Source organism: Streptomyces sp. 2131.1, assembly GCF_900105515.1.
GTDB classification, from domain to species: domain Bacteria; phylum Actinomycetota; class Actinomycetes; order Streptomycetales; family Streptomycetaceae; genus Streptomyces; species Streptomyces drozdowiczii.
On the sequence record NZ_FNSY01000001.1, the window covers coordinates 3,526,995 to 3,584,665 of the forward strand.

A 57,671-nucleotide genomic window follows, 5' to 3' on the forward strand; every position below is an offset into this window, starting at 1 on the left:
CCCACTGACAGTGCCCTCGAAGAGGAGGAGCGGTCGTGCGGGCCCGGGCAGACACCGGTGCAGACCGTACAGACTACCCGCAGACGTGCTTCCGGTTGAAATCCGGTGTTCAGGGCGCACAATCAAGACAGATGCGGTGTGAGAGGCGCTACATCGCACCTCCCTTCCCGCCAGGAGGTACTCCATGGCACAGACAGTCCGAACCGCTGGCAGCCGACCCGCCCCCAGCCACGTGGCTCATGCCCGCCCGGCCACCGGTTCCCTCTTCGCGACGGACGGCAGGCCGCATCCGCTGCAGGAAGCGCTGATGGTGGTGACGGGGGTCCTGGGCATCCTCGCGTTCGTCACGGCAATGTTCCACAGCCTGCATCTGGTCAGCTCGTGGGCCGGGCTGGCCGGGATCCTGACCGGCCTCTACGGGCAGTTCATCTCCAGGACCACCTGGGAGCGTTTCGGCCTGATCATGGGGATCGGCGCCTCCGCCGTCGGCTTCTACCTCGGCATGGCGCACGGCGGCCTCTTCGGCGGCGTCGTCACCTGACCCGCAGATCCGAGGCCGGCCCACACGGTGCACGGCCGGGCAATCCCGCGCGGGTGGCGCCCGGTCCGGTCCTGACGGGCCGGACCGGGCGCTCCTCGGTCACAGTAGGCTTCGGCGCGAGAGCCGGAGCCCCTGACCGATGGGGACACACCTGCCGAGGAGCGCCCCGCATGAGCCTGACCCTGAGGACCATCAGCCGAGAGCAACACCTGGCCTACATCCAGAGTCTGCCCGCGGCCAGTCACATGCAGGTCCCGGCATGGGCGGATGTGAAGGCCGAGTGGCGCTCGGAGAGCCTGGGCTGGTTCGACAAGACCGGCCAGCTCGTCGGAGCCGGCCTGGTGCTCTACCGGCAGCTCCCCAAGATCAAGCGGTACCTGGCCTACCTGCCCGAGGGCCCGGTCATCAACTGGTACGCCCCCAACCTGAGCGACTGGCTCCAGCCGATGCTGGCGCACCTCAAGCAGCAGGGCGCCTTCTCCGTGAAGATGGGCCCGCCGGTGGTCATCCGCCGCTGGGACGCCTCGGCCATCAAGGCCGGCATCCAGGACCCGGACGTGAAGCGCCTGCGCGACGTCGAGGCCACCCACATCGAGCCGCGCGCCTTCGAGGTCGCCGACCGGCTGCGGAAGATGGGCTGGCAGCAGGGCGAGGACGGCGGCGCCGGATTCGGTGACGTACAGCCCCGCTACGTGTTCCAGGTGCCGCTGGCGAACCGTTCGCTGGAGGACGTCCACAAGGGCTTCAACCAGCTCTGGCGACGCAACATCAAGAAGGCCGAGAAGGCCGGCGTCGAGGTGGTGCAGGGCAGCTACGCGGAGCTTTCCGAGTGGCAGCGGCTGTACGAGATCACGGCGGAGCGCGACCACTTCCGTCCGCGCCCGCTCGGCTACTTCGAGCGCATGTGGACGGCCCTCAACAGCGAGGACCCCAACCGGATGCGGCTCTACTTCGCCCGTCACGAGGGGGAGAACGTCGCAGCCGCGACCATGCTGATCGTGGGCGGCCACGTCTGGTACTCGTACGGCGCCTCGGCCAACCACAAGCGCGAGGTCCGCCCCTCGAACGCGATGCAGTGGCGCATGCTCCGCGACGCGTACGCCATGGGCGCGACGGTCTACGACCTGCGCGGCATCTCGGACTCGCTGGACGAGACCGACCACCTCTTCGGCCTGATCCAGTTCAAGGTCGGCACCGGCGGGCAGGCGGCGGAGTACCTCGGCGAGTGGGACTTCCCGCTCAACAAGCTGCTGCACAAGGCGCTCGACATCTACATGTCGCGTCGCTGATCGGCGCCCCACAGCTGACGAAACCGGCTTCATTCGTTTCAATGGGGCCTGAACACGCTTCTCCCCTCCGATTCACCGCAGCCACCAGAAGGGTCCCGGACCGGCCATGGCGCTCTCCCTGTACGTCGACACCGCGCGCTGGCGGGCGCACCAGAAATCCGTTCTCGACCAGTTCCCCGGCATCGTGCCGGTCTGCAAGGGCAACGGGTACGGCTTCGGCCACGAGCGGCTGGCCGACGAGGCGATCCGCTTCGGCTCCGACATCCTCGCTGTCGGCACCACGTACGAGGCGGCCCGCATCAAGGACTGGTTCAGCGGTGACCTGCTGGTACTGACGCCGTTCCGGCGCGGCGAGGAGCCGGTGCCGCTGCCCGACCGCGTCGTCCGGTCCGTGTCGTCCGTGGACGGGGTGCACGCCCTGGTGGGCGCCCGGGTCGTCATCGAGTGCATGAGCTCGATGAAGCGCCACGGCGTCAAGGAGGAGGAGCTCGGGCTGCTGCACGCCGCCATCGAGGACGTACGCCTCGAAGGCTTCGCCCTCCACCTGCCGCTGGACCGTACGGACGGCTCGGACGCGGTCGAGGAGGTCATCGCGTGGATGGACCGCCTGCGGGCGGCCCGGCTGCCGCTGCACACGATGTTCGTCAGCCACCTGCGCGCCGATGAGCTGGGCCGGCTCCAGCAGCAGTTCCCGCAGACCCGGTTCCGCGCCCGCATCGGCACCCGGCTTTGGCTCGGGGACCACGAGGCGACGGAGTACCGGGGCGCGGTGCTCGACGTCACGCGCGTAGCGAAGGGCGACCGGTTCGGCTACCGGCAGCAGAAGGCCGCGTCCGACGGCTGGCTGGTCGTCGTCGCCGGCGGCACCTCGCACGGCGTGGGCCTGGAGGCTCCGAAGGCCCTGCACGGCGTGATGCCGCGCGCCAAGGGCGTGGCCCGGGCGGGCCTGGCCACCGTGAACCGCAACCTGTCGCCGTTCGTCTGGGCGGGCAAGCAGCGCTGGTTCGCCGAGCCGCCGCACATGCAGGTGTCGATCCTGTTCGTGCCCTCGGACGCCGAGGAGCCCCGGGTGGGCGACGAGCTGGTGGCCCACCTGCGCCACACGACCACCCAGTACGACCGCATCGTCGAACGCTGAGCCCGCGCGCCCGCCCCGCTCAGTCGGCGGCGGGCGTGCCGGCCCCGCCCCACTCCACCCGCGCTCCGGCCGCCGCCGGAACCGCCTCGCGGCGCGCGGTAACGGTCTCGACGAGGTGGGACAGCACGAAGGCGTCCTCGGCCCCGTCGAGCACCCCGCCCGACGGGTCGTCCGAGCCGTCCCGCCGCACCGGGTCGCGTTCCGGCATCAGGATGTCCCGTACGACGACGGCGCACAGGTACAGCGTGCCCAGCAGGTGCAGCACGATCGCGAGCTGGTAGCCCTCCGTGGGCAGCCCCTGGTGCTTGTCGCCGCTCGTCGTGTACGCGAGGTACATCCAGATCCCCAGGAAGTACATGACCTCGCACGCCTGCCAGATCAGGAAGTCCCGCCAGCGGGGCCGGGCCAGTGCGGCGAGCGGGATCAGCCAGAGCACGTACTGCGGCGAGTAGACCTTGTTGACGAGGATGAACACCGCGACGACGAGGAAGGCGAGCTGCGCGAAACGCGGCCTGCGCGGTGCCGTCAGGGCCACCACGCCGATCACGACGCACAGCGCGACCGTGGTCAGGGTGGAGACGGTGTTGACCGTACCGACGTCGATCGGCTCACCGGTGCGCTGCGTGATGATCAGCCAGAACGATCCGAAGTCGATGCCGCGCTCCTCGCTGAACGCGTAGAACTTCTTCCAGCCCTCGGGCGCGAAGACCATGACGGGCAGATTGACCACCAGCCAGGAGCCGGCGGCTCCCAGTACCGCGGCCCCGAACTCGCGCCATTTCCCGGCCCGCCAGCACAGGACGAACACGGGCCCCAGCAGGAACACGGGATAGAGCTTGGCCGCCGTCGCCAGCCCGATGAGGATGCCGAAGGCCAGCGGGCGGCTCCTGGACCACATGAGCATCGCCGCGGCGGTGAGGGCCACCGCCAGCAGGTCCCAGTTGATCGTGGCGGTGAGAGCGAAGGCGGGCGCGAGCGCCATCAGGAGGCCGTCCCACGGGCGCCGCCGGTGCGTGCGGGCGACGCAGACGGCGATCACAGCCGTGCAGATCATCAGCATGCCCGCGTTGACCAGCCAGTAGGCCTGCTCCTGCTCCTGGACGGAGCCGCCGCCCGGCGTCAGCCAGGCCGCGACCTGCATGAACAGCCCGGTGAGAACGGGGTACTCCAGGAACTGCATGTCGCCCGGCAGCCGGTCGAAGTACGGCACCAGTCCGTCGGCGAAGCCGCGTCCCGAGTACAGGTGCGGGATGTCCGAGTAGCACGCGTGCGTGTACTGGGAGCCCGCGCCCCTGAACCACGCCCAGTTGTAGCAGGGCAGCTTCTGGACCATCCCGAGCGCGAACATCCCGATGGCCACCAGGGCGATGGCCCCCACCGGGGCGACAGCCGCGCTGCCGAGTCGCGACCAGCGCCCCGACCTCCCGCCGATCAGCTCGCTGCCGGCCGCCGCGACCTCGTCCCGGTGCGTGGGCCGTACGACGGACCGTTCCTGGTGCACGCTCGTGTCCTCTGCGCTTGGCATGCCGCACATCCTGCCGTACGGCGCTGTGGAAACGGCGAGGGCCGCCGCACCAGGGGTGCCGCGGCCCTCTTCTCCCGTTCGGTTCACCCCGCGCTGTTCGCCGGCGCGGGGCTCGCTGTGCGGGCGCTACCCGCCCGTGCCGCCGAACCAGCTTCCGGTGGTGTTGTTCCCGGTGGTGTTGGTGTTCCCATTGCTGTTTCCGCCGGTGGTGGTGTCCGTGCCTCCGTTGTCCCCCTCGGTCGTGCCGGTGGAGGTTCCGGTGTCCGTACCGCCGTCGTTGCCCTGGCTCGTACCGGAATTCGCGCCGCCGTCGTTGCCCTGGATCGTGCCCGCGTTCGTGCCGCCGTTGTCCTGGCAGTTCCAGCCCCACGTACCGCAGGTGTCGGACGGGTCGGGGGTCGGGACCTCGGGGGTCGGCGTGGGCGTCGGGGTGGGGGTCGGCGACGCCGTCTCGGACTCGGTCGGGGTGGGCGTCGGGGTCGGCGTCGGTTTCTTGGACGCGCCGCCGCCGTACACCTTCTCGCCGACCGGCTCCGCCTTGGGGAAGTCCACGGCCTTCACACCCTTCATGGCCTCGGCCATGTATTCGTGCCAGACCTGTGCGGGGAACGAGGCGCCGTGGATCTTGTCCTTGCCGCCGGTGCCGTACATGGGCTCGAACGTGCGGTTCTTGTGCTTCTCGTCGTCGTCCAGCCGGTACATGCTGATCGCCGTCGACAGCTGCGGGGTGTAGCCGACGAACCACGCCGACAGGTTGTCGTCGGTCGTACCCGTCTTGCCCGCGACCTGACGGCCCGGAAGCTTCGCGGACGTACCGGTCCCCTTCTCGACGACGTTCTTGAGCACGTCCGTGACGTTGTCGGCGATGACGTTGTCGAAGGCGCTCTTGGTGACGACCTTGTGCCGGTAGACCGGCTCGCCGCCCTTCTTCACCTCGGTGACGGAGTAGGGCTCACGCTGCTGGCCCCTGGCGGCGAAGGTGGCGTAGGCACCGGCCATGCGCGTCGCGCTCGGCGAGGACGTACCGATGGAGAAGGACGGGACCTTGGCGTCCGCCATGTACTGGTCGTCCTTCAGGCCGGCGGCGATGGCCGCCTCCTTCACCTTGTCCGTACCGACGTCCATGCCGAGCTGTACGTAGGGGGAGTTGGCCGACCACTGCATGGCCTCGCGAAGAGTGATGGGACCGTACGACGTGTGGTCGTCGTTGGTCTGCTGCCACTCCTTGCCGTTCTCATCGGTCCAGATGTCGCCGTTGTACTTCTTGATCTTCAGCTTGTTGTCGCCGTTGTAGATACTCAGCGGCGAGACCTTCGTACGCTCCGACTCGCCCTGCTGCTCGCCGCCGGACGGGTCCCGCTTGCCGTACTCCATGGCGGCGGCCAGCACGAACGGCTTGAAGGTCGAGCCGACAGCGGCACCGGTGGGGCCGGCGTTGCTGGTGTAGTGCTTCGTCGCGTCCACACCGCCGTAGATGGCCTGGATCGCACCGGTCTTGGGATCGACCGACGAACCGCCGAACTGGACGTGCGTGTCCTTCGTCGGACGCTTCTTGGGGTCGATCTTCTCGTCGTAGACGCGCTTCACGGCCTTGCTGAGCTGGTCGACCTTCTTCTTGTCGAAGGTCGTGTGGATCTCGTAGCCGCCCTGGGCCAGCTGCTCGCTGGTGACGTCGGTGTTGTTGAGGAACTCGGCCTTGGCCGTGTTGACGAGGTAGCCGATCTGACCGCCCAGCTGGGCGTTCTTCTGCTGCTTGTCGGGCATCGGGAACTCGGTGTACTTGTCCCGCTCCGACTGCGTCATCCGGCCGTCCTTCACCTCCTCGTCGAGGATCCACTTCCAGCGCTTCGTCGCCCGCTCGAGGTTCTTCTCCGGGGTGGCCTGCACCGAGTCGATCTCCGGAGCGCCCGCGGGGTCGTAGTAGCTGGCGCCCTTGAGGAGGCTGGCCATGAAGGCGCACTCGCTCGGGTCCAGGTCCTTGGCGTCCTTGCCGTAGTACGTACGGGCCGCGGCCTGGAGGCCGGAGGCACCTCGTCCGTAGTACGAGACGTTCAGATACCCGGCCATGACCTCCGACTTCTTCATCTCGCTGCCGACCTTCAGCGTGATGAAGAGTTCCTCGAACTTGCGGCTCAGGGTCTGCTCCTGCGACAGCCGCGAGTTCTTGACGTACTGCTGGGTGATCGTCGACCCGCCCTGGGTCTCCCCGCCCTTGGCCATGTTGAACACGGCTCGGGCGATACCCATGGGGTCGATGCCGTGGTCGCTGTTGAAGGACTTGTTCTCCGCGGAGATGACGGCGTTGCGCATCGCCTCGGGGATCTGCGCGTAGTCGATGACCTGACGGTTGACCTCACCGCCGGTGGCCACCATCTGGGTGCCGTCCTTCCAGAAGTAGACGTTGTTCTCCGCCTTCGCGGCGACCTTGATGTCCGGCTTGGCGACCATCGCGTACGCGAGACCGGCAAGGCCCATCAGCAGGCCGAGGAAGCCGATACACAGGCTGGAGACCAGCTTCCACGACGGAATCCAGCGGCGCAGGCCCTGTCGGCCGGCCCGCGGGTAGTCGATGAAGCGCTTCTTGACCGGACGCCGTCCACCGCGGCCCTCCGGCCCGCCGTCCCCGCCGCGGCGCCGGCCACCGCCTCCGGAGCCTCCTCGGCCCCCACCACCTCGCTGGGCCGCCCGTCTCGCGGCGGCGCGGCCCTCGTAGGGAGCCTCCTCGCTGTGCGATTCGGAAGGTGAGGCTGAAGTTACTCCGCGTGACGGTGCCGTGCGGCGTCCGGAGGACTGCTGGGCGGCTCGTCGGGCCGCGGCACGTCCGCCACCTTGCGGTTGCGACGTTTTGCGACGGTGCTCGCTCATCGAACGACTACTCCTCGGGCAGGCGAGAGCGCCTGGAAGCGGCAGGTGAGATCCGGTCCCCCGAATGACGGACCAGCCCGGCGACAGGCCCGTCCGCAGTACATCCGGCTGGCCCGCGAGCACTGACGCACGCGTGCGTCTCGCGGTTCCCGGTGGTCTGCATGCCGCACAGACTACGCACGGTCAAAACCCTTCTAGGACCGAACTTCACCTCAAATAACGCAAGTCGGTTCCTACGAATTAGCGATGTGACGCCGCTCACTGAGGCTCCCCTTGTCGGCGCGGGCGGTCCGATCTATCGTGCTGATGTATCGAGTCGATACATCAGCTCGGTACATCGACTCAGCACAAGGGACCGCGAGAGCACTCGGAGAAGGAGGGGCGAGGTTGAGCAGACGCTCCGGCATCCTCGAGTTCGCCGTCCTCGGACTGCTCCGCGAATCCCCGATGCACGGCTATGAGCTGCGCAAACGCCTCAACACCTCGTTGGGCATCTTCCGTGCCTTCAGTTACGGAACCCTCTACCCCTGCCTCAAGACGCTGGTCACCAACGGCTGGTTGATCGAGGAACCGGGGACTGCTCCGGCAGAGACGGTGCCCGGTTCCGGCCGGCCCGTCGCTCCTGCCTCGTCCCTGGCGGGGCGTCGCGCCAAGATCGTCTACCGGTTGACGGCCGAGGGCAAGGAGCATTTCGAGGAGCTGCTCTCGCACACCGGCCCCGACTCCTGGGAGGACGAGCACTTCGCGGCTCGCTTCGCCTTCTTCGGGCAGACGGAGCACGAGGTGCGGATGCGGGTGCTGGAAGGCCGTCGCAGCCGGCTGGAGGAGCGCCTGGAGAAGATGAGCGCCTCTCTGGCCCGCACCCGCGAGCGCCTCGACGACTACACACTTGAGCTGCAGCGACACGGCATGGAGTCCGTGGAGCGCGAAGTGCGCTGGCTGAACGAGCTCATCGAGAGCGAGCGGTCGGGACGGGATCAGCGACGATCCTCGCCCGAGGGCTCAGCTCAGCAGAAGACCGCAGGAGAGCCTGACGGCCTGCCCCGGCGGGGAGACAACCCGCCGGATCCGTCCGGCGACACCGCCAAGTGAGTCCACCGCAGATCCGCGGCGGACTCATCAGAAACATCCATTACACACAGGGAGCAACCGGAATGGGTTCGGTTCGCGTAGCCATCGTCGGCGTGGGCAACTGCGCCGCCTCGCTGGTCCAGGGCGTCGAGTACTACAAGGACGCCGATCCGGCCGGCAAGGTGCCCGGTCTGATGCACGTCCAGTTCGGCGACTACCACGTGCGGGACGTCGAGTTCGTCGCCGCCTTCGACGTCGACGCGAAGAAGGTCGGCCTGGACCTCTCGGACGCCATCGGCGCGAGCGAGAACAACACCATCAAGCTCTGCGACGTGCCGAACGCCGGCGTCACCGTCCAGCGCGGCCACACCCACGACGGCCTGGGCAAGTACTACCGCCAGACGATCGAGGAGTCCGCCGAGGCCCCGGTCGACATCGTCCAGATCCTCAAGGACCGCAAGGTCGACGTCCTCGTCTGCTACCTCCCGGTGGGCTCCGAGGTCGCCGCGAAGTTCTACGCGCAGTGCGCCATCGACGCCAAGGTCGCGTTCGTCAACGCCCTCCCGGTCTTCATCGCCGGCACCAAGGAGTGGGCGGACAAGTTCACCGAGGCCGGTGTCCCGATCGTCGGCGACGACATCAAGTCGCAGGTCGGCGCCACCATCACGCACCGCGTGATGGCGAAGCTCTTCGAGGACCGGGGCGTCATCCTGGACCGCACGATGCAGCTGAACGTCGGCGGCAACATGGACTTCAAGAACATGCTCGAGCGTGAGCGCCTGGAGTCCAAGAAGATCTCCAAGACGCAGGCCGTCACCTCGCAGATCCGCGACCGCGAGCTCGGCGCGGACAACGTCCACATCGGCCCGTCGGACTACGTGGCCTGGCTGGACGACCGCAAGTGGGCGTACGTGCGCCTCGAGGGCCGCGCCTTCGGTGACGTTCCGCTGAACCTGGAGTACAAGCTCGAGGTCTGGGACTCCCCGAACTCGGCCGGTGTCATCATCGACGCCGTCCGTGCCGCGAAGATCGCCAAGGACCGCGGCATCGGTGGCCCGATCCTCTCGGCGTCCTCCTACTTCATGAAGTCCCCGCCGGTTCAGTACTTCGACGACGAGGCCCGCGAGAACGTCGAGAAGTTCATCCGCGGCGAGGTCTCCAACTGACTCAGCTGAGTCGGTCGGGCCGGTGAGGAGCGGCAGCGCTTCTCGTCTGCCGCGCCATTGAGGGTCCCCGGGCAATGCGCCCGGGGGCCCTCTGCGTGTGTGACCCTTGCTCCCATGCCCGTCGTACGTGATCTGCGCGTACTCCTGCGCCTTCGGAACTTCCGCCGCCTGCTGGCAGTGCGGATCCTGTCCCAGTCGGCCGACGGCGTCTATCAGGTGGCTCTGGCCACACACGTGGTCTTCGCCCCCGAGAAGCAGACGTCCGCGGGTGCCATCGCCTCCGCCATGGCCGTGCTCCTGCTCCCCTACTCGCTCATCGGCCCGTTCGCGGGCGTGCTGCTGGACCGCTGGCCCCGCCGCCAGATCTTCCTCTACGGCAACCTGCTGCGCTCCGCGCTCGCCTGCTGCACCGCGCTCCTCATCATCGGGGCGGCTCCCGTCTGGCTCTTCTACACCTCCGCCCTCTGCGTCACCGCAGTCAACCGCTTCGTCCTCGCCGGGCTCTCCGCCGCGCTGCCGCGCGTGGTCGACCGGGAACGCCTGGTGCTCGCCAACTCGCTCTCGCCGACGGCGGGAACCCTCGCCGCGACGGCGGGCGGCGGACTCGCCTTCCTGGTGCGGCTGCTGCTGGCGGACTCCGACGCGGTCGTGGTGCTGCTGGGCGCGGCGCTCTACCTCGCATCGGCACTGGCGTCGCTGAGCCTGGCGTCGGGGCTCCTGGGGCCGGACCGAGGACCAGGCCGGATGCCACTGCGGGCGGCGCTCGCCGCCGCGGGCGGCGGACTCCTCGACGGACTGCGGCACTTGATGGAGCACAGGAGCGCTTCCCGCGCGCTGACCGCGATGACGGTGATCCGCTTCTGTTACGGGGCCCTGACCGTCATGGTCCTGATGCTCTGCCGGTACGCCTGGGCGGACGGCGAGGACGACGGTCTGGCCCTGCTCGGCCTGGCGGTCGTGGTGTCAGGCGCCGGCTTCTTCGCGGCGGCGGTGCTGACCCCGTGGGCCGCGGCTCGGCTCGGACGGTTCCGCTGGATGGTGGCATGCGCGGCGACCGCCGCGGTCCTCGAACCGGCGTTGGGCCTGTGGTTCGCCCCGGCGCCGATGCTCGTGGCTGCGTTCGTCCTCGGGCTCGTCACCCAGGGGGCGAAGATTGCCACGGACACCGTGGTGCAGATCGCGGTGGACGACGCCTACCGCGGCAGGGCCTTCTCGTTCTACGACGTGCTGTTCAACGTCGCCTTTGTCGCCGCCGCGGCAGCGGCCGCATTGATGCTGCCTCCTGACGGGCGGTCGGTCGCGCTCGTGATGGGCGTGGCAGCGCTCTACGCAAGCTCTGCCCTGTACCTGGCGCATTGGAGTCGGAACGGGGATGTCCTATAGCGTGCCCGCGTCAAGCAGGACACGTTAATCACGGGGGCATTCAGATGACTTACCCGCCGCAGCAGGGCAACGGCCCGTACGGCCAGCAGCCGGCCCAGCCCTACCCTCCACAGCAGAGCGGATACGGCTACCCGCAGCAACAGCCCCAGCAGCCGCAGCAGGGGTGGGGCGGGCCTCAGCAGCCCTACCCTCCGCACCAGGGCCAGCAGCCGCAGGGGTGGGGAGGTGGCCCCCAGGGGCCCCAGGGCCCTGCCCAGCCGTCGGGCGGCAAGAAGGCCTTCCTCGCCACGCGCAACATCATCATCATCGTGGTAGGCATCGCCGTGCTGATCGGGCTGAAGTTCGGCCTGGGCGAGATATTCGAGTCCGACGCCAAGGCCGCTTCGGTCGGGGACTGCCTGGAGAACAAGGGCACCAACTTCGACCCGGACATGAAGTCGGTCGACTGCTCTTCGTCCGCAGCCGAGTACAAGGTCGCGGAGGTCCACGACAGCACGACCGACACGGATCTCTGTGACGCGGAGAAGTACTCCGCCTACACCGAGAGCTCGGGTAGTCGTAAGAGCCGGAGCAGCGTGGTGCTCTGCCTGACGCCGCTCAAGCCGACCGGCTGAGGCTCCGCATCACCCAGAACACCGAACGAGGGCGTTGTTTCACGTGAAACAACGCCCTCGGCGTATGCCTCGGCGCTCATGTTTCACGTGAAACATGAGCGCCGAGGCAGCGATCGGAAGCGCGAGCGTCAGCTCTGCGCCTCCCACCACTTCTTCAGTTCCGCGACCGCCTGGTCATGCTCCAGCGGGCCGTTCTCCAAGCGCAGCTCCAGGAGGAACGCGTACGCCTTGCCGATGACCGGGCCGGGCCCCACGCCCAGGATCTGCATGATCTCGTTGCCGTCCAGGTCCGGCCGGATCGCGTCCAGCTCTTCCTGGCTCTTCAACTGGGCAATGCGCTCTTCCAGCCCGTCGTATGTGCGCGAGAGGGCGGCGGCCTTGCGCTTGTTGCGCGTGGTGCAGTCCGACCGGGTCAACTTGTGCAGCCGTTCCAGAAGCGGACCGGCGTCCCTCACGTAGCGGCGGACCGCGGAGTCGGTCCACTCGCCGTCGCCGTAGCCGTGGAAGCGCAGATGCAGCTCCACCAGCTTCGAGACGTCCTTGACCATCTCGTTGGAGTACTTGAGCGCCGTCATGCGCTTCTTCGTCATCTTCGCGCCCACCACCTCGTGATGGTGGAAGGAGACCCGCCCGTCCTTCTCGAAGCGGCGCGTCCTCGGCTTGCCGATGTCATGCAGGAGGGCGGCAATGCGCAAAACGAGGTCGGGCCCGTCCTCCTCCAGGTCGATCGCCTGCTCCAGGACGGTCAGGGAGTGCTCGTAGACATCCTTGTGCCGGTGATGCTCGTCACTCTCCAGCTGGAGCGCCGGGAGCTCGGGCAGGATCTGCTGGGCCAGCCCCGTAGCGACGAGGAGGGACAGGCCCTTCCGGGGATGCGCGGAAAGAAGGAGCTTGTTCAGCTCCTCACGCACGCGTTCGGCGGAGACGATCTCGATCCGGCCGGCCATCTCGGTCATGGCGGTGACGACCTCGGGAGCCACCTCGAAGTCGAGCTGTGCGGCGAACCGTGCCGCGCGCAGCATGCGCAGCGGGTCGTCCGAGAACGACTCCTCGGGCGTCCCGGGGGTGCGCAGAACCCGCTCGGCCAGGTCCTCCAGACCTCCGTGGGGGTCGATGAACTCCTTCTCGGGCAGCGCGACCGCCATGGCGTTCACCGTGAAGTCGCGCCGCACGAGGTCGTCCTCGATGGAGTCGCCGTAGGACACCTCCGGCTTGCGCGAGGTCCGGTCGTACGCCTCCGACCGGTACGTCGTGACCTCGATCTGGTAGCCGTGCTTCTGCGCACCCACCGTGCCGAAGGCGATCCCGACCTCCCATACGGAGTCGGCCCACGGCCTGACGATCTTCAGCACATCCTCGGGGCGGGCATCGGTCGTGAAATCCAGGTCGTTCCCGAGCCTGCCGAGCAGTGCGTCGCGGACCGAGCCGCCGACCAGTGCGAGACTGAATCCGGCATCCTGGAATCGGCGGGCGAGATCGTCGGCGACCGGGGAGACCCGCAGCAGTTCGCTGACTGCGCGGTGCTGCACCTGGGTCAGGGCGCTGGAGTTGTCTTCGTTGGCGTTCGGCACAACAGAAAAGGGTACGTGCCCCCACCGGTCCGGGCGTCACGAGTTTCCTCGCCCCTGCGAGACTCTCACGATCATGCAGCGCACTCCCCAGCACTTAGTCCCAGCAAGCCTCGTTACCATGCGGGGACGCAGCGACGGACAACGGTCGCCAGCAGCCGACGATGACGAGGGACGGGTACGCGTGGCCGAGGCGGCAGACATCCAGGGGATGCATCCCTCTCCTGCCCGCCGGTGGCTGCGGCGCACAGCCGCCGTGCTCGCCGGGGCTCCGCTCGTCGCCGCCCTGCTGGCCGGAGCATCCGCCCCGCAGGCCCGGGCAGACGCGCCCGCGAAGGCCCCCACGGGCTCCAGCACGGTCGCGGTGTCGCTGGACCAGATCACCCCCAGCGCCCCCGAGAAGGGGGACACGCTGAGGATTTCGGGCACCCTGACCAACAAGGGCAAGGAAACGGTCACCGACGCCCAGGTCGATCTGCGGGTCGGCCCCCGGCTCTACAGCAGGACCGCCATCGACACGGCCGCCGGCCGTACGGGATACCTGCCCGGGACCGACCCCTATCCACTCGGGGGCAAGTACACGGTCGAGATCGACAAGCTGCGTTCGGGCATCAGCCAGGACTTCACGCTGTCGGTCCCGGTCAGCAAGCTGGGCCTCGGGGACGACGGGGTCTACCAGCTGGGCATCTCGCTGTCCGGCCGGACCTCGCACACCGTGTACGACCAGGTACTCGGCATCAAGCGGACCTTCCTGCCCTGGCAGGACGGGGAACGCGACTCGCGGATCGGCCTCAGCTACCTCTGGCCGCTCATCGCGTCCGCTCACCTCACGGCGGAGACCGGCTCCGACGAGCAGCAGACGCCGGTGTTCGCCGACGACGACCTCGCCGCCGAGATCGCCCCGGGCGGCCGTCTGGAGCAGATGGTGTCACTGGGCAGGCAGCTGCCCGTGACCTGGGTCATCGATCCGGACCTGCTGGCCAGCGTCGACGCGATGACCAAGCCCTACCGGGTCAGGTCCGGCGACACCACGGTCGCCGGGACGAACCAGGAGGTGGCCAAGAAGTGGCTCACCTCGCTGGAGGCGGCCGTCTCCGAGGGCAAGGTCGTGGCCCTGCCGTTCGGCGACCCGGACCTCGCCTCGATCGCCCACCGCGGCAAGACCGTCTCGGGCACCCTCAGCCATCTGCAGACCGCCAGTGAGGTCGCCGGGATGACGGTGGAGACGATCCTCCACCTGAAGCCCTCGACCGACTTCGCGTGGCCGGTGGACGGTGCGGTGGACCCGTCGATCGTGGACGTCGCCACCTCGGCCGGCGCCCACAACGTGATCGCCCGCAGCGACAGCCTCGAAGAGACCGGGAACCTGGCCTACACGCCCTCCGCCGCCCGCCCGATCGGCGGCGGCACCACGGCGGTCGTCGCCGACGCACGGCTCTCCACCGCCTTCCAGGGAGACATGGGCAACGCGGGCAGCTCCACGCTCGCCGTGCAGAAGTTCCTCGCCCTGACACTCGCCCTGGCCGAGCAGGACACGGACAAGGACCGGTCCGTCGTCGTGGCGCCCTCCCGCATGCCGACGGTCGCCCAGGCCCAGTCGATGGCCCGCGCCCTCCACGCGCTGGACGACGACCGCTGGACACAGCCCCAGGGGCTCACCAAGGCATCGGCGACCAAGCCGGACGCGGAGGCGACCACCAGCGTGCCGCCGGCCTCCCGGTACCCGAAGAAGCTGCGCCGCCAGGAGCTGCCGACGCAGGCCTTCCAGGACATCAAGTCCATCCAGTCCTCGCTCGACAACTTCCAGGTCATCCTCACCCACCCCGAGCGGGTGGTGACGCCCTTCGGCAACGCCGTCAACCGGTCCATGTCGACGTCGTGGCGCGGCAGACCGCTGAAGGCCCAGCAGTACCGGGATTCGGTCCGCACCTATCTCCAGGGGCTGGTCGGCGAGGTCCAGCTCGTCCCGAAGTCGGACATCACCCTGTCCGGTCGCAGCGCCACGATCCCCGTGACCGTGCAGAACCGGCTGCTTCAGGACGTCGACGACCTCGTACTGCGGCTGAAGTCGGACAACGCGACCCGTCTGAAGTTGAACGACGGTGGCAGCACGGCGGAGCAGCCCATCCAGATCGGCGCCGGCCACAGCCAGTCGGTGAAGTTCGACGCGGCGGCCAACATCAACGGCCAGGTCCAGATGACCGCGCAGCTCTACACGAAGGACGGGACTCCGTACGGTGAGGAGATGGCCTTCACCGTGAAGGTCTCCGAGATCACCCCGACGGTGCTTCTGGTGATCGCGGGCGGGCTGCTGCTGCTGGTCCTGGCCGGCATCAGGATGTATGCACATCGCAAGCGCGCCAACGGGGGCGGCGCGGCGGGCGACGACGGCAGTGAACCCGAGCAGCCGAGTGACCCGACGCCGGACACCGGTCCCGAAAGCACGGAGCCGTCGGGCACGGGTGAGAAAGTGGACCGTTGAGCAGATGTCTGTCGTGGCCGGTCGGCCGGGGACGATGAGGTGGGGTTTCGATGAACGCGCCGTACGACGGTGACCGCGGTCAGGGTGCGGGCGGTGCCGGGTACCCCGGCGGCCCTCCGGTACCCCCTGGGCCGGAGCAGGAGCCGGTGCCGGATCCGTATCTGCAGTCCACGTACGACTACGACCCGTACCGGGCCCAGGACCTCTCCGCGCAGGACCCGGTGGACGAGGCGTTGTACGACCGCGCCGCGCACCCGCCACCGCCGCCCGGCACCTACCAGCAGCCGCAGCCGCTGTACCAGCAGCCTCCGGCGGCCCAGTACCCCCCCGACCCCCGCATCTGGGCCCAGACACCGCCGCCCGAACCCGCCGGGCCCTCGCGCCACCTCCCGTACGGCGACAACGCCGCGACGACCCAGTTCGTGGGCGTGGACGACCTCGTCACCCAGGCTTCCGCCGACCGCGACGAGCCCGACGCCTTCGCCCACCTCTTCCGGGACCAGGAGGGCCCCGCGGGGCCTGCCGCCTCCCCGGCACCGGCCCAGCCCGAGCCCGCCCCGGCCCCCGCGCCGCCCAAGTCCGGCGGCCGCGCCTCCGGCCTGCTGAAGTCCAGTGCGGTCATGGCGGCCGGCACGCTCGTCTCGCGCCTCACCGGCTTCGTCCGCAGCCTCGTGATCACGGCGGCGCTCGGCGCGGCCCTGCTCGGCGACAGCTTCACGATCGCCTACACGCTGCCCACGATGATCTACATCCTCACCGTGGGCGGCGGCCTGAACTCCGTCTTCGTCCCGCAACTCGTCCGCTCCATGAAGGACGACGAGGACGGCGGCGAGGCCTACGCCAACCGGCTCCTGACCCTGGTGATGGTCGCGCTCGGCCTGATCGTCGCCGTGGTGGTCTTCGCGGCACCGTGGCTCATCCGGCTGATGTCGTCGACGATCGCGGACGACCCGGCGGCCAACAACGTCGCCGTCACCTTCGCCCGCTACTGCCTGCCCACCATCTTCTTCATGGGTGTGCACGTCGTGATGGGCCAGATCCTCAACGCCCGCGGAAAGTTCGGCGCGATGATGTGGACCCCGGTCCTCAACAACATCGTCATGATCTTCACCTTCGGCATGTTCATCTGGGTCTACGGCACGTCCCACGAGTCCCACATGGGCGTGCAGACCATCCCGCCGGAGGGCGTGCGGCTGCTGGGCATCGGCACCCTGCTCGGACTGGTCGTCCAGGCGCTGGCCATGGTCCCGTACCTGCGCGAGGCCGGCTTCCGCTTCCGCCCGCGGTTCGACTGGAAGGGCCACGGTCTCGGCAAGACGGTCAAGCTCGCCAAGTGGACGGTCCTGTTCGTCTTCGCCAACCAGGCCGGTGTACTGGTCGTCACCCAGCTCGCCACCTCGGCCGGCAAGGCGTCCGGGAAGAACGGCGCGGGCTTCCTCGCCTACTCCAACGCCCAGCTGATCTGGGGCATGCCGCAGGCGATCATCACCGTCTCGGTCATGGCCGCCCTGCTGCCCCGTATCTCCCGGGCCGCGCACGACAACGACCCGGGCGCCGTCCGCGACGACATCTCGCAGGGGCTGCGCAACTCCGCTGTGGCCATCGTGCCGGTCGCCTTCGCGTTCCTGGCCCTGGGCGTGCCGATGTGCACGCTGCTGTACGCGTCCAGCGGCCCCGAGGCCGCCCGCTCCATGGGCTTCATCCTCATGGCGTTCGGCCTCGGTCTGATTCCGTACTCCGTGCAGTACGTGGTGCTGCGCGGGTTCTACGCGTACGAGGACACCCGGACGCCGTTCTACAACACGGTCATCGTCGCCCTGGTCAACGCGGCAGCCTCGGCCCTCTGCTACGTGGTGCTGCCCGCCCAGTGGGCCGTGGTCGGCATGGCCGCCTCGTACGGACTGGCGTATGCCGTCGGTGTCGGGATCGCGTGGCGCCGACTGCGCAACCGCCTGGGCGGCGACCTGGACGGCGCCCACGTGGTCCGCACCTACGCCCGGCTGTGCCTGGCCGCGATTCCGGCCGCCGTGGTCGGCGGAGCGGCAGGCTTCGGGCTTCTGAGCGTGCTCGGGCAAGGTGCCTTCGGCTCGCTCGTCGCACTGATCTGCGGCGGGATCCTGCTGCTGGGCGTGTTCTTCGTCGCGGCCAAGAGGATGCGGATCGAAGAGATCAACGGCATGGTCGGCATGGTCAGGGGGCGGCTCGGCCGCTAGGGCGGCCGAGCCCGCACAACCATCGCCGGCCTCCGCGTGTCGTGCATAGCGCCGGAGTGTGGGCACAATTGGCGTGACTGTGCAGAGCTGGCTGGCATCGCGCAACGGATGGGGAGGCAGGAACGACGGTGGCGGAACGTAGCACGGCTGCCGTCGACGTGGCCGACAACAGCGGGGACGAGCCGCTGACCGCCAAGGCGGACGAGGCCACGACCGACGGCACGGCAGAAGCGCAGGACGCGGCGGAAGCGGAATCCTCGACGGAGGACGGCACCAAAGCCGCTCCCGAGCCCTCCCCGGCCACCCCGGACCTGCACAGCGGACACAAGCTGGCCGGCCGGTACCGGCTGGAGGAGTGCGTCACCCGCCTGGACGGGTTCAGCAGCTGGCGGGCCGTCGACGAGAAGCTGCGTCGGGCGGTCGGCGTCCACCTCCTTCCCGCGGACCACCCAAGGGCACGCGCCGTCCTGGCCGCGGCCCGGTCCTCCGCGCTGCTCGGCGACCCCCGCTTCGTACAGGTCCTCGACGCCGTCGAGGAGGACGACCTCGTCTACGTCGTCCATGAATGGCTGCCCGACGCCACCGAGCTCACCGCCCTGCTGAGCGCGGGCCCGATGGAGGCCCACGACGCTTATCAGCTCGTCAGCCAGGTCTCCCAAGCCATGGCCGCCGCCCACCGGGAGGGCCTGGCCCACCTCAGGCTCACTCCGGGGGCCGTGCTGCGCAGTACGTCGGGCCAGTACCGGATCCGCGGCCTCGCGGTGAACGCCGCTCTCAGGGGCATCACCTCGGACGGCCCCCAGCGGGCCGACACGGAGGCCATCGGTGCCCTGCTGTACGCCGCGCTGACGCAGCGCTGGCCGTACGAGAGCGATGCGTACGGGCTCACCGGCCTGCCCAAGGGGATGGGGCTGCTGGCGCCCGACCAGGTGCGGGCAGGAGTCCACCGGGGGCTCTCCGAGATCGCCATGCGCGCCCTCGCCAACGACGGCGCCACGGCCTCCCGCCAGGAACAGCCGTGCACCACCCCCGACGAGCTCGCCAAGGCCGTGGCGGCCATGCCTCGCATCCGGCCTCCCGAGCCCGTCTTCACCGCGCCGCCCGAGTACCAGCGGACCACCTACCAGCAGGGCACGTACGGCAGGCCGGCCGTCCCCGGAGCCGCCGCGACCCAGCCCGTCGTCCCCGTGCCGCCCGCCCCGCTGCAGAGCCGCACCGGACGGGCCCTGAAGTGGGCCGTCTCCGCGCTGCTGATCGCCGCGCTGGGGCTGGGCAGCTGGCAACTCGCCGAAACACTCATCGACCGGGACAACAACTCGGGCGATGATCCCGGCACCACCCAGTCCAACCCGGAGAACAACGACGCCCCGCCGGTCGAGAAGAGCAAGCCCGTCCCGATCGTCAGTGCGCAGGACTACGACCCGCTCGGAGGCGACGGCAGTGAGAAGCCGCAGAGCATAGGCAATGCGTACGACGACGACCCGAGTTCGTACTGGAACACGGACGGCTACTACTCCGCAGAATTCGGCAATCTGAAGAAGGGCGTCGGGATCGTACTCGATCTCGGCAAGGTGCAGCGGGTCGGGACGGTGGACGTGTCCTTCCTGGGTGGCACCACGTCGGTCGAGCTGCGCACGGGCGGCTCCACGATGCCGGCCGGGCTCTCCGGCTTCGAGAGGGTCGCACAGGGTGCCGGGACGCAGGTCTCGCTCAAGCCCGCCAAGCCTGTGCAGGCTCGGTTCCTGCTTGTCTGGCTCACCAAGCTCCCGCCGAGCAGTGAGGGGAACTTCCGGGGGAAGATCTCGGACATCAAGGTCACCAGCTGACCTTTCAGGATCGCGAACAAATGGGGCCGGCCCGGATCACTCGATCCGGACCGGCCCCATTTCGTCTGCCCAGCCGTTTCAGCGGTCAGTACGAAGGCGTTTTCGAGTGCAGGCTGACGTTGTCGTACTGGGACCAGGCCTCCGCGTACGAGGAGAGCGGATCCTTGTCGTAGACCATCGCCGTGTAGCAGCTATAGCTGCCGAGGGAAGAGCTGTAGGAAAGCTTCGTGCAGTTATACGATTTGCCGTCCGAGTTCCGCACGATCTGAGCCTTGCCCCACACGTCCTCGGAGAGGGTGATCCGCGCCCAAGCGGTGTGGCACTTGACGCTGTACCGCAGCTCAACAGCACCGAGTGTCCAGGTGGAGGTGCCGATGGAGGCGCGCTTGACAGTGGTCGCATCGCCGGAACACCCGGCGGAAATGGGATTCTTCCCGTCCATCGAATAGCTGGCCGCCTGTGCGCTCCCCGGGAGCAGTGCCACCAGCGCGGGTGCGGCGAGAACGGTCGTCAGCACCTTTCCCAGGTACCGCTTCACATGCCTCTTCTTCATGTGGTCCCCTTCCTGATTTCCCTCAATATAGGGCGGACAGGGCACATTCGAAGCTCAAGCGAAACGCGCTTTTGTCATTCCTATAATCCAACCCACCTCACCATTTACTTTCTGTCGAGGATCGGTTTGAATGCACGGATGGCGACAGCTGAGGGGGGAGACCGCGAGCACCACGGTGCCGATGCCGACGCGCCGAGCGACGCGGACCTTCTCGCCGGCCATGTGGCCGGTGACCCCGATGCCTTCGGTGAGCTGGCACGACGCCATCGCGACCGGCTGTGGGCCGTGGCCCTGCGGACGCTGGGCGACCGCGAGGAAGCGGCTGACGCCGTGCAGGACGCGCTGGTCTCCGCGTTCCGCGCCGCCCATACCTTTCGCGGCCAGTCCGCCGTCACCACGTGGCTGCACCGGATCACGGTGAACGCCTGTCTCGACCGGGTCCGCAAGGCCGCGTCGCGGAAGACCTCGCCCGTCGACGACCCGGAACGGCTCGACCAGCTTCTGGAGCCCCACGAGTCGGCGGAGGCTCCGGCAGAGCGTCACGACCTCCACCGCGAACTCATCGCCGCTCTCGCCACTCTCCCCGCCGAACAGCGCGCGGCGCTTGTCCTGGTGGATATGCAGGGATACCCGGTGGCGGAGACCGCCCGCATCCTCGACGTGCCCGTGGGCACCGTGAAGAGCCGCTGCGCGCGGGGCCGAGCCCGCCTGGCGCCGCTGCTGGCCCATCTCCGAAGTGACGGTGGCGGCAGTGAGACGCCCGACACGGAAGGGAACCGGACACCACGGCCATCCGTCCCACCGGCAGCCGGACCACGAGACGCAGCCGGCGACCCCACAGCAATGAAGGGCGGAGGTGGACACCGATGACATCAGCAGCCGACACGACCCAGCACCCGGATGTCTCGGAGATCTCCGACCTGACCGAGGGCCTGCTCACCGAGTCCCGAGCGGCCGAGGTCCGCAGCCATACGGATAGGTGCGACCTCTGCGGTGACCTCCTCGCCTCGTTGGAGGAGATCCGCAGCCTGCTCGGCGACCTGCCGGCACCTCCGCCCATGCCCGGGGACATCGCCGACCGCATCGATGCCGCACTCGCCGCGGAGGCAGCGTCCCGCCGCACACAGGCCGCGGCCGCCGACGTTTCACGTGAAGCAACAGATGTTTCACGTGAAACAGAGCCCGAACCCATAACCTCGGCCGTTCCGCCACGGTCAGGCACCCCAGACCGCCCCACCGGACATGCCCGTGCGGGTACGGGCCCCGGGCGTCGCCCCGGCCGGACACGACGCCGAGCCACCCTTCTCGCCACCGCACTCGGAGCTGCTGCCCTGACCGGAATGAGCGTCTTCCTGCTGCAGAACGTCCCGGTCTCGCAGAGCAGCAGCGACACCAGCGCAGTGAGTCAGGATACGGGGGGCAAGAGCAACGCGCGTGTGTACTCGCAGGCCACACTTGAGGGCCAGGTGGACGCGCTGCTGAATGAACGTGCCGATGTGGCCAGCCAGGGCCCCGGCGCCAAGGAACAGGCTCCGTCCGTCGGCTCCAAGTCCTCGCCCCAGTCCGACCCCTCGGACCCCATGTCGCCTGAGGCCCCGCTCCGCGCTCCGGCCGTGACCGTCCCCGCGTGTGTGGAGGAGGGCATCGGGCGGAACAGCGACGCCCTCGCCATCGAGAAGGGCTCGTACGAGGGCATCGATGCCTACCTCGTCGTACTGCCCCACCCCACGGACCCGGCCAGCGTCCAGGCCTATGTCATCGAGGCTGCATGCGTCGGCGCCGGGCCCCCCGCCAAGGGGAAACTGCTGCTGACGCACGCTTACAACCGCCCCTGAGAATCACACCGCCAGCCGCTCCGGCACGTTGGGAATGCATCCCCCGTAGGATCCGTTGGGTGGGGTGAGAGTCGTTGAACCGGCCCCAGTAGGCGTGGACAGTAGGCAGTCTGCAGAGACGAGGAAGAAACCCGTGAGCGACGTGCGTAATGTGATCATCATCGGCTCCGGCCCGGCCGGCTACACAGCCGCCCTTTACACCGCGCGCGCCTCGCTGAAGCCGCTGGTCTTCGAGGGCGCCGTCACCGCCGGTGGCGCGCTCATGAACACCACCGACGTGGAGAACTTCCCGGGCTTCCAGGACGGCATCATGGGGCCCGACCTCATGGACAACATGCGCGCCCAGGCCGAGCGCTTCGGTGCCGAGCTGGTCCCGGACGACGTGGTCTCCGTCGACCTCACCGGTGACATCAAGACGGTCACCGACACCGCCGGCACCGTCCACCGCGCCAAGGCGGTCATCGTCACGACGGGCTCGCAGCACCGCAAGCTCGGTCTCCCCAACGAGGACGCCCTCTCCGGACGCGGCGTCTCCTGGTGCGCGACCTGCGACGGCTTCTTCTTCAAGGACCAGGACATCGCCGTGGTCGGCGGCGGCGACACCGCGATGGAGGAGGCGACCTTCCTCTCGCGCTTCGCCAAGTCGGTCACGATCATCCACCGCCGGGACACGCTGCGCGCCTCCAAGACCATGCAGGAGCGCGCGTTCGCCGACCCGAAGATCAAGTTCGCCTGGGACAGCGAGGTTGCCGGGGTCAACGGCGAGCAGAAGCTCTCCGGAGTGACCCTGCGCAACACCAAGACCGGCGAGACGTCCGAGCTGGCCGTGACCGGCCTGTTCATCGCCGTCGGACACGACCCGCGCACCGAGCTCTTCAAGGGCCAGCTCGACCTGGACGACGAGGGCTACCTGAAGGTGGCCGCCCCCTCGACACGTACCAACCTGCCCGGTGTCTTCGGTGCGGGCGACGTCGTCGACCACACCTACCGCCAGGCGATCACCGCAGCCGGCACGGGCTGCTCCGCCGCCCTCGACGCAGAGCGCTTCCTTGCCGCGCTCGCCGACGACGAGAAGGCTGCTCCCGCGGCCGCCGTCTGAACCACGCCTCATCCCACATCCCCACCCCGCGAAGCTAAGGAGGCTGCCGTGGCCGGCACCCTGAAGAACGTGACCGACGACTCCTTCGAGGAGGTCGTCCTCAAGAGCGACAAGCCCGTTCTGGTGGACTTCTGGGCTGCCTGGTGCGGTCCGTGCCGCCAGATCGCCCCGTCGCTGGAGGCCATCGCGGCTGAGCACGGCGAGATCGAGGTCGTGAAGCTCAACATCGACGAGAACCCGGCCACCGCCGCCAAGTACGGCGTCATGTCCATCCCGACGCTGAACGTCTACCAGGGTGGCGAGGTTGCCAAGACTATCGTGGGCGCCAAGCCGAAGGCCGCGATCCTGCGTGACCTCTCGGACTTCATCTCCGAGTAAGGCTTCGCGAGCAAGACGCCGCCTGCGTCTGATGTTTCACGTGAAACGGGCCCGTCCTCCTCGGACGGGCCCGTTTCGTATGCACGGATGAGTGAGCCTCACAACGGTCGCAGAGCAGGCTCTTTCTGCACCACGCCCAGAAGTCGGTCCAAGGCCATCTCAACGTCCTCCTTCCAGGAGAGCGTCGTACGCAGCTCCAGCCGCAGCCGAGGGTTCACCGGATGCGGACGCACCGTCTTGAACCCCACGGACAGAAGATGGTCGGCGGGCAGTACACAGGCCGGCTCCTTCCACCGCGCGTCCCCGAAGGCCTCGATCGCCTTGAAGCCCCGCCGGATCAGGTCCTTGGCGACGGTCTGAACCATCACCCGGCCCAGCCCTTGGCCGCGGTATCCCGGCATGATCAACGCGGTCATCAGCTGGACGGCATCGGGGGACACGGGGCTCGTCGGAAAGGCGGTCGCGCGCGGGACATACGCCGGGGGTGCGTAAAGCACGAAGCCGGCCGGTACGTCATCGACATAGACCACACGCCCGCAGGAGCCCCACTCCAGGAGAACGCCGGAGATCCAGGCTTCCTTCTCCCGATCGGCCGTTCCGCCCTTGGCGGCAGCTTCGCCACTGACCGGGTCGAGCTCCCAGAACACACAGGAGCGACAGCGCCGGGGAAGGTCGGGAAGGTTGTCCAGCGTGAGCGGTACGAGCCGACGCCCCATGAAGGCTGTTCCTCACTTCTCTCGCCCACGTCCTGGACGGAAATGCCCTGCCAGAACGCATCGTAACCACCACCGGATCAAGCTGACACCGTGACAAAGCAAAGGGCGGGCTGTATCCGTGAACCGGATACAGCCCGCCCTCTCGGCGATCGACGGAGTCAGCTCTCGTCGTCCTCGGTGGGCTCCTCGGACTGGGCGCGGTCCAGCACACGGCCCTCGCCCGGCGCGAGGCTGCCGAGGATGCGGTCCAGATCCTCCATCGAGGCGAACTCGACGACGATCTTGCCCTTCTTCTGCCCGAGGTCGACCTTCACCCGGGTCTCGAACCGGTCGGAGAGCCGCGACGCCAGGTCGGTGAGGGCCGGAGAGAGCCGGGCTCCCGCGCGCGGCCCCTTGGCCTTCTTGGCGCTCGTGGGCCGGGAGCCCATGAGCGTCACGATCTCCTCGACCGCACGCACCGAGAGTCCCTCGGCCACGATGCGATGAGCCAGCTTGTCCTGCTCCTCCGAGTCGTCCACCGACAGCAGGGCGCGCGCATGGCCCGCCGACAGCACTCCGGCGGCCACTCGACGCTGCACCGGAGGCGACAGCCGCAGCAGACGCAGGGTATTGGATACCTGCGGCCGGGAGCGTCCGATCCGGTCGGCCAACTGGTCATGCGTGCACTTGAAGTCCTTGAGCAGCTGGTCGTAGGCAGCCGCCTCCTCCAACGGGTTCAGCTGAGCCCGGTGAAGGTTCTCCAGGAGGGCATCCAGGAGCAGCTTCTCGTCGTCGGTGGCGCGGACGATGGCGGGAATGCGCTCCAGGCCGGCCTCCCGGCAGGCCCTCCAGCGCCGCTCGCCCATGATGAGCTCGAAGCGGTCGGTCCCGATCTTGCGTACCACGACCGGCTGGAGAAGACCGACCTCCTTGATGGAGGTGACCAGCTCCGCCAGCGCGTCCTCATCGAAGACCTCACGGGGCTGCCGCGGGTTCGGCGTGATGGAGTCGAGCAGCACCTCGGCGAAGTACGCCCCGGCCACATCGTTGGGGACCGTCGACTCGGCCCCCACGGGCGCGCTCGGCTCCGGCACGACGGGGTTGGATCCGAGTGTCGTCACCTTCGCGGCGGCCACACCCCGCTCCGTGGTGAGGACAGGAGCGGAAGCCCCGGTCCCGGTGGACGACAGCTGCTTCTCCTGCGGAGCGGCTGGGATCAGGGCACCGAGCCCTCGCCCCAACCCTCGACGACGCTCACTCACTGGATCCCCTCCGAATTGCTCTGCTGACTGATCGAACCGCCCGTGTGGGCGTGCTGTCCCTCGTAGTGCACCCCGACCCCGCGCAGCGCGATCTCCCGGGCCGCTTCGAGGTAGGAAAGCGATCCACTGGAACCGGGGTCATAGGTGAGCACGGTCTGCCCGTAGCTCGGTGCCTCGGAGATGCGGACCGACCGGGGAATGCTGGTCCGCAGCACCTCCTTGCCGAAGTGGCTGCGGACCTCCTCCGCCACCTGCGACGCCAGTCTGGTCCGGCCGTCATACATGGTGAGCAGGATCGTGGACACATGGAGAGTGGGGTTCAGGTGGCCCCGCACCAGTTCCACGTTCCGCAGAAGCTGGCCCAGGCCCTCCAGTGCGTAGTACTCACACTGAATGGGGATCAGCACCTCAGCACCGGCCACCAGTGCGTTGACCGTCAGCAGGCCCAGCGAGGGCGGGCAGTCGATCAGGATGTAATCCAGCGGCTGCTCATACGCCTGGATGGCGCGCTGGAGTCGACTCTCCCGCGCCACCAGCGACACCAGCTCGATCTCCGCACCGGCGAGATCGATGGTGGCCGGGGCGCAGAAGAGACCTTCGACGTCCGGAACGGGCTGAACCACGTCGGAGAGTGGCTTGCTCTCCACGAGGACGTCATAGATCGAGGGGACTTCGGCGTGGTGATCGATACCCAGAGCCGTGGAGGCGTTGCCCTGCGGGTCGAGGTCGACCACCAGGACCCGTGCACCGTGAAGTGCCAGCGACGCGGCGAGGTTCACCGTCGAGGTGGTCTTGCCCACCCCACCCTTCTGGTTCGCCACGACCATGACGCGGGTCTGCTCAGGCCGCGGCAGTCCCTCGCCGGCTCGGCCGAGGGCCTCCACCGCCAGCTGGGCCGCGCGACCGATGGGTGTGTCGTCCATCGGCGGCGGTGTTTCACGTGAAACACCGTCCCCCGCCGATTCGGTTCGGGGGCCGGGGACCGGTTCGGTCATCGGCCCCGCGATGTTGGCGTCGGACCGCAAGGATTCACTCTCCTCGACTTCAGGCTCGCAATGAGCAGAGCCTGTCATGGTTTCGGGGTCGTGAACCAGCGAGGCCCGCTCTTCTGTGGATGAAACCACTTCTGTGGACAACTCCGTAGCCCTAACGGGCCTGCGATGGGGTGGGGCGGCTGCCTCATGACCGCGGCCAATGATTCCATGCAGCAGAGAACGACGTTTCACGTGAAACACGATGCCTCCGCAGCGTAGCTACAAAGACACGACACTCCGCGCGGAGCGCGTACGGCTCAGCGCCGACGACGCGTCCGGCTGGTCCGCGCGGCCTTGGCTCGCTTTGCGGCGAACCTCACGCCGCCCGGGCTCTCACCGACCACCACACGCACCACGGTGGACATCGGATCGACCACGCCCTCGCCGACGTGCAGCACCTCGGTCTCCACCACACCGAGTTTGCTGAGCGCCGCACGCGCACCGTTGATCTCTTCCTCGGCGGTGTCCCCCTTGAGCGCGAGCATCTCGCCGTACGGCCGCAGCAGGGGCACGCCCCAGCCGGCCAGCCGGTCCAGCGGCGCAACCGCCCGGGCGGTCACCACGTGCACAGGCTGAAGGGAGCCGAGGACCTCCTCGGCCCGGCCGCGGACGACTGTCACATGGTCGAGGCCCAGGAGCTCAACGACCTCCTGGAGGAAGTTCGTCCGGCGCAGCAGCGGTTCCAGCAGGGTGATCTTCAGGTCTGGACGCACCAGTGCCAAGGGGATTCCCGGGAGCCCGGCCCCCGAGCCCACGTCGCAGACCGTGACCCCCTCGGGAACCACCTCGGAGAGCACCGCGCAGTTCAGCAGGTGCCTGTGCCACAGACGCGGAACCTCACGCGGACCGATCAGCCCGCGCGTGACCCCCGCGTCCGCCAGTAGTTCCGCGTACCGGACAGCCTCGGGAAAGCACTCACCGAAGACTTCCCGGGCCTCTTCGGGCGCTTGGGGAAGCGCTACTTCCTCCGTCACGGGGGACCGTCCTTCCATACCGCACTACCGCACCATGGTGGCTGTCTATCAGGCTGACAAAGATCGGCCCCGTCTGCGAACAGACGGGGCCGACAGGTAAGGAGCCGGTCAGGCCGGCAGGACGACGACGAAGCGCTGCGGCTCCTCGCCCTCCGATTCGCTGCGCAGGCCCGCGGCCGCGACCGCGTCATGCACGACCTTGCGCTCGAACGGCGTCATCGGGTCCAGCTTCACCGGCTCACCGGTGCTCTTGACCTTGTCCGCCGCCTCGGCACCCAGCTCGGCGAGCTCCGCGCGCTTCTTGGCCCGGAACCCGGCGATGTCCAGCATCAGACGGCTCCGGTCACCGGTCTCCCGGTGCACGGCCAGCCGCGTCAGCTCCTGGAGCGCCTCCAGGACCTCGCCGTCGCGCCCCACGAGCTTCTGCAGGTCGCGCGCCGATTCGCTGATGATCGAGACCGCGGCCCGGTCCGCCTCGACGTCCATGTCGATGTCGCCGTCGAGGTCGGCGATGTCGAGCAGGCCCTCAAGGTAGTCCGCTGCGATCTCCCCTTCCTGCTCAAGGCGGGTCAAGGTGTCGCTGCCCTCAGCGGCCGTGGAGGTGGTGCCTTCCGTCACGGATGGACTCCTTCTTACTTCTTGGACGGGTGCTTGGGCCGCTGCGGACCCTTGCGCTGTCCGGACTTGGCTTGGCGTGAGGAGCCGGACGCGGACTTGCCCGCCGGCTTCGACTTGTCGTCCCGAGCGGTGCTCTTCTGCAGGGAGGTCTTGGACTCCGACTCATCGGAGTCGCCGTCCTTGACTCCGCCCTGGTGGGTCGCACCGGTCTGGCGCTGCGACTTCGTCTGCCGCTTGGGCTGCTGGCGTCGCTGCGCAGCACCACCCTCCGCCTCCGCGACGGCGGTGTCGCTCTTGGCCACCGTGCCGTCCTCCTGCGGAGCGAGTCCGAGCTTGGCCAGTCCGACGACGAACTTCCGCTCGATGTCATTGCGGTCCGGGCCCTTGGCCACGATCCGCTTGACCGTGTTGCGACGGGTCCGCCCGCGGACCTCGCCGTGCGCGGTGACGCTCTTCAGGAGCCGTCCGAGGTACTGCTCCTGGGCCTTGCTGCCCGGGGTCGGGTTCTGGTTGATCACGTACATCTGCTGACCCATGGTCCAGACGTTGGTGGTCAGCCAGTAGACGAGGACACCGACGGGGAAGTTGATACCCATGACCGCGAAGATCAGCGGGAAGATGTACATCAGCATCTTCTGCTGCTGCATGTACGGCGTCTTGACCGTGAGGTCGACGTTCTTCGTCATCAGCTGGCGCTGCGTGAAGAACTGCGAGGCCGACATCATCACGATCATGATCGCGGTGACGACCCGGACGTCGGTCAGCGAAGCACCGAGGGCGTCGACCTTCTCCGCGCTGTCCATGAACTTGGCGGCCAGCGGGGCACCGAAGATGTGGGCCTGACGGGCGCTGTCCAGCAGCGACTGGTCGATGACGCCGATCTTCTTGTTCGAGGCGATCGCGGAGAGTACGTGGTACAGCGCGAAGAAGAACGGCGACTGCGCCAGGATGGGAAGGCACGAGGAGAGCGGGTTGGTACCCGTCTCCTTGTACAGCTTCATCATCTCTTCGGACTGACGCTGCTTGTCGCTCTTGTAGCGCTCCTGGATCGCCTTCATCTTCGGCTGGAGCAGCTGCATGTTCCGCGTCGACTTGATCTGCTTGACGAACAGCGGGATCAGACAGATACGGATGAGCACCACGAGGGACACGATGGACAGGCCCCAGGCCCATCCCGTGTCGGGACCGAAGATCGCCCCGTACAACTTGTGGAACTGGACGATGACCCAGGAGACGGGCCAGGTGATGAAGCTGAACAGACTGGCAATCGTGTCCACTAATCAGGCTCCTTGAGCATTGGGCGAAGTCTCTGCGGCCGAACTCGGGAGTTCGTTGGCCGAACCCCCGGAAGGCACGTCAGCGGCGGAGTCCCCGCCCTTGCTGCCGCGTAGCGCGCTGCGCAGCATTTCGTGCCAACGCGGACGTTTGCGTGGTGGTACGTAGTCCACGCCGCCGGGTGACCACGGATTGCATCGCAGGATGCGCCAGGCCGTCAGCGCCGTTCCCTTGATCGCTCCGTGCCGGTCGATCGCCGTATATCCATAGTGGGAACACGACGGGTAGTAACGGCAGACAGGCCCGAGAAGTGGGCTGATCGTCCACTGGTACAGCTTGATGAGAGCCAGCAGCGGGTACTTCATCGCACGCCCCCTCCCAGCAGCCGCTGCAACGCGGCGTCCAGGTCTCGGGCCAGCTGTTCATGGCCGGCGTCGCCCGCTCCGGGCAACGCTCGTACGACAACCAGGCTACCGGGGGGCAGCTGGGCGAGTCGTTCTCGGACCAGGTGGCGAAGCCTGCGCTTCACCGCTGTGCGGACGACCGCACCACCCACGGCTTTGCTGACAACGAAACCCGCACGCGGCGGGGGAACGTTCTCCCCAGTCACGTGCGGGTCGGTTGCACCGCTTCGTAGATGGACGACGAGGAGCGGGCGACCGGCCCGGCGTCCTCGTCGTACTGCGGTCGCGAAGTCCTCGCGCCGCCTCAGCCGATTCTCGGAAGGCAGCACGTCATGACGACCTGTACGCGATCAGGCGGACAGGCTGGCGCGACCCTTGCTGCGGCGGGACGCGAGAATCGCGCGGCCGGCACGGGTGCGCATCCGCAGCCGGAAGCCGTGGGTCTTCGCGCGACGACGGTTGTTCGGCTGGAAGGTGCGCTTGCTCACTCGGGGGCTCCAGAAAAGACTCGTGGTTGGCGGGACATCGCCTGGCTGTCACCGTGCGCCCACGAGAGACTCGCGTAAACGCCCTAGTGCACCGCTTCACAATCACAGATCGTGATCTTTGCCCATCGGAGGCAGGCGGCAGCAGCCATCGACAACTCGACCTGGTCACGGTACGCGCGGCTACGCCATCCGGTCAAACCGACCCTGTCGGACCCCCCATTGTGCACAGGCTGTGGACAACGACTTGAACCACGCGGGTCGGGCTGACTACCGTGGCTGAACTCCGGTTCTTTTTCTTCCCGCCTGCCGGTCCCGACCCATACCGTCCCGAGAACCACACATTCGTGGGACCAGCGAGAGAGCGTGCCTTGTGGCTGACGTACCTGCCGATCTTGCCGCAGTGTGGCCGCGAGTGCTGGAGCAGCTCCTCGGGGAGGGGCAGCAGGGCATCGAGCCCAAGGACAAGCAGTGGATCGAACGCTGTCAGCCGCTCGCCCTGGTGGCCGACACCGCACTGCTCGCCGTCCCCAATGAGTGGGGCAAGCGTGTCCTCGAAGGCCGCCTCGCGCCCCTCATCAGCGAGACGCTGAGCCGTGAGTGCGGGCGCCCCATCCGGATCGCGATCACCGTCGACGACACCGCCGGCGAGCCGGCCGGGCCGCCGGCACCCCCCATGCACCAGTCGCAGCAGCCGCCCCATCGCTACCAGGGCCCTCGGCACGACGAGGCCCGCCCCGGCGACGCGTACGAGAACTACGGGGCCCGGCCCTCGGACGACGGCATGCCGACCGCACGGCCGGCCTACCCGGACTACCAGCAGCAGCGCCCGGAGCCCGGCGCCTGGCCGCGTACCCAGGAGGACCTGTCCTGGCAGCAGCCCCGGCTCGGCGGCTTCCAGGACCGCGAGCCGTCCGCCGACCAGTGGCGCGAGCCGTACGGCGGCGGCCGCCCCCCGCAGCACGACTACCGCCAGCAGCCGCCCGAGCGCCAGGGGTACGAGCCCCAGCACACCGACCGCCCCCGCCCCGAGCGCCACGAGCTCCCGGAGCCGCAGCACCGCACGGGCCCCGGCACCGGCAGGCCCGGCGGAGGAGCCCCCGGGCCGATGGGCGCACAGCCCGCGCCGGCCCCCGGCCCCGGCGAGCCGCATGCCCGGCTGAACCCGAAGTACCTCTTCGACACCTTCGTCATCGGAGCCTCGAACCGCTTCGCGCACGCCGCGGCCGTCGCGGTGGCCGAGGCGCCTGCGAAGGCGTACAACCCGCTGTTCGTCTACGGGGAGTCGGGGCTCGGCAAGACCCATCTGCTGCACGCCATCGGGCACTACGCGCGGAGCCTCTACCCGGGCACCCGGGTGCGGTACGTCAGCTCCGAGGAGTTCACCAACGAGTTCATCAACTCGATCCGTGACGGCAAGGGCGACACGTTCCGCAAGCGGTACCGCGACGTCGACATCCTGCTCGTCGACGACATCCAGTTCCTGGCGAGCAAGGAGTCGACGCAGGAGGAGTTCTTCCACACCTTCAATACGCTCCACAACGCCAACAAGCAGATCGTGCTCTCCTCCGACCGGCCGCCGAAGCAGCTGGTCACTCTGGAGGACCGCCTGCGGAATCGTTTCGAGTGGGGGCTGACCACCGATGTCCAGCCTCCCGAGCTGGAGACCCGCATCGCGATCCTGCGCAAGAAGGCGGTGCAGGAACAGCTGAACGCCCCTCCGGAGGTACTGGAGTTCATCGCCTCCCGTATCTCGCGCAACATCCGTGAGCTGGAGGGCGCGCTCATCCGGGTGACGGCCTTCGCCAGCCTCAACCGCCAGCCCGTGGACCTGGGGCTCACGGAGATCGTGCTGAAGGATCTGATCCCGGGCGGCGAGGACACGGCCCCCGAGATCACGGCGACCGCCATCATGTCGGCGACCGCGGACTACTTCGGGCTGACGGTGGAAGACCTCTGCGGATCGTCGCGCAGCCGCGTGCTGGTGACGGCCCGGCAGATCGCCATGTACCTGTGCCGCGAGCTGACGGATCTCTCCCTGCCGAAGATCGGTGCGCAGTTCGGCGGCCGGGACCATACGACGGTGATGCACGCGGACCGCAAGATCAGGGCTCTGATGGCGGAGCGGCGCTCCATCTACAACCAGGTCACCGAACTCACCAACCGCATCAAGAACGGCTGACGGCGCCCCGCGCGCCGACTCCCGCACGTACCCCGAGGGCGCTGTGCGGACTCGTCAGGAGTCCGCACAGCGCCCTTCCGCATTCCCCGAAAAGCGGCTCGCAACCCCCTCTCGCACGGCTCCGGACGGCGGCCGGCCGTCCACCGCGCCCTCTGCCGGAGGCCCCGCCCTGTTCGATTACTCGGGAGGACACGGGTGTTCTCCACAGATCCGGGCACTTTTTTCCCTCCACAGCCTGGGGATCCAAAAGTTGTCCATACTGCATCCACAGGCAGAACCACCGGGAGGACATCAGGGCAGCTCAGAGGGTTGGGGATTTGTGGTCAACGATGATCCACAGCCTGTGGACAAGATTTTCGTCCACAGGCACCGCGCCGCGTTGTCCACCGGCTGCCCACAGGTCAGAGGCTGTTTTCCCCAGTCGGGGGCCGCTTCTCCACACCGCTGTCCACTGTTCGGCAACACGACAGGCCCTGTCACCGGCCCGAGTGAAAGGCGTCACACCAAGAGGCGGGGTTGGCCTGTGGGGAACGGGGGTAAAGCTGGGGACAGACCTGGGGAGAAACTCCCCTGTCCTGTGTACGGGTTGTGCACAACTTCCGGGTGTCCACAGAAAGCCCGGGTTGTCCACCGGTGCCACCCACAGGGCCGGTGGATAAAAAACGGGCCCTGACCTGCGAAAACGGGGTTATCCACGGTTTCCACAGGCCCTACTACTACCACCACCCATAGTTAGCCCGGAATCCGTTTCGAAGTGGGGCCTGTGCACAACTCGCCCTCGGAGCGCTCCGAGCCTTCCGCCGCGATTTGACCCCGAGCAGCACCGAGTGTCGGTGCGGTGCGTCAGACTGGTCCCCGGCGTCCTCCCCGTCTTCGGCGGAGCGACCCGACCAGACGACGAAGGCCAGCAGGGCGAGAACAGCAGGAGGCGGTTCCGGTGAAGATCCGGGTGGAGCGCGATGTACTCGCGGAGGCGGTGGCCTGGGTGGCCCGCAGCCTCCCGGCCCGTCCGCCGGCGCCCGTTCTCGCGGGCCTTCTGCTGAAGGCCGAGGACGGAGCCCTCAGCTTCTCCAGCTTCGACTACGAGGTCTCGGCGCGCGTCTCGGTGGAGGCCGAGGTCGAGGAGGACGGCACCGTCCTGGTCTCCGGCCGGCTGCTCGCCGACATCTGCCGCGCCCTCCCCAACCGGCCGGTGGAGATTTCCACAGACGGTGTACGGGCGACGGTCTCCTGCGGCTCCTCGCGATTCACACTCCACACCCTTCCTGTGGAGGAATACCCGGCACTGCCGCAGATGCCGACCGCGACCGGCACCGTGCCCGGTGAGGTCTTCGCCTCCGCCGCCGCCCAGGTCGCCATCGCCGCCGGCCGCGACGACACGCTGCCCGTCCTGACCGGTGTGCGCATCGAGATCGAGGGCGACACCGTCACCCTCGCCTCCACCGACCGTTACCGCTTCGCGGTCCGCGAGTTCCTCTGGAAGCCGGAGGACCCGGAGGCCTCCGCCGTGGCCCTGGTGCCCGCCAAGACGCTGCTGGACACCGCCAAGGCCCTCACCAGCGGTGACACGGTCACCCTGGCGCTCTCCGGCTCGGGCGCGGGCGAGGGGCTCATCGGTTTCGAGGGCGCCGGACGGCGTACGACCACCCGACTGCTCGAAGGCGACCTGCCGAAGTACCGGACGCTCTTCCCCACCGAGTTCAACTCGGTCGCCGTGATCGAGACCGCCCCGTTCGTCGAGGCCGTGAAGCGCGTCGCCCTGGTGGCCGAACGCAACACCCCGGTCCGGCTGAGCTTCGAACAGGGCGTCCTGATCCTGGAAGCGGGCTCCAGCGACGACGCACAGGCTGTGGAAAGGGTCGACGCCGTGCTGGAGGGCGACGACATCTCGATCGCCTTCAACCCGACCTTCCTGCTCGACGGCCTGAGCGCCATCGACTCCCCGGTCGCCCAGCTCTCCTTCACGACCTCCACCAAGCCGGCGCTGCTCAGCGGCCGCCCGGCCGTGGACGCCGAGGCGGACGACGCGTACAAGTACCTGATCATGCCGGTCCGCCTCTCCGGCTGACCTCCCCCGGCCCCGCCCCGGCGGGGCCCGACGAGCGTGTTCAGCGCCGAGCACGCCCGGCGTCCTGTCCCCTTCCGGGCGTAGGCTCGGACTTGGGTACGAATCGGCACAACGCTAAGGAATCTCTGATGGAGCTCGGTCTCGTCGGCCTCGGCAAGATGGGCGGCAACATGCGCGAGCGCATCCGCCGCGCAGGCCACACCGTCATCGGTTACGACCGCAACCCGGATGTCGCCGATGTCCACAGCCTGGAAGAGCTTGTGGGCAAGCTCAAGGGCCCCCGGGTCGTGTGGGTGATGGTCCCGGCCGGAGCCGCGACCCAGTCCACGGTCGACGAGCTGGCCGATCTGCTCTCGCCCGGCGACATCGTCGTGGACGGCGGGAACAGCCGCTGGACCGACGACGAGAAGCACGCGGAGGAGCTGCGCGGCAAGGGCATCGGCTTCGTCGACTGCGGCGTCTCCGGCGGCGTCTGGGGCCTGGAGAACGGGTACGCGCTCATGTACGGCGGCGACGCCGACGACGTCGCGAAGGTCCAGCCGATCTTCGACGCGCTCAAGCCCGAGGGCGACTTCGGCTCGGTCCACGCGGGCAAGGTCGGCGCCGGCCACTTCGCGAAGATGGTCCACAACGGCATCGAGTACGCCATGATGCAGGCCTACGCCGAGGGCTGGGAGCTCCTGGAGAAGGTCGACTCCGTCACCGACGTGCGCGAGGTCTTCCGTTCCTGGCAGGAGGGCACGGTCATCCGTTCCTGGCTGCTCGACCTGGCGGTCAACGCCCTGGACGACGACGAGCACCTGGACAAGCTCCGCGGCTACGCGTCCGACTCGGGCGAGGGCCGCTGGACGGTGGAGGCCGCCATCGACAACGCCGTGCCGCTGCCCGCGATCACCGCGTCGCTCTTCGCGCGCTTCGCCTCGCGCCAGGACGACTCCCCGCAGATGAAGATGATCGCCGCGCTGCGCAACCAGTTCGGCGGCCACGCGGTCGAGAACAAGAAGTAACCCGCAACGAGGAGCGGGAGGGGCCGACCGCCTCTCCCGCCCGCCGGAGCACGGAGCAGGAAGCCGGGAAGGTCGGCGCACACCATGCACGTCACGCATCTGTCGCTGGCCGACTTCCGCTCGTACGCCCGGGTCGAGGTGCCTCTCGACCCGGGCGTCACCGCGTTCGTGGGGGCCAACGGCCAGGGCAAGACGAATCTGGTCGAGGCCGTCGGCTATCTCGCCACGCTCGGCAGCCACCGAGTCTCCTCGGACGCCCCGCTCGTCCGCATGGGCGCCGAGCGTGCCGTGATCAGGGCGGCCGTCACCCAGGGCGAGCGCTCGCAGCTGGTCGAGCTGGAGCTCAACCCGGGCCGGGCCAACCGCGCCCGCATCAACAGGTCCTCGCAGGTCAGGCCGCGTGACGTGCTCGGCATCGTGCGGACGGTGCTGTTCGCGCCGGAGGACCTGGCCCTGGTGAAGGGCGACCCCGGCGAGCGACGGCGGTTCCTGGACGAGCTGGTCACCGCGCGGTCGCCCCGGATGGCCGGGGTCCGGTCCGACTACGAGCGCGTGCTGAAGCAGCGGAACACCCTGCTGAAGTCCGCGGCGATGGCCCGCAGGCACGGCGGCCGCTCCCTTGACCTGTCCACGCTCGACGTGTGGGACCAGCATCTGGCCGGAGTCGGCGCGGAGCTGCTGGCCCAGCGCCTGGACCTGATCGCCGTGCTCCAGCCCCTGGCCGACAAGGCGTACGGGGACGTGGCCCCGGGCGGAGGGCCGGTGACGCTGGACTACCGCAGCTCCGTCGGCGCCGAAGCGGGCCCCGCGCGCACCCGCGAGGAGCTGTACGCGCAGATCGTCGAGGCCCTGGCCGCCGTCCGCAAGCAGGAGATCGAACGCGGAGTGACGCTGGTCGGCCCGCACCGCGACGACCTGGTGCTGGGCCTGCGCTCGATGCCCGCCAAGGGGTACGCGAGCCACGGCGAGTCCTGGTCGTACGCCCTGGCGCTGCGGCTGGCCTCGTACGAGCTGCTGCGCGGCGAGGGCAACGAACCGGTGCTGGTGCTGGACGACGTCTTCGCCGAGCTGGACGCGCGCCGCCGGGAGCGGCTGGCGGAGCTGGTGGCGCCGGCCGAGCAGGTGCTGGTGACCGCCGCCGTGGACGACGACGTGCCAGGGGCGCTCGTGGGGACGCGGTACGCGGTCACCGCCGGCGAGGTGGAGCGGGTGTGAGCGGCGACGGCGAGGGAAAGGCCCCGGACGGCGACCGGGCGAAGCCGGCGGAGCCGTCCGGCGTGGACCTGGCGCGGGTGGCCCTGCGCGCGGCGAAGGAGCAGGCCCGGGCCCGCGGCGCGGCCGCGCAGCAGAAGAAGCAGGCGAGGCGGGGCGGCGGGCTGCGCTCCGGGGCGCGGGCGGACGGCCGTGATCCGCTGCCTCTGGGCGCGGCGATCAACCGCCTGATCACCGAACGCGGCTGGGAGACCCCGGCCGCGGTGGGCGGGGTGATGGGCCGCTGGCCGCAGATCGTCGGCGACGACCTCGCCCTCCACTGCGTACCGGTGCGGTACGACGAGGAACCGGACCAGCGCGTTCTGACGGTGCAGTGCGATTCGACGGTGTGGGCGACGCAGCTGCGGCTGCTGGCCCCACAGCTGGTGGCCCGGCTCAACGCGGACCTGGGCAACGGCACGGTGCGGATGATCAAGGTGCTCGGCCCTGGCGGCCCTCAGCGCCGATACGGCCCACTGCGGGCCCCCGGAAGCACGGGCCCGGGCGACACCTACGGCTGACCCGTCCTGACCTGGGATTCTCCCCTCCGCAGGCGCTGGCTCGCGGGTGCGCGCCCACCGTTCAGGGCGTCCCGGACCGCGATTACGTGGTGGGTGAAACCAGGTGGCGGTGAACGGACGTCCCTCACCGTAGCGGGAGGCTGACAGGCCGAAGCGCTCAACGCCCTCGTGAGCCTCCTGAGGCCCCTTCCCGGATATGGGGAGTCGTCAGCCGCTCATTCAGGGCGGCACATGCGGACTCAGGTGCCCGCAAACCCCCATTCGGGTCGGCGCTACCGGTAGACTGGTGAACAATCCCGCGTCTGGCGGGAGTCGTCGATACAAGCCGAACGACGCAGCCGCTCCCGCCTGCCCGGAGAACGGCCTGTGCTGTGCCAGAAAGGGCGCTTCGTGGCCGATTCCGGCAACCCCAACGAGAACATTCCGTCCACCCGGAGCGAGGGCGACGTCGCTCCCGCCGCTGCCGAGGCCACGGCCTCGTACGACGCCAGCGCGATCACCGTGCTGGAGGGTCTGGACGCGGTCCGCAAGCGACCTGGCATGTACATCGGCTCGACCGGTGAGCGCGGTCTCCACCACCTCGTGCAAGAGGTCGTCGACAACTCCGTCGACGAGGCCATGGCCGGGCACGCGGACTCCATCGACGTCACGATCCTCGCCGACGGCGGGGTACGCGTGGTCGACAACGGCCGTGGCATCCCGGTCGGCATCGTGCCGTCCGAGGGCAAGCCGGCCGTCGAGGTCGTGCTCACCGTCCTGCACGCGGGCGGCAAGTTCGGCGGCGGCGGCTACGCCGTCTCCGGTGGTCTGCACGGTGTCGGCGTCTCCGTCGTCAACGCCCTGTCCACGCGCGTGGCCGTCGAGGTGAAGACGGACGGCTACCGCTGGACCCAGGACTACAAGTTCGGTGTCCCGACCGCCCCGCTGGCACGTAACGAGGCCACCGACGAGACGGGCACCAGCGTCACCTTCTGGGCCGACGGTGACATCTTCGAGACGACCGAGTACTCCTTCGAGACGCTCTCGCGCCGCTTCCAGGAGATGGCCTTCCTCAACAAGGGCCTCACCCTCAAGCTGACCGACGAGCGCGAGTCGGCGAAGGCGACGGCCGGCGCGGACAGCGCGGAGGCGGCGGACGTTCCCGAGGAGGAAGTGGCCCGCTCGGTCACGTACCACTACGAGAACGGCATCGTCGACTTCGTCAAGTACCTCAACTCCCGCAAGGGCGATGTCATCCACCAGTCGGTGATCGACATCGCGGCCGAGGACAAGGACCGGCTCCTCTCGGCCGAGATCGCCATGCAGTGGAACACGCAGTACAGCGAGGGTGTCTACTCCTTCGCCAACGCGATCCACACGCATGAGGGCGGTACGCACGAGGAAGGCTTCCGCGCCGCGCTGACCTCGCTGGTCAACCGCTACGCGCGCGACAAGAAGCTGCTTCGCGAGAAGGACGACAACCTCACCGGCGAGGACGTCCGCGAGGGTTTGACGGCGATCATCTCGGTGAAGCTGGGCGAGCCGCAGTTCGAGGGCCAGACGAAGACCAAGCTGGGCAACACGGAGGCCAAGACCTTCGTGCAGAAGGTCGTCCACGAGCAGCTGACGGACTGGTTCGACCGCAACCCCAACGAGGCCGCCGACATCATCCGCAAGGGCATCGCCGCCTCGACCGCTCGTGTGGCGGCCCGCAAGGCGCGCGACCTGACCCGGCGCAAGGGCCTGCTGGAGAGCGCCTCGCTCCCGGGCAAGCTCAGCGACTGCCAGTCGAACGACCCCACCAAGTGCGAGATCTTCATCGTCGAGGGTGACTCGGCGGGCGGCTCGGCCAAGTCCGGCCGGAACCCGATGTACCAGGCGATCCTGCCCATCCGCGGCAAGATCCTGAACGTCGAGAAGGCCCGGGTCGACAAGATCCTCCAGAACACCGAGGTCCAGGCGCTGATCTCGGCCTTCGGTACCGGGGTCCACGAGGACTTCGACATCGAGAAGCTCCGCTATCACAAGATCATCCTGATGGCGGACGCCGACGTCGACGGCCAGCACATCAACACCCTGCTGCTGACGTTCCTCTTCCGCTTCATGCGACCGCTGGTCGAGGCCGGCCACGTCTACCTGTCGCGTCCGCCGCTGTACAAGATCAAGTGGGGTCGCGACGACTTCGAGTACGCGTACTCGGACCGCGAGCGCGACGCCCTGGTCGCGCTCGGCAAGCAGAACGGCAAGCGGATCAAGGAAGACTCGATCCAGCGCTTCAAGGGTCTCGGCGAGATGAACGCCGAGGAGCTGCGCGTCACCACGATGGACGTCGACCACCGCGTGCTCGGCCAGGTCACGCTCGACGACGCGGCGCAGGCCGACGACCTGTTCTCGGTGCTCATGGGTGAGGACGTCGAGGCGCGGCGCTCGTTCATCCAGCGCAACGCCAAGGACGTCCGCTTCCTCGACATCTGAGTCGGCCGTACAAGCAAGCCGCAGCCGCGAAAGGACTTTGACCAGCAATGGCCGACGAGAACAACCCCGTCCCCGTGACGCCCGAAGAGGTTCCGCCCGTCGAGGGCGTGGGTATGCGTGTCGAGCCCGTCGGGCTCGAGACGGAGATGCAGCGCTCCTACCTCGACTACGCGATGTCCGTCATCGTCTCGCGTGCGCTCCCCGACGTACGGGACGGCCTCAAGCCCGTCCACCGCCGGGTGCTGTACGCGATGTACGACGGCGGCTACCGGCCCGAGAAGGGCTTCTACAAGTGCGCCCGCGTCGTCGGTGACGTCATGGGGACGTACCACCCGCACGGCGACTCCTCGATCTACGACGCCCTGGTCCGCCTGGCGCAGCACTGGTCGATGCGCATGCCGCTGGTGGACTCCAACGGCAACTTCGGTTCCCCGGGCAACGACCCGGCCGCCGCCATGCGGTACACCGAGTGCAAGATGATGCCGCTGTCCATGGAGATGGTCCGGGACATCGACGAGGAGACCGTCGACTTCCAGGACAACTACGACGGCCGCAACCAGGAGCCGACGGTCCTGCCGGCGCGCTTCCCGAACCTGCTGGTCAACGGCTCCGCGGGCATCGCGGTCGGCATGGCGACCAACATCCCGCCGCACAACCTGCGCGAGGTCGCGGCCGGCGCCCAGTGGTACCTGGAGAACCCGGAGGCCTCGCAGGAGGAGCTCCTGGAGGCCCTGATCGAGCGGATCAAGGGCCCGGACTTCCCGACCGGCGCACTGGTCGTGGGCCGCAAGGGCATCGAGGAGGCGTACCGGACGGGCCGCGGCTCGATCACGATGCGCGCGGTCGTGGCGGTCGAGGAGATCCAGAACCGCCAGTGCCTGGTCGTCACGGAGCTTCCGTACCAGACCAACCCCGACAACCTCGCGCAGAAGATCGCCGACCTGGTGAAGGACGGCAAGATCGGCGGCATCGCCGACGTGCGCGACGAGACCTCCTCGCGTACGGGCCAGCGCCTCGTCGTCGTACTGAAGCGGGACGCGGTCGCCAAGGTCGTACTGAACAACCTGTACAAGCACACCGACCTCCAGTCGAACTTCGGCGCCAACATGCTGGCGCTGGTGGACGGGGTGCCGCGCACCCTGTCGATCGACGCGTTCATCCGCCACTGGGTGACGCACCAGATCGAGGTCATCGTCCGGCGTACGCGGTTCCGCCTGCGCAAGGCCGAGGAGCGCGCGCACATCCTGCGCGGCCTGCTGAAGGCCCTGGACGCCATCGACGAGGTCATCGCCCTCATCCGGCGCAGCCAGACCGTCGAGATCGCCCGCGAGGGCCTGATGGGCCTGCTGGAGATCGACGACATCCAGGCGAACGCGATCCTGGAGATGCAGCTGCGCCGGCTGGCCGCGCTGGAGCACCAGAAGATCACCGCCGAGCACGACGAGCTCCAGGCGAAGATCAACGAGTACAACGAGATCCTGGCCTCGCCCCTGCGGCAGCGGCAGATCGTCAGCGAGGAGCTGGCGGCGATCGTCGACAAGTTCGGCGACGACCGGCGCTCCAAGCTGGTGCCCTTCGACGGTGACATGTCCATCGAGGACCTGATCGCCGAGGAGGACATCGTCGTCACGATCTCCCGCGGCGGCTACGTGAAGCGCACCAAGACGGACGACTACCGCTCGCAGAAGCGCGGCGGCAAGGGCGTGCGGGGCACGAAGCTCAAGGAAGACGACATCGTCGACCACTTCTTCGTGTCGACGACGCATCACTGGCTGCTGTTCTTCACCAACAAGGGGCGGGTCTACCGCGCCAAGGCGTACGAGCTGCCGGACGCCGGCCGGGACGCGCGCGGCCAGCACGTCGCGAACCTGCTGGCCTTCCAGCCGGACGAGCGGATCGCGCAGATCCTGGCGATCCGGGACTACGACGCGGCGCCGTACCTGATCCTGGCCACCAAGGGCGGTCTGGTGAAGAAGACCGCGCTGAAGGACTACGACTCCCCGCGCTCCGGCGGTGTCATCGCCATCAACCTGCGCGAGACGGCGGACGGTTCCGACGACGAGCTGATCGGCGCCGAGCTGGTCTCCTCCGATGACGACCTGCTGCTCATCAGCAAGAAGGCGCAGTCGATCAGGTTCACCGCCACGGACGAGGCACTGCGTCCGATGGGCCGTGCGACCTCGGGCGTCAAGGGCATGAGTTTCCGCGAAGGAGACGAACTGCTGTCGATGAATGTCGTCAGGCCCGGTACCTTCGTGTTCACTGCCACCGACGGCGGGTACGCGAAGCGGACCCCCGTCGACGAGTACCGCGTACAGGGTCGGGGCGGCCTCGGTATCAAGGCCGCCAAGATCGTGGAGGACCGGGGCTCGCTGGTCGGTGCGCTGGTGGTCGAGGAGACCGACGAGATCCTCGCCATCACGCTCGGCGGTGGTGTGATTCGTACGCGAGTCAACGAAGTCAGGGAGACGGGCCGTGACACCATGGGCGTCCAACTGATCAATCTGGGCAAGCGCGATGCCGTCGTAGGCATCGCTCGCAACGCCGAGGCGGGCCGCGAGGCCGCGGAGGTCGACGATTCCGTCGACACCGACGCCGAAGGCGGGACGACCGCGGCGGCGACAGCCGAGGCCACCACGGCCGAGGCGGCCGCCGGCAGCACGGTCGACAGCAATGTCGAGGACACGTCGTCCTCGACCGGGGAGCACGAGGAGTAGAGCGTGAGTGGAGCCACGGGCGCCGGTTCGTCCGCTTCCGGAGCGGGAGGTAACGGTGCCCGTGGCCCCGCCACGGACTCCCAAGGGGGCACTGTGACGGATACCCGGGGCCCTCAGCCCCAGTACGAGGGTTACGCGACCGGGCCGCTGCCCGGCGAGCGGGAACCCGCACCGGGCCAGGCGGGCCCGTACCACCCGCCGCAGGCGTACCCCTCGCCGCAGGGCGGGACCCAGGGCGGCGGCCGCACCTACGGCGGTCAGCAGCAGGGCATGGGACCGGCGCAGACGGCCCGCAAGCCGCGGACGGGGGCGCGGACCACTCCGCGTACCCGCAAGGCACGTCTGCGCGTCGCCAAGGCCGATCCGTGGTCGGTGATGAAGGTCAGCTTCCTGCTGTCCATCGCGCTGGGCATCTGCACGGTGGTGGCGTCGGCGGTCCTGTGGATGGTGATGGACGCGATGGGCGTCTTCTCCACCGTGGGCGGCACCATCAGCGAGGCGACCGGCTCGAACGAGGGCAACGGCTTCGACCTTCAGGCGTTCCTGTCGCTGCCGCGGGTCCTCGTCTTCACCGCGGTCATCGCGGTGATCGACGTGGTCCTGGCCACCGCTCTGGCGACGCTGGGCGCCTTCATCTACAACCTGTCGGCCGGTTTCGTGGGCGGTGTCGAGCTCACGCTGGCCGAGGACGAGTAGCCCGGCGGGTATCGATTTTGGGACTGGCCCCGACGTGCGCTAATCTTCAGAAGTCAGCGCGACGGAAAAGCGCGGCGGGGCTATAGCTCAGTTGGTTAGAGCGCATCCCTGATAAGGATGAGGCCACAGGTTCAAATCCTGTTAGCCCCACCAGCACGAAGGCCCCCCACCGGAAACGGTGGGGGGCCTTCGGCGTTCCGGGACGGTGTCCCGGAACGCGGCGTCATCTCATGGCCGTGCGGCGCAGGCGGCCGCGCAGGGTCTCGGTGAGAGCGCCGAGGGCGAACGCCTGGACCAGGGCTCCGGCGACGATGCCGCCGGTCACGTACCAGTACGGGACCTCGGTGGTGCCCCAGAGATCGATGCCCAGCATCGTGAACAGCAAGGAAGCCGGGGCGGTCAGGAGGAACGAACGGATTCCGACGAAACCGGGGTCTCCGAACGTCGCGACGAGCGCCTCGAAGACGAGGGAGGCGCCGACGATCCCCAGGTAGACGGCGGAGACGGGGTTGGCGAAGGTCAGACGGAACAGGGCGCGAGCGTGCATGGAATTCCCCCCGGAAGAAGCGTTTCTGGCGTGCTGTGTGCTTCTCATGCTTGTCGCCGGCCGTCGTCCGGGCGTGAGTAGACCTACTCATTCGGGGTGGGGGTGCGGGCGCACGGGAAAGCCCCCGTCCGGTGTGCACCGGCCCGGGGGCTCAGGGGATCAGCAGCGGCGCTGTCACGGTGGGAGGAGCGAGGCGTCCTGCGCCGTGGTGCCGTGCGAGGTGCGGGCGGTACCGGTGGAGTTCACGGTGTTCTTCGCGTCGGACGACAGGTGCCGGGTGGCGGGTGAGGAGCCGTGGGCCTCGGCCCGGATGCGCTGCTTCATGGTCGGCGGCAGGGCCCGGTCACGCGGAAGGGTCCATCGCACCGAAGGTCCGGTCGCGGTTGCGCGGGCCGCGGGGGCGTGCTCCTGGGTTGTCGCCGCCGGCTCCGTGTTCGTGTTCGTGGTTTCCGCGGCGGCGGCGGTGGAGGCCGCGAGGCCCAGGGAGGCGAGGAGGGCGAAGAAGGCGGTGATGAAGGCGGTCCAGATGCTCTTGGCCTTGAAGGTGCTCATGGCCCCTCACTTTCGGGTGGTCCGGTTTGCTTACCTTTCCGATGATGTGGATCCGGCCCGCGATTTCGTGGACCGACGCCGCGCAAGCGCCGATCTTCAGATGAACACCACTCTTATGGTTCAACCGGCCGCCACCGGCTTCCGGAGAGCGGATCGAGCGGCGGTCGGACGGTGAGGCACAGGAGGGCGTCGACCGCACTTCCACAGGCGCCAATTGGGTTGCGGGGAGGTCACCGGCCGATATCGGCCGGTGTGTATAGTCGGGCGGCAGAAGTCCCCTACGCCAACGAAAGACGAGGTCGCGCGGTGAAGAAGCTTCTCCTGGTCGCACTGGCCGCCATCGGCGGGCTCCTCGTGTACCGCCAGATCCAGGCGGATCGCGCCGAGCAGGATCTGTGGACGGAGGCGACCGACTCCGTGCCCGCAGGTTCGGGTGTCTGAGACGGAACAGCCTGGTACGAGCCCCGGTCGCTGACGCGGCCGGGGCTCTGTGCTGTTGCGGGACCGTGACAGCCGTGCTCTTGAGTTCACTCACGCAAATCAATAACTTGCTTGAGCAAAGGGTGCGGCTGTTCGGTCTAGGGGGCACAGGTGGGGACAGGGCATCACCGCGGCGGTGTGCGGGCGGGGACATTGATCGGCGGGGCGCTGTTCGCCCTGGTGGCGGGCGTGCTGCCGGCCCTGGCGGGTCCGGCGGACGCCCAGGGGGTACCGGCGGCCGCGCGGACCGGTGGGCACGGCAGCCTGGTGATGGTGCTCGACTCCTCCGGCTCCATGGGGGACGACGACGGCACCGGGCACACCCGGATGGAGAGCGCCCGCGCGGCGGTCTCCACGGTGGTGGACGGGCTGCCTGACGGGTACCCGACCGGGCTGCGGGTCTACGGCGCCGACCGGCCGCGCGGCTGCACGGACACCCGGCTCGTCCAGCCGGTGCGCGAACTGGACCGGGACGCGCTGAAGCGGGCGGTCGAAACCGTACGGCCCCGGGGCGACACCCCCATCGGGCTCTCGCTCCGCAAGGCGGCCGACGATCTGCCGGAGCCGGCGGACGGCGCCATCGGCACGCGCACGATCCTGCTCGTCTCGGACGGCGAGGACAACTGCGGTTCGCCGGAGCCCTGCGAGGTTGCCGCACAGCTCGGTGGGGAAGAGCTCGGGCTGCGGATCGACACCGTCGGCTTCCAGGTGAAGGGCGCTGCCCGCGAGCAGCTGGAGTGCATCGCGCACGCGGGCAACGGCCGCTACTACGACGCACCGGACGCCGACGCGCTGGCCCGCCAGCTCCAGCGCGCCGCCCAGCTCTCCGCGGACGGCTACCGGCTGAAGGGCCGCCGGGTGACGGGCGCGGCCACCGCCGACCGGGCACCCGTACTGGCTCCCGGGCAGTACCTGGACACCATCGGGCCGGGCGAGAAGCGGTACTACGCGGTGGACCTCGACGACGCCTCGACGGCCGACTTCGCCGCGACGGCGGTCCCGCAGCCGGGGGCGGCCGTCGACACCTTCGACGCGCTCACCACCAGGATCGAGCAGGCCGGACACGGGTACTGCGCGGCGAACACCGAGCGCTTCTCGCAGAAGGAGGGCGCGGTTCCGCTGACGGCCGCCGTCGCCCGCGTCCCCTCGCCGGGCGGCGACCGCTCCTGCGACCGCGCGGGGCGCTACCGGCTCGTGGTGGAGCGGGCGGGCAAGAAGGGCTCGGACACGGCCCGTTGGCCGCTGGAGCTGGTCCACGGGGTCGAGGAGCCGCTGGCGGACGGGGTGACGCCCGCCCAGTCGGAGGCGGAGTACGGAGAGGGCGAGAGCGCCCCGCTGCCCACCGGTGACCCGCGCGATGTGCGGGGCGGCACCGGCTTCAACGACGCGCTGGAACTCGGCCGGGGTGTGTGGCGCGACCGGATCCTGCCGTCGCAGACGCTCTGGTACAAGGTCCCGGCGGGCTGGGGCCAGCAGGTCGTGTACGGCGTGGAGTTCGCGAACGAGCCCACTGTCGACCGGCCCGGCTCCACCTACTCGTACGGTGCCTGCCGGCTCTACACCCCGGCCCGCTTCCCACTCGGCGGTGGCGGCGGATTCCGGGCGAGCACGATGTACGACGGCCGCCCCGCGGCGGTCCGGATGGGCGGCGTCCCGGTCGCCTGGACCAACCGCTACGAGAGCGGGGCCGAGGTCCAGCCGGTGCACGTCGGGGGCGACTTCTACATCTCGGTGACCCTGGGGGCCCGCGCCGCGGAGATCGCGGAGAACCCGGAGATCGGGGTGGTGCTGCGGGTCATGGTGCTGGGCGAGGAACGCTCCGGGCCGGGCCGGGACGCCCCGGCGGTCACGGGGACGCCGGACGGGAACGCCGGCGGCGGTCACGGATCCGGCGCGGACAAGAGCGGCGAATCGGCCGCCTCCGCAGACAGCGGAGGTACGGGAGGGGCAGGATGGGCCGTCGTTGCGGCTGCGGGCGCTGGGGCCGCCGCCATGGCCGTGGTCCTGGCCGTGTTCGTATATGTACGCGGCCGCCGCGCGGCAGCCGCACGGATGACGAGGGGAAGCGCGTGATGAGGCGGCGCAGCAGGATGCGGGGGGCGCTCGCGGCGGTGGCGGCGGTGTTCGCGGTGGCGGCGCTGCCCGGGCAGGCGTACGCGGCGGGCGAAGCCGGCACGTACACCTTCGATCCGGACGCCGAGTCGGTCAACGGTGCGGAGGTCAGCGCCGACGCCGTGGCGCTGAAGCCCGACACCGTCTACAAGAGCGCGATCTCGGGCACTCAGAAGCTGTACTACCGGCTGAACCTGGACGCGAAGACGAACGCCTACGTCTCCGCCGTGGTCGTCCCCAAGGGCGGCGGCAAGGTGTTGTACGCCGACGGCTTCACGGTGAGCATCAGGGACAGCTCGGACGACGAATGCAGCTCGAATGACGCCATGTTCGGGTCCGCCGAGTACCCGCGTCCCCTCGCCGCCTACGCCTCCCGGCGGATCGAGGAGGACGGCAACTGCCAGGACGCCGGTACGTATTACGTGCTCGTCGAGCGGGACAGCAAGGCGACGTCCGACCAGGGGGAGTGGGACCTGGAGCTGCGTTACGTCTCCGAGCCGGAGCTCGCGAACCCCTCCGCCGGGCCGACCGACGCCCCCACGTCCTGGCCGTCCGCCTCACCTCCGCCGCCCGCCGCTGCCACGGACAACACCCGTCGCGGGGGCGCCGGTTACTACGACGCCACGAGTCTGGAGACCGGGGAGTGGAAGGACCGCATCGAGCCCGGGCAGACCCTCTTCTACCGGGTCCCGGTGGACTGGGGACAGCAGTTCTTCGCCACGGCCGGGCTGAGCAACAGCACCTCCACGCAGAACCCGTACGTCAGCAGCGCGCTGGCGATGTCACTGGAGAATCCCGCGCTGGGGCACGTCGGTGAGGTGTCGCCGATGTCGTACGCGGGAAAGCCGGCCTCCGTCTCCTTCGACCCGCTGCCCCCGGTGGCGTACGAGAACCGGAACGACTCCAGCGACGACGTCAGGGGCATGCGGTTCGCCGGCTGGTACTACCTCTCCGTCTCGCTGAGCCCCGCGGTCGCGAAGGCGTACGGCGACAAGCCGATCACGCTGACCCTCCAGATCAGCGTGAAGGGACAGGCCGCCAAGACGCCCTACAAGGGGGACGCCGGGATCTTCGCCGTGACCCAGGGCGACAAGGACGCGGCGCGGCAGGGGCAGAGCGGTGCGCAGGCCGCGGCCGACAGCAGGAGCAGCAGCACGATGAAGCTCGTCGCGGCGGCCGGGATCGGCGCCGGCACCGTGCTGGTGCTCTGGATGGGCGCGTGGATGCTGCTCGCGCGGCGCCGCGCGGCCGCCGTACCCGCGGCGCCCACGGGGCAGTACCCGTACGGGGGGCCGCCCCGGGCCTGGTAGCCCTCAGGCCTGGGTCAGCGCCCAGATCCCCACGGCGAAGCAGACCAGCGCCACCAGCAGGACCGGGACCGCCACCTTCGGGGACGGTCCCGGACGCGTTCCCGGGGCGGTCGCCGGTGCCGGTACGGGGGCTCCTGCCTGCGGGGCCGTGTAGGGACGGGTGAACGCCTGGTCGTGCGGGCCGGGAGCCGGTGCGTGCGCCGGGTCGCCGTAGGGGGCGGAGTAGCCGGGCGCCGCGGGGCCCGGGTAGCCGTACGCGGCACCCGGAGCGGCGGTTTGAGGCGCGTGGTGCGCGGGAACGGCCGGCTCGGGCGGCGGGAGGTGGAAGCTGCCCGTCTCTGACATGGAAGCGGGCGCGGAGGGGTACGGCTGCGGCTGCTGTACGCCCGGGGGTGGCACGAACTGCCCACCGGAGTGCGGCCCGTTGGCCTGGGGCGCGGAGGGCTGCGGGGCGGAGGGCTGCGGAGCCGGCGCCTCCGGAGCCAGGTGCGAGGTGGCCGGGTGCGCCGGGGCCTGCTGGTCCGTGGACCGATGACCCGGTGAGTGCAGTGCCGTGGTCCGGCCGGACGGCAGGGGACCGTCCGGACCGAATCCCTCGGGCAGCGGGCCGATCTGGTCGAAGACCTCCACCGGCTCCTCGTCGGCCGACGCATCGGGCAGCATCTCCACGGCCGCGTTCAGCGCCTTGCGCGCACCCGTGGCGGTACGGAAACGGTCCTGCGGGTCCGGCTGCAGCAGCCCCGCGATGACCTGCCACAACGGCTCCGGGACGCCGTCGGGGGCGCTCGGCGTGCCGTGCGCGGCGAAGTGCTCGATGAGGGCCTGGGAATCGGGCTTGGTGCCCTGGAGCAGATACAGGGCGACCAGACCGACCGCGAAGAGGTCCGCCGGGAAGTCCGGTTCCGCTCCCATCATCTGCTCGGGGGCGAAGTAACCGAGCGTCCCCACCACGTAGTTCGTCTCGGTGAGCCGGGGCTCGCCCTTGCGCATGGAGATGCCGAAGTCGGACAGCCGCAGATGCGGCCGGCCCCGGCCGGTGGCCTCCATGAGGATGTTGGCGGGTTTGATGTCCCGGTGCACGACGCCCTCGGCGTGCACCGTCGAGAGGCCGGACAGCAGCTGGTCGAGCAGCGTGCAGACGAACCGAGGGGGCAACGGGCCGTAGTCGCCGATGACATGGGCGAGCGAACCGCCGCTGACGAGGTCCATGGTGAACAGGACCTGGTCGTCGTCGGCGGCCCAGCTGGCCGGCGCGAGGACATGGGGATGCTCGATGCGCAGCGCCTGTTCACGGACGAAGCGGAGCAAGGTGTGCGCGTCGCTCTGCTGGAGCACCTTGGCCGCCACATAGCGGCGGCGCCGGTGGTCCCAGGCGCGCCAGACGGCACCGACCCCACCGCGTCCGATCGGATCGACCAGTTCGTACCGTCCGGCGAAGACCTCACCCATGGCGCTGCGCTCGCTCCCCGTTCCTGTTCCGGCCCGTGCCCCCGTACCGCGAGGGCCGGGGGCCTGTCGTCTGGGTCATGCCGGGCTCGCGGAGCCTGGCACGCCCTAGCTCTGGTGGCTCTCGTAGTGCGCCACCGCTTCCGCGGTGCGCCCTGCCCCGTACACCCTGAGGAACTCTGCCAGTTCCGGATGGGTCGGTGCGAGGGAGTCCGCCGCATCGATGATGTCACCGGCGGCCGCGACCGAGCGCAGCAGCGACTGGATCTCCCGGACCACCCGGCGCACGGTGGGTGCTCCGCCGCTCGACGTGGTCTGGCCGGTGCCCGAGAGCACCGAGCCGCCCTGGGACTTCTTGATCTCCTCCATGCGGTCCGTGGCCTCCCCGGCGCTGACGCTGCCGTCGGCCACCTGGCCGGCCAGTTCCTGAAGTGCCTGGACGCGCTGAACGACAGCCGGGTTGCCGATCTTCGCGCGCTGGCCGCTCATGAGCTGGGAAAGCATGGGAGCGGACAGTCCGAGTGCCGCGGCGAGCCGCGCCTGGTTGAGACCGAGATCGTCGATCAGACGGCGGAAGAGCGCACCCAGTGGCTCTCCGTACCAACTGCGCTGAAGCTCTCTTGCTCTGGCCGTAGCCTCTTGTTGCGCTGCATCCATTGCGTCTCCCCTTCGCATGAGCTTCGCTGCTGCGAACCTCGACCAGCATCTTACGGAGCGTGGTCGCACACGGGGAGTCCCTGATTTTTTGCAGGATCACGGGGGTGAGCCGGTACTCTGTTCTGCGGTGGTGGCCGGAACGTCGAGGCGTTCGGGCTGCGTACTGTCGGGGCCTTAGCTCAGTTGGTAGAGCGCTGCCTTTGCAAGGCAGATGTCAGGAGTTCGAATCTCCTAGGCTCCACCCATACAGATCCCCCCTGACCTGTGGAAACACAGGTCAGGGGGGATCTTTGTACGTGTGCTCCGCGGCCGGGCGCGGATCAGGGGCGGTCGTCGAGATCCGTGCCGTCCACGCCCTCCGGGCCGACCTCGCCCGCCGCCTCGGCGTCCGCCTGCTTGGCCTCGACCTCCGGGTCCAGGATCGCCGAGGTGCTCGGGCTGCCGTCGACGGAGGACAGCGGGCCGCGGTCGTCGACCTCGGTCGGGGCCGGCGGCTCGACCAGCCACTCGGGGTTGGCCTGCTTGTCCCACCAGCGCCACACGGCGTACCCGACGCCCGCGAGGATGCCGGTCACGGCCAGGCCCTTGAACGCCTTGCCGGCCCGGGTCCGACGCTGCTGCTTGCGGGCGAGCTTGCGGATCTGCTTGGCCGTGACCTGGCCGCGCAGGGCGGCCACCGCGGCGGCGCTGCGGGCCGCGGCCTCCTCGGCCACCGGCTGGGCGGCTGCCCTGGCGCTCTCGAGGCGCGGGACGGTGTAGTCCGCGGCGCTGCGGGCGGCCTGACGGGTGACGAGCGCGGCGCGCTGCGCGACCTCGTCGACCTTCGGGGGGACGTGCGTACGGGCGAGCTCGATACGGGGGGCGACGTGCGCGCCGTACTGGACACGGGCCTGCTTGGCTGCCTTCGACACCTTCGGCGCGAGCAGCGTGCGGGCCTCGTGCGCATAGTGAACGGCTTGGTCCTTGGCCGAGTCGGCGTAGGGCGCCACCACGTCCGCGGCGTGCTGCACGCTGTCCCTCGCCGAGTCGGTTGCGGCACGCACGCTGTCGATGCGGGTCACGGGATCCTCCTCCTTGGTGGCGGGTTGGTACTCCGCCTTTCCACCCATTTCGAGATCATGCCTGCGTGGTGCCGGTGGGGCACGTGGGGCGGGCATCCGGGTCATGCGGTGCACAGAGGATGTCCCGGGGCGATGTGGTGCAAGGGGAGCCTTCCGTCGACCATGCCACGGCCCGGACCGCCGCGCGCCGGTTCGGCACGCACTCGGCGGCAGGTTCGGCACGCGCATGGCGGCATCGGTCGCGCCGGGCGGCGCGGAAGGCACCCGGCGCCCGCTTCGGACGCCGCGGGGGCGGTGCGTGCGAGGATCGGGGCGTCGGGGCCGGGCCGGTTGCCGGAGCGGACCGACGCGCAGCGCGGCTGCGCAGAGCACACGTGCAGACTCACGGAAGGCAGATCGTGGCCGAGCAGCTTTACGCCACCTTGAAGACCAACCAGGGCGACATCGAGATCCGGCTCCTGCCGAACCACGCTCCCAAGACGGTCAGGAACTTCGTCGGGCTCGCCACCGGTGAGCGCGAGTGGATCAACCCGGAGACCGGCGAGAAGACCACGGCCCGGCTGTACGACGGCACCGTCTTCCACCGCGTGATCAGCGGTTTCATGATCCAGGGCGGCGACCCGCTGGGGAACGGCACGGGCGGCCCGGGCTACAAGTTCGCGGACGAGTTCCACCCCGATCTCGCCTTCAACAAGCCGTACCTGCTCGCCATGGCCAACTCCGGCCCCGGTACCAACGGCTCGCAGTTCTTCATCACGGTCTCGCCGACCGCCTGGCTGACCGGCAAGCACACCATCTTCGGTGAGGTGTCCGGCGAGGCGGGCAAGAAGGTCGTCGACGCCATCGTGGAAACTCCGACCAACGCGCGTACCGACCGCCCGGTGCAGGACGTCGTCATCGAGTCGGTCGTCGTCGAGAAGCGCTGAGCGCCCTTCGTCACCGCTCGGTCACTCTCCGACCCGACTCCCGGGAACCAACCGCCCCGCTCGTCCGTATCTCATGACAGAACGGACGCGCGGGGCGGTGTCGTGTGCGTCGCCGTGAGACGAGCGCCGAACGACGAGGACCGAGGGGACCGGGAAGCCATGGGACCGATGGACCAGCAGCCGCCGGGTGCGTCCGGACCGCGCCCGCCCGTCGATGGGCCGCCCGTCTGCTACCGCCACCCGGACCGTGAGACGGCGGTCCGGTGCGTCCGCTGCGACCGCCCCATCTGCCCCCAGTGCATGGTCAGCGCCTCGGTCGGCTTCCAGTGCCCCGACTGCGTCCGCCAGAGCTCCGGTACGGGACACGGCGCGTCCGTCACGCAGCCGCGCACGCTGGCCGGCGGCCTCGTCGCGGCCGACCCGCGGCTGATCACCAAGATCCTGCTGGGGATCAACATCGCGATGTTCGTCGCGGTATCGGTGGACGACGCGCTGCTCGACAAGCTGGTGCTGCTCGGCCGGGCCAACCTCTACTACGGCGGGCCGCCCGAGGGCATCGCCGAGGGCCAGTGGTACCGGCTGGTGACGTCGATGTTCCTGCACCAGGAGGTGTGGCACATCGCCTTCAACATGCTGGGGCTGTGGTGGCTGGGCGGCCCTCTGGAAGCGGTGCTGGGCCGTGTCCGCTACCTCGCGCTGTATCTGATCTCGGGGCTGGCCGGCGGCGCGCTGACGTACTGGCTCGCGGAGCCGAACCAGCCCTCGCTGGGGGCGTCCGGCGCCATCTTCGGTCTGCTGGGCGCGACCATCGTGCTGATGCGCAGGCTGAACTACGACATGCGCCCGGTCTTCATGATCCTCGCGCTCAACCTGATCATCACCTTCAACCCCTGGGGCGGGATCGCCTGGCAGGCGCATGTCGGGGGGCTCGTCGCAGGAGTGCTGATCGGGATCGCCATGCTGCACGCCCCGCGTGAGCGGCGTGACCTCGTGCAGTTCGGGGCCTGCGCGGTGGTCCTGCTGGCCACCTTCCTGATCGTGGTGACCAGAACGGCCGCCCTGTCCTGAAAGGTGTTCCCGGCACCTTTCACAAGCGGTTGTGGGCCATTTGTGACCGAAGTTGTCCACAGGGTTCCACAGCGTGATCCCGATCTTGTGCATAGTGCGGGCACAACTGCGCCCCTTGTCCCTGAGCTGGGTTTTTCCAGTCGGGGCAAGGGGCGTCCCGCCCCCGGGCGGGAGCGGCTGCAGTCACACCGGCGTCAACGGCCGGAGAGTTATCCACAGATCGTCTGACCTTTTCCCCCACCTGTGGATAACGCTGTGGGTAACTCAGGGCAGGGGTTGCGCGGCAGTGCCGACGTGTGGTTTACGCGGTGGTGCGGGCTACTTCCACTGGGTGGAGACGCCGAAGCCGCCGGCGATGAAGCCGAAGCCGACGACGATGTTCCAGTTCCCCAGCGACTTGACCGGCAGGTCGCCGTCGGTCACATAGAAAACGACGATCCAGGCCAACCCGATCAGGAACAGCGCCAGCATCACGGGCGCGACCCAGCTGCGGTTGGTCAGCTTTATGTTGGTCGCCTGCTTCGCCGGAGGCGGCGTGAAGTCGGCCTTCTTGCGGATACGTGACTTCGGCACGAGGAACTCTCCTGTCGATGCGCTGCGTGACCGCGCAGGGAACTGTGGCTGGCGCCGGGGCTGGGCGCGAGGGGGAATGTGGCCTCCCCGGGGCGTCCGTTAGCGTAGTGCTTCCGTGGCACCGAAGGAGATAAGGGTACGTTGAGCAATTCTGCCGACTCTCCCCCCGGGCCGGTCCGGCGCACCTTCCGGCACCCGGTCAGAGTGCTCACGGCTGCCGTTTTCGCCCTTGCCGGTCTCATCTTCGTGACCAGCGCGAATACGGCGAAGGGCACCAATATCCGCACCGACGCCTCGCTGCTGAAGCTCTCCGACCTCATCCAGCAGCGCAGCGAGAAGAACGCCGCCCTCGAGGAGTCCGCCGCCTCCGTGCGCGGGGACATCGACAGCCTCGCCCAGCGCGACAACGGCAGCACCAAGGCGGAGGCCGCCAAGCTCAAGGCGCTGGAGCGGAACGCGGGCACCACCGAGCTGTCCGGTGCGGCGGTGTCCGTCACGCTCGACGACGCCCCGCCGAACGCCACCGCGAGCCCCGGCTACCCCGACCCGCAGCCCAACGACCTGGTCATCCACCAGCAGGACCTCCAGGCGGTCGTCAACGCCCTCTGGCAGGGTGGCGCCAAGGGCGTCAAGGTCATGGACCAGCGGCTGATCTCCACCAGCGCCGTGCGCTGCGTCGGCAACACCCTGATCCTCCAGGGCCGGGTCTACTCACCCCCGTACAAGATCACCGCGGTGGGCGATCCCGGGGCGCTGCGGCGTGCGCTGGACGCCTCGCCGGCGATCCAGAACTACCTGCTGTACGTGAAGGCGTACGGGCTCGGCTGGAAGGTCGACGAGCACGTGGCGGTGACGCTTCCCGGCTACTCCGGCACGGTGGATCTGCACTACGCGGAGCCGGTGGAGTAGCGGACGGCTTCCGGCGCCGCACAGCTTTCCACAGGCTGCCCACGCCGGGCCCCCCGCCCTTTAGTCTGGTCCCGTACCGAATGGAGGGTCTGGATGTACAGCTGGATCTGGCGGCATCTGCCGGGCAACGTGTGGGTGCGCGCGTTCATTTCGCTCGTGCTCGCCCTGGCGGTCGTCTATGTGCTGTTCCAGTACGTCTTCCCCTGGGCGGAGCCGCTGCTTCCGTTCGGTGACGTGACGGTCGACGGTGCGGGCGCGGCGACGGGGGCCGGCCGATGAGCGCCCGCATCCTGGTCGTCGACAACTACGACAGCTTCGTCTTCAACCTCGTCCAGTACCTGTACCAGCTGGGTGCCGAGTGCGAGGTGCTGCGCAACGACGAGGTCACCACGGCCCACGCCCAGGACGGCTTCGACGGCGTCCTGCTCTCCCCCGGCCCCGGCACGCCGGAGCACGCGGGTGTCTGCATCGACATGGTGCGGCACTGCGCGGCGACCGGCGTCCCCGTCTTCGGGGTCTGCCTGGGCATGCAGTCCATGGCGGTGGCGTACGGCGGTGTCGTCGGCCGCGCCCCCGAGCTGCTGCACGGCAAGACGTCCCCGGTGCTCCACGAGGGCGCGGGCGTCTTCGCCGGTCTGCCCTCGCCCTTCACCGCGACCCGCTACCACTCGCTCGCCGCCGAACCGGACACGGTCCCCGAGGAGCTGGAGGTCACCGCGCGGACCGCCGACGGGATCATCATGGGCCTGCGCCACCGGGAGCTGGCCGTCGAGGGCGTGCAGTTCCACCCCGAGTCGGTGCTCACCGAGTACGGCCACCTGATGCTGGCCAACTGGCTGGTGCGCTGCGGGGACGCCGGAGCCGTCGAGAGGTCGGCGGGGCTCGCTCCGGTGGTGGGCAAGGCCGTCGCGTGACCCCACCCCGCCACGGAGCCGGGGCCGGGCAGGACGACCCGCACGATCCGCGGTCGTACGAGGCCCCGGGCGCGTTCCAGGCGGCGGTCCACGGGCTGTCCGACCCGTTGAACGACCCGCTGCCGGAGCCGGACCCCGTGCCGCCGCCCCAGCAGACCCCGTACGACCCCCATGGCCCTCAGCAGGCCGCGCAGGAGTGGTACGACCCCGAGGGCTACCAACGCGACTGGTACGGCCCCCAGGACCCCGTACAGCCGGCCTCCGCCGGTCCGTACGCTCCGTCCGACGACGTACAGCAGTCCCCCGCCGGTCCGTACGCCCCGTCCGACGATGCCGTGGAGCCCGCCACCGAGGTGCTCGGGCGAATAGACGCGGACGAACCGGTCGTTCCGGCGCCGCGCCCGGACCCGGAGGAGGCCGACGAGGCCGGCGGCGCCCTCGCGGCGGCTGCGCCTCTCGCCCCGCCCACCGGCGGCCGCGCCGAGCGCCGACGGGCCGCCAAGGGCCGTGGCCGGCGGCGGCCCGCGCCGCGGCCGGGGCCCGAGAACGCGGCCCCCGCGAAGCCCATGACCCGCATGGAGGCGCGTCGGGCGGCCAAGGCCGCCAAGGACAGCCCCGCGGTCGTCATCAGCCGGGGCATCGGCGAACTGTTCATCACGCTCGGCGTCCTGATGCTGCTGTTCGTCACCTACCAGCTCTGGTGGACGAACGTGCGCGCCGACCAGATCGCCGGCCGGGAGACCCACAAGATCCAGGACGACTGGGCCAAGGGCACCCCGAAACAGGAGGCGTTCGAGCCAGGGCAGGGTTTCGCCATCATCCACATCCCCAAGCTGGACGTCGTCACGCCCATCGCCGAGGGCACCAGCAAGGAGAAGGTCCTCGACCGGGGCATGGTCGGCCACTACAGCGAGAAGCCGCTGCGTACGGCGATGCCCTCCGACAAGCAGGGCAACTTCGCGCTGGCCGGTCACCGCAACACGCACGGGGAGCCGTTCCGCTACATCAACCGGCTGAAGCCCGGCGACCCGATCGTGGTCGAGACCCGGGAGGCGTACTACACGTACGAGATGACGAGCGTGCTGCCGCAGACCTCGCCGTCCAACGTCTCCGTGATCGGGCCGGTCCCGAAGCAGTCCGGGTTCACCGAGCCCGGCCGCTACATCACGTTGACGACGTGTACACCCGAATTCACGAGTACGTACCGTTTGATCGTCTGGGGCAAGATGGTCGACGAACGGCCGCGCAGCAAGGGGAAGCCCGACGTGCTCGTGGACTGAACGGGCTGGAGTCACGAGGACAGGGCGGTGCTATGACAGCGACGACCGAGGACCACGAGCGGACCGACGAATCCGCTCCCCCCGCGCGGAAGGGCGGCCGCCATCCCATCGCGACCGCCGTCAGCGTCTTCGGTGAACTCCTCATCACCGCAGGTCTGGTGCTCGGGCTCTTCGTCGTCTACTCCCTGTGGTGGACGAACGTGCTCGCCGACCGCGAGGCCACCAAGCAGGGCAACACCGTCCGCGACCGCTGGGCCGACGGGCCCGGCGCGCTGGACACCAAGGACGGCATCGGCTTCCTCCACGTCCCGTCGATGAAGAACGGCGAGGTGCTCGTCAAGAAGGGCACCGACACCGAGACGCTCAACGACGGAGTCGCCGGCTACTACACCGATCCGGTGAAATCCGCGCTCCCCTCCGACAAGGAGGGCAACTTCACGCTGGCCGCCCACCGGGACGGGCACGGGGCGAAGTTCCACAACATCGACAAGGTGCACGACGGGGACGCGATCGTCTTCGAGACGAAGGACACCTGGTACATCTACAAGGTCTTCAACGAGCTGCCGGAGACGTCCAAGTACAACGTCGACGTGCTGGGCCCCGTCCCGAAGGGCTCCGGAGTGAAGAAGGCCGGCCGCTACATCACG

At 69.1% G+C, this 57,671-nt stretch carries 51 protein-coding genes and 2 tRNA genes (1 of these 53 only partly in view); 34 read left to right on the forward strand and 19 right to left on the reverse strand.

The genetic code is table 11. The annotated features are described in order from the left end of the window. Nucleotides 1-184 precede the first annotated feature (184 nt). From BLW14_RS15710 to BLW14_RS15720, 3 genes are all read left to right on the forward strand, one after another. Nucleotides 185-541: a hypothetical protein gene (locus BLW14_RS15710; protein WP_093707898.1), complete on the forward strand. Its 357-nt coding sequence runs from the start codon at nucleotides 185-187 to the stop codon at nucleotides 539-541. 170 nt (nucleotides 542-711) lie between these two features. After that, nucleotides 712-1,830 (forward strand): lipid II:glycine glycyltransferase FemX, encoded by a 1,119-nt coding sequence (locus tag BLW14_RS15715; protein ID WP_093707899.1) that lies wholly within the window; start codon nucleotides 712-714, stop codon nucleotides 1,828-1,830. A gap of 106 nt (nucleotides 1,831-1,936) precedes the next feature. Next, nucleotides 1,937-2,968, forward strand: coding sequence for an alanine racemase (locus BLW14_RS15720; protein WP_018522068.1), 1,032 nt, complete (start codon nucleotides 1,937-1,939; stop codon nucleotides 2,966-2,968). A gap of 19 nt (nucleotides 2,969-2,987) precedes the next feature. Here BLW14_RS15720 and BLW14_RS15725 read toward each other — a convergent pair whose 3' ends face one another. Continuing rightward, nucleotides 2,988-4,493 (reverse strand): glycosyltransferase family 87 protein, encoded by a 1,506-nt coding sequence (locus tag BLW14_RS15725; RefSeq protein WP_177153990.1) that lies wholly within the window; start codon nucleotides 4,491-4,493, stop codon nucleotides 2,988-2,990. 126 nt (nucleotides 4,494-4,619) lie between these two features. Continuing rightward, the gene (locus BLW14_RS15730; protein ID WP_371128074.1) at nucleotides 4,620-7,358 is read right to left on the reverse strand and encodes a transglycosylase domain-containing protein; all 2,739 of its coding nucleotides are present in this window, start codon (nucleotides 7,356-7,358) and stop codon (nucleotides 4,620-4,622) included. 387 nt (nucleotides 7,359-7,745) lie between these two features. Here BLW14_RS15730 and BLW14_RS15735 point away from each other — a divergent pair, with 387 nt between their 5' ends. The 4 genes from BLW14_RS15735 (at nucleotide 7,746) to BLW14_RS34510 (ending at nucleotide 11,592) form a co-directional block, all read left to right on the forward strand. Further along, complete coding sequence (locus tag BLW14_RS15735; RefSeq protein ID WP_093707902.1) at nucleotides 7,746-8,450, forward strand: PadR family transcriptional regulator; 705 nt, start codon at nucleotides 7,746-7,748, stop codon at nucleotides 8,448-8,450. 62 nt (nucleotides 8,451-8,512) lie between these two features. Continuing rightward, complete coding sequence (locus BLW14_RS15740) at nucleotides 8,513-9,595, forward strand: inositol-3-phosphate synthase (protein WP_018522072.1); 1,083 nt, start codon at nucleotides 8,513-8,515, stop codon at nucleotides 9,593-9,595. Between the two features lie 114 nt (nucleotides 9,596-9,709). Continuing rightward, nucleotides 9,710-10,978: an MFS transporter gene (locus BLW14_RS15745; RefSeq protein WP_093707903.1), complete on the forward strand. Its 1,269-nt coding sequence runs from the start codon at nucleotides 9,710-9,712 to the stop codon at nucleotides 10,976-10,978. 44 nt (nucleotides 10,979-11,022) lie between these two features. Continuing rightward, the gene (locus tag BLW14_RS34510) at nucleotides 11,023-11,592 is read left to right on the forward strand and encodes an LppU/SCO3897 family protein (protein ID WP_177153991.1); all 570 of its coding nucleotides are present in this window, start codon (nucleotides 11,023-11,025) and stop codon (nucleotides 11,590-11,592) included. 128 nt (nucleotides 11,593-11,720) lie between these two features. On the opposite strand, the gene BLW14_RS15755 is transcribed toward BLW14_RS34510, so the two are convergent. Continuing rightward, nucleotides 11,721-13,163 carry a CCA tRNA nucleotidyltransferase gene (locus BLW14_RS15755; protein WP_093707904.1) on the reverse strand — a complete coding sequence of 481 codons (1,443 nt, stop codon included), beginning with the start codon at nucleotides 13,161-13,163 and terminating at the stop codon, nucleotides 11,721-11,723. Nucleotides 13,164-13,344: 181 nt separating this feature from the next. On the opposite strand from BLW14_RS15755, the gene BLW14_RS15760 reads away from it, so the two are divergent. The 3 genes from BLW14_RS15760 to BLW14_RS15770 all read left to right on the forward strand — a co-directional run bounded on the left by BLW14_RS15760 (nucleotide 13,345) and on the right by BLW14_RS15770 (nucleotide 19,681). Beyond that, nucleotides 13,345-15,642: a DUF6049 family protein gene (locus BLW14_RS15760; RefSeq protein WP_093707905.1), complete on the forward strand. Its 2,298-nt coding sequence runs from the start codon at nucleotides 13,345-13,347 to the stop codon at nucleotides 15,640-15,642. A gap of 50 nt (nucleotides 15,643-15,692) precedes the next feature. After that, nucleotides 15,693-17,855, forward strand: a complete 2,163-nt coding sequence (gene murJ, locus BLW14_RS15765) for a murein biosynthesis integral membrane protein MurJ (protein ID WP_093707906.1) — start codon at nucleotides 15,693-15,695, stop codon at nucleotides 17,853-17,855. Nucleotides 17,856-17,983: 128 nt separating this feature from the next. Beyond that, entirely contained in the window at nucleotides 17,984-19,681 is a 1,698-nt protein-coding gene (locus BLW14_RS15770; RefSeq protein WP_093707907.1) for a protein kinase family protein, read from the forward strand. Between the two features lie 85 nt (nucleotides 19,682-19,766). Here BLW14_RS15770 and BLW14_RS15775 read toward each other — a convergent pair whose 3' ends face one another. Next, nucleotides 19,767-20,234: a DUF2690 domain-containing protein gene (locus BLW14_RS15775; protein ID WP_093707908.1), complete on the reverse strand. Its 468-nt coding sequence runs from the start codon at nucleotides 20,232-20,234 to the stop codon at nucleotides 19,767-19,769. A gap of 138 nt (nucleotides 20,235-20,372) precedes the next feature. Here BLW14_RS15775 and sigM point away from each other — a divergent pair, with 138 nt between their 5' ends. From sigM to trxA, 4 genes are all read left to right on the forward strand, one after another. Then, nucleotides 20,373-21,104 (forward strand): RNA polymerase sigma factor SigM, encoded by a 732-nt coding sequence (gene sigM, locus BLW14_RS15780; RefSeq protein WP_093707909.1) that lies wholly within the window; start codon nucleotides 20,373-20,375, stop codon nucleotides 21,102-21,104. A gap of 470 nt (nucleotides 21,105-21,574) precedes the next feature. Beyond that, nucleotides 21,575-22,069, forward strand: a complete 495-nt coding sequence (locus tag BLW14_RS35750; protein WP_093707910.1) for a hypothetical protein — start codon at nucleotides 21,575-21,577, stop codon at nucleotides 22,067-22,069. Nucleotides 22,070-22,202: 133 nt separating this feature from the next. Beyond that, nucleotides 22,203-23,168: a thioredoxin-disulfide reductase gene (gene trxB / locus BLW14_RS15790; RefSeq protein WP_093707911.1), complete on the forward strand. Its 966-nt coding sequence runs from the start codon at nucleotides 22,203-22,205 to the stop codon at nucleotides 23,166-23,168. 48 nt (nucleotides 23,169-23,216) lie between these two features. After that, nucleotides 23,217-23,546 (forward strand): thioredoxin, encoded by a 330-nt coding sequence (gene trxA / locus BLW14_RS15795; RefSeq protein WP_093707912.1) that lies wholly within the window; start codon nucleotides 23,217-23,219, stop codon nucleotides 23,544-23,546. A gap of 98 nt (nucleotides 23,547-23,644) precedes the next feature. Here the strand turns inward: trxA and BLW14_RS15800 are convergent, their stop codons facing one another. The 9 genes from BLW14_RS15800 to rpmH all read right to left on the reverse strand — a co-directional run bounded on the left by BLW14_RS15800 (nucleotide 23,645) and on the right by rpmH (nucleotide 30,296). Next, nucleotides 23,645-24,262: a GNAT family N-acetyltransferase gene (locus BLW14_RS15800; RefSeq protein WP_093707913.1), complete on the reverse strand. Its 618-nt coding sequence runs from the start codon at nucleotides 24,260-24,262 to the stop codon at nucleotides 23,645-23,647. Between the two features lie 158 nt (nucleotides 24,263-24,420). Then, nucleotides 24,421-25,503 (reverse strand): ParB/RepB/Spo0J family partition protein, encoded by a 1,083-nt coding sequence (locus tag BLW14_RS15805; protein ID WP_177153993.1) that lies wholly within the window; start codon nucleotides 25,501-25,503, stop codon nucleotides 24,421-24,423. Next, complete coding sequence (locus BLW14_RS15810; protein ID WP_093707915.1) at nucleotides 25,500-26,576, reverse strand: ParA family protein; 1,077 nt, start codon at nucleotides 26,574-26,576, stop codon at nucleotides 25,500-25,502. Before BLW14_RS15810 ends, BLW14_RS15805 begins: the two co-directional genes overlap by 4 nt. A gap of 218 nt (nucleotides 26,577-26,794) precedes the next feature. Further along, nucleotides 26,795-27,511, reverse strand: coding sequence for a 16S rRNA (guanine(527)-N(7))-methyltransferase RsmG (gene rsmG, locus BLW14_RS15815; protein WP_093707916.1), 717 nt, complete (start codon nucleotides 27,509-27,511; stop codon nucleotides 26,795-26,797). Nucleotides 27,512-27,619: 108 nt separating this feature from the next. After that, entirely contained in the window at nucleotides 27,620-28,129 is a 510-nt protein-coding gene (locus BLW14_RS15820; protein WP_093707917.1) for a Jag family protein, read from the reverse strand. Nucleotides 28,130-28,143: 14 nt separating this feature from the next. Further along, complete coding sequence (gene yidC, locus BLW14_RS15825) at nucleotides 28,144-29,406, reverse strand: membrane protein insertase YidC (RefSeq protein WP_093707918.1); 1,263 nt, start codon at nucleotides 29,404-29,406, stop codon at nucleotides 28,144-28,146. A 3-nt stretch (nucleotides 29,407-29,409) separates the two neighbouring features. Further along, nucleotides 29,410-29,769 (reverse strand): membrane protein insertion efficiency factor YidD, encoded by a 360-nt coding sequence (gene yidD / locus BLW14_RS15830; RefSeq protein ID WP_093707919.1) that lies wholly within the window; start codon nucleotides 29,767-29,769, stop codon nucleotides 29,410-29,412. Continuing rightward, nucleotides 29,766-30,137, reverse strand: a complete 372-nt coding sequence (gene rnpA / locus BLW14_RS15835) for a ribonuclease P protein component (RefSeq protein ID WP_093707920.1) — start codon at nucleotides 30,135-30,137, stop codon at nucleotides 29,766-29,768. Before rnpA ends, yidD begins: the two co-directional genes overlap by 4 nt. A gap of 21 nt (nucleotides 30,138-30,158) precedes the next feature. After that, nucleotides 30,159-30,296 (reverse strand): 50S ribosomal protein L34, encoded by a 138-nt coding sequence (rpmH, locus tag BLW14_RS15840; RefSeq protein ID WP_006348049.1) that lies wholly within the window; start codon nucleotides 30,294-30,296, stop codon nucleotides 30,159-30,161. A gap of 370 nt (nucleotides 30,297-30,666) precedes the next feature. Between rpmH and dnaA the strand changes: the two genes are divergently transcribed. From dnaA to BLW14_RS15890, 9 genes are all read left to right on the forward strand, one after another. Continuing rightward, nucleotides 30,667-32,475: a chromosomal replication initiator protein DnaA gene (gene dnaA, locus BLW14_RS15845; protein ID WP_093707921.1), complete on the forward strand. Its 1,809-nt coding sequence runs from the start codon at nucleotides 30,667-30,669 to the stop codon at nucleotides 32,473-32,475. 937 nt (nucleotides 32,476-33,412) lie between these two features. After that, nucleotides 33,413-34,543: a DNA polymerase III subunit beta gene (dnaN, locus tag BLW14_RS15855; RefSeq protein ID WP_018522091.1), complete on the forward strand. Its 1,131-nt coding sequence runs from the start codon at nucleotides 33,413-33,415 to the stop codon at nucleotides 34,541-34,543. A gap of 128 nt (nucleotides 34,544-34,671) precedes the next feature. Next, entirely contained in the window at nucleotides 34,672-35,550 is an 879-nt protein-coding gene (gene gnd / locus BLW14_RS15860; RefSeq protein ID WP_093707922.1) for a phosphogluconate dehydrogenase (NAD(+)-dependent, decarboxylating), read from the forward strand. 84 nt (nucleotides 35,551-35,634) lie between these two features. Further along, nucleotides 35,635-36,765 carry a DNA replication/repair protein RecF gene (gene recF / locus BLW14_RS15865; protein ID WP_093707923.1) on the forward strand — a complete coding sequence of 377 codons (1,131 nt, stop codon included), beginning with the start codon at nucleotides 35,635-35,637 and terminating at the stop codon, nucleotides 36,763-36,765. Further along, a complete protein-coding gene (locus BLW14_RS15870; RefSeq protein WP_018522094.1) occupies nucleotides 36,762-37,322 on the forward strand; it encodes a DciA family protein in 561 nt (186 codons plus the stop codon). Before recF ends, BLW14_RS15870 begins: the two co-directional genes overlap by 4 nt. A gap of 366 nt (nucleotides 37,323-37,688) precedes the next feature. Then, nucleotides 37,689-39,776, forward strand: coding sequence for a DNA topoisomerase (ATP-hydrolyzing) subunit B (gene gyrB / locus BLW14_RS15875; RefSeq protein WP_093707924.1), 2,088 nt, complete (start codon nucleotides 37,689-37,691; stop codon nucleotides 39,774-39,776). 47 nt (nucleotides 39,777-39,823) lie between these two features. Then, complete coding sequence (gene gyrA / locus BLW14_RS15880; protein WP_093707925.1) at nucleotides 39,824-42,493, forward strand: DNA gyrase subunit A; 2,670 nt, start codon at nucleotides 39,824-39,826, stop codon at nucleotides 42,491-42,493. A gap of 93 nt (nucleotides 42,494-42,586) precedes the next feature. Further along, nucleotides 42,587-43,189 (forward strand): DUF3566 domain-containing protein, encoded by a 603-nt coding sequence (locus tag BLW14_RS15885; RefSeq protein ID WP_093707926.1) that lies wholly within the window; start codon nucleotides 42,587-42,589, stop codon nucleotides 43,187-43,189. A gap of 76 nt (nucleotides 43,190-43,265) precedes the next feature. Beyond that, nucleotides 43,266-43,342, forward strand: a tRNA-Ile gene (locus BLW14_RS15890). A 70-nt stretch (nucleotides 43,343-43,412) separates the two neighbouring features. On the opposite strand, the gene BLW14_RS15895 is transcribed toward BLW14_RS15890, so the two are convergent. Together BLW14_RS15895 and BLW14_RS15900 are read right to left on the reverse strand one after the other, a co-directional pair. Continuing rightward, the gene (locus tag BLW14_RS15895; RefSeq protein WP_093707927.1) at nucleotides 43,413-43,736 is read right to left on the reverse strand and encodes an SCO4225 family membrane protein; all 324 of its coding nucleotides are present in this window, start codon (nucleotides 43,734-43,736) and stop codon (nucleotides 43,413-43,415) included. Nucleotides 43,737-43,910: 174 nt separating this feature from the next. Further along, nucleotides 43,911-44,288 carry a DUF6344 domain-containing protein gene (locus BLW14_RS15900; protein ID WP_093707928.1) on the reverse strand — a complete coding sequence of 126 codons (378 nt, stop codon included), beginning with the start codon at nucleotides 44,286-44,288 and terminating at the stop codon, nucleotides 43,911-43,913. 306 nt (nucleotides 44,289-44,594) lie between these two features. On the opposite strand from BLW14_RS15900, the gene BLW14_RS34800 reads away from it, so the two are divergent. From BLW14_RS34800 to BLW14_RS15915, 3 genes are all read left to right on the forward strand, one after another. Further along, the gene (locus BLW14_RS34800) at nucleotides 44,595-44,729 is read left to right on the forward strand and encodes a DLW-39 family protein (RefSeq protein ID WP_003958712.1); all 135 of its coding nucleotides are present in this window, start codon (nucleotides 44,595-44,597) and stop codon (nucleotides 44,727-44,729) included. 192 nt (nucleotides 44,730-44,921) lie between these two features. After that, nucleotides 44,922-46,841: a vWA domain-containing protein gene (locus BLW14_RS15910; RefSeq protein WP_093707930.1), complete on the forward strand. Its 1,920-nt coding sequence runs from the start codon at nucleotides 44,922-44,924 to the stop codon at nucleotides 46,839-46,841. 17 nt (nucleotides 46,842-46,858) lie between these two features. Further along, the gene (locus BLW14_RS15915) at nucleotides 46,859-48,190 is read left to right on the forward strand and encodes a hypothetical protein (protein ID WP_093707931.1); all 1,332 of its coding nucleotides are present in this window, start codon (nucleotides 46,859-46,861) and stop codon (nucleotides 48,188-48,190) included. 3 nt (nucleotides 48,191-48,193) lie between these two features. On the opposite strand, the gene BLW14_RS15920 is transcribed toward BLW14_RS15915, so the two are convergent. Both BLW14_RS15920 and BLW14_RS15925 read right to left on the reverse strand, forming a co-directional pair. Next, the gene (locus tag BLW14_RS15920; protein WP_093707932.1) at nucleotides 48,194-49,639 is read right to left on the reverse strand and encodes a serine/threonine protein kinase; all 1,446 of its coding nucleotides are present in this window, start codon (nucleotides 49,637-49,639) and stop codon (nucleotides 48,194-48,196) included. Nucleotides 49,640-49,744: 105 nt separating this feature from the next. Then, a complete protein-coding gene (locus tag BLW14_RS15925) occupies nucleotides 49,745-50,293 on the reverse strand; it encodes a helix-turn-helix domain-containing protein (RefSeq protein WP_093707933.1) in 549 nt (182 codons plus the stop codon). Between the two features lie 168 nt (nucleotides 50,294-50,461). On the opposite strand from BLW14_RS15925, the gene BLW14_RS15930 reads away from it, so the two are divergent. Continuing rightward, nucleotides 50,462-50,534 (forward strand) — tRNA-Ala (locus BLW14_RS15930). A 79-nt stretch (nucleotides 50,535-50,613) separates the two neighbouring features. Here the strand turns inward: BLW14_RS15930 and BLW14_RS15935 are convergent. After that, nucleotides 50,614-51,354, reverse strand: coding sequence for a DUF5324 family protein (locus BLW14_RS15935; protein WP_093710748.1), 741 nt, complete (start codon nucleotides 51,352-51,354; stop codon nucleotides 50,614-50,616). A gap of 398 nt (nucleotides 51,355-51,752) precedes the next feature. Between BLW14_RS15935 and BLW14_RS15940 the strand changes: the two genes are divergently transcribed. After that, nucleotides 51,753-52,280: a peptidylprolyl isomerase gene (locus BLW14_RS15940; RefSeq protein ID WP_093707934.1), complete on the forward strand. Its 528-nt coding sequence runs from the start codon at nucleotides 51,753-51,755 to the stop codon at nucleotides 52,278-52,280. A gap of 168 nt (nucleotides 52,281-52,448) precedes the next feature. Next, nucleotides 52,449-53,348: a rhomboid family intramembrane serine protease gene (locus BLW14_RS15945; protein WP_093707935.1), complete on the forward strand. Its 900-nt coding sequence runs from the start codon at nucleotides 52,449-52,451 to the stop codon at nucleotides 53,346-53,348. Between the two features lie 318 nt (nucleotides 53,349-53,666). Here BLW14_RS15945 and crgA read toward each other — a convergent pair whose 3' ends face one another. Next, nucleotides 53,667-53,921, reverse strand: coding sequence for a cell division protein CrgA (crgA, locus tag BLW14_RS15950; protein ID WP_093707936.1), 255 nt, complete (start codon nucleotides 53,919-53,921; stop codon nucleotides 53,667-53,669). Nucleotides 53,922-54,062: 141 nt separating this feature from the next. Here crgA and BLW14_RS15955 point away from each other — a divergent pair, with 141 nt between their 5' ends. The 5 genes from BLW14_RS15955 to BLW14_RS15975 all read left to right on the forward strand — a co-directional run. After that, the gene (locus BLW14_RS15955; protein ID WP_177153994.1) at nucleotides 54,063-54,830 is read left to right on the forward strand and encodes a DUF881 domain-containing protein; all 768 of its coding nucleotides are present in this window, start codon (nucleotides 54,063-54,065) and stop codon (nucleotides 54,828-54,830) included. A gap of 93 nt (nucleotides 54,831-54,923) precedes the next feature. Beyond that, nucleotides 54,924-55,109, forward strand: coding sequence for a hypothetical protein (locus BLW14_RS15960; protein ID WP_093707938.1), 186 nt, complete (start codon nucleotides 54,924-54,926; stop codon nucleotides 55,107-55,109). Next, nucleotides 55,106-55,744 carry an aminodeoxychorismate/anthranilate synthase component II gene (locus BLW14_RS15965; RefSeq protein WP_093707939.1) on the forward strand — a complete coding sequence of 213 codons (639 nt, stop codon included), beginning with the start codon at nucleotides 55,106-55,108 and terminating at the stop codon, nucleotides 55,742-55,744. The genes BLW14_RS15960 and BLW14_RS15965 overlap by 4 nt, the downstream gene beginning before the upstream one ends. Next, nucleotides 55,741-57,024, forward strand: a complete 1,284-nt coding sequence (locus BLW14_RS15970; protein ID WP_093707940.1) for a class E sortase — start codon at nucleotides 55,741-55,743, stop codon at nucleotides 57,022-57,024. Before BLW14_RS15965 ends, BLW14_RS15970 begins: the two co-directional genes overlap by 4 nt. A 32-nt stretch (nucleotides 57,025-57,056) precedes the next feature. After that, nucleotides 57,057-57,671, forward strand: the 5' portion of a protein-coding gene (locus BLW14_RS15975) for a class E sortase (RefSeq protein ID WP_093707941.1). Its footprint extends 114 nt past the window's final position; 615 of the gene's 729 nt are visible here — the first part of the coding sequence; it begins with the start codon at nucleotides 57,057-57,059; its stop codon lies beyond the right edge, outside the window.

Excerpts from the sequence above, each read along its gene's own strand:
- BLW14_RS34510 (WP_177153991.1), top strand. The coding sequence starts at position 11,023 with ATGACTTACCCGCCGCAGCAGGGCAACGGCCCGTACGGCCAGCAGCCG.
- recF (WP_093707923.1), top strand. The coding sequence starts at position 35,635 with ATGCACGTCACGCATCTGTCGCTGGCCGACTTCCGCTCGTACGCCCGG.
- BLW14_RS15740 (WP_018522072.1), top strand. The coding sequence starts at position 8,513 with ATGGGTTCGGTTCGCGTAGCCATCGTCGGCGTGGGCAACTGCGCCGCC.
- BLW14_RS15730 (WP_371128074.1), bottom strand. The coding sequence starts at position 7,358 with ATGAGCGAGCACCGTCGCAAAACGTCGCAACCGCAAGGTGGCGGACGT.
- BLW14_RS15895 (WP_093707927.1), bottom strand. The coding sequence starts at position 43,736 with ATGCACGCTCGCGCCCTGTTCCGTCTGACCTTCGCCAACCCCGTCTCC.
- murJ (WP_093707906.1), top strand. The coding sequence starts at position 15,693 with ATGAACGCGCCGTACGACGGTGACCGCGGTCAGGGTGCGGGCGGTGCC.
- gyrA (WP_093707925.1), top strand. The coding sequence starts at position 39,824 with ATGGCCGACGAGAACAACCCCGTCCCCGTGACGCCCGAAGAGGTTCCG.
- sigM (WP_093707909.1), top strand. The coding sequence starts at position 20,373 with ATGGCGACAGCTGAGGGGGGAGACCGCGAGCACCACGGTGCCGATGCC.
- yidD (WP_093707919.1), bottom strand. The coding sequence starts at position 29,769 with ATGAAGTACCCGCTGCTGGCTCTCATCAAGCTGTACCAGTGGACGATC.
- BLW14_RS15900 (WP_093707928.1), bottom strand. The coding sequence starts at position 44,288 with ATGAGCACCTTCAAGGCCAAGAGCATCTGGACCGCCTTCATCACCGCC.
- BLW14_RS15720 (WP_018522068.1), top strand. The coding sequence starts at position 1,937 with ATGGCGCTCTCCCTGTACGTCGACACCGCGCGCTGGCGGGCGCACCAG.
- BLW14_RS15810 (WP_093707915.1), bottom strand. The coding sequence starts at position 26,576 with ATGACAGGCTCTGCTCATTGCGAGCCTGAAGTCGAGGAGAGTGAATCC.
- BLW14_RS15745 (WP_093707903.1), top strand. The coding sequence starts at position 9,710 with ATGCCCGTCGTACGTGATCTGCGCGTACTCCTGCGCCTTCGGAACTTC.
- BLW14_RS15715 (WP_093707899.1), top strand. The coding sequence starts at position 712 with ATGAGCCTGACCCTGAGGACCATCAGCCGAGAGCAACACCTGGCCTAC.
- BLW14_RS15775 (WP_093707908.1), bottom strand. The coding sequence starts at position 20,234 with ATGAAGAAGAGGCATGTGAAGCGGTACCTGGGAAAGGTGCTGACGACC.
- BLW14_RS15800 (WP_093707913.1), bottom strand. The coding sequence starts at position 24,262 with ATGGGGCGTCGGCTCGTACCGCTCACGCTGGACAACCTTCCCGACCTT.
- gnd (WP_093707922.1), top strand. The coding sequence starts at position 34,672 with ATGGAGCTCGGTCTCGTCGGCCTCGGCAAGATGGGCGGCAACATGCGC.
- BLW14_RS15710 (WP_093707898.1), top strand. The coding sequence starts at position 185 with ATGGCACAGACAGTCCGAACCGCTGGCAGCCGACCCGCCCCCAGCCAC.
- BLW14_RS15920 (WP_093707932.1), bottom strand. The coding sequence starts at position 49,639 with ATGGGTGAGGTCTTCGCCGGACGGTACGAACTGGTCGATCCGATCGGA.
- BLW14_RS15960 (WP_093707938.1), top strand. The coding sequence starts at position 54,924 with ATGTACAGCTGGATCTGGCGGCATCTGCCGGGCAACGTGTGGGTGCGC.
- BLW14_RS15725 (WP_177153990.1), bottom strand. The coding sequence starts at position 4,493 with ATGCCAAGCGCAGAGGACACGAGCGTGCACCAGGAACGGTCCGTCGTA.
- BLW14_RS35750 (WP_093707910.1), top strand. The coding sequence starts at position 21,575 with ATGAGCGTCTTCCTGCTGCAGAACGTCCCGGTCTCGCAGAGCAGCAGC.
- BLW14_RS15945 (WP_093707935.1), top strand. The coding sequence starts at position 52,449 with ATGGACCAGCAGCCGCCGGGTGCGTCCGGACCGCGCCCGCCCGTCGAT.
- BLW14_RS15925 (WP_093707933.1), bottom strand. The coding sequence starts at position 50,293 with ATGGATGCAGCGCAACAAGAGGCTACGGCCAGAGCAAGAGAGCTTCAG.
- BLW14_RS15965 (WP_093707939.1), top strand. The coding sequence starts at position 55,106 with ATGAGCGCCCGCATCCTGGTCGTCGACAACTACGACAGCTTCGTCTTC.
- BLW14_RS15915 (WP_093707931.1), top strand. The coding sequence starts at position 46,859 with ATGCGGGGGGCGCTCGCGGCGGTGGCGGCGGTGTTCGCGGTGGCGGCG.